Annotated in this window: 53 protein-coding genes, 1 other RNA gene and 1 pseudogene (1 of these 55 running past the window's edge); 21 read left to right on the forward strand and 34 right to left on the reverse strand. The window is 43.0% G+C overall.

Translation table 11 applies throughout. The features are described 5' to 3' along the window. Window positions 1–190, reverse strand: a pseudogene (locus tag H6G92_RS07295) (photosystem II q(b) protein); the annotation flags it as partial. Between the two features lie 417 nt (window positions 191–607). Here H6G92_RS07295 and H6G92_RS07300 point away from each other — a divergent pair. Continuing rightward, on the forward strand, window positions 608–1,336 hold the full coding sequence (locus tag H6G92_RS07300) for a hypothetical protein (RefSeq protein WP_190892321.1): 729 nt from the start codon (window positions 608–610) through the stop codon (window positions 1,334–1,336). Between the two features lie 68 nt (window positions 1,337–1,404). Here the strand turns inward: H6G92_RS07300 and H6G92_RS07305 are convergent, their stop codons facing one another. Further along, a complete protein-coding gene (locus tag H6G92_RS07305) occupies window positions 1,405–2,130 on the reverse strand; it encodes an MGMT family protein (protein ID WP_242059065.1) in 726 nt (241 codons plus the stop codon). Window positions 2,131–2,205: 75 nt separating this feature from the next. Continuing rightward, complete coding sequence (locus tag H6G92_RS07310) at window positions 2,206–2,859, reverse strand: PAP/fibrillin family protein (RefSeq protein ID WP_190892325.1); 654 nt, start codon at window positions 2,857–2,859, stop codon at window positions 2,206–2,208. A gap of 44 nt (window positions 2,860–2,903) precedes the next feature. Here H6G92_RS07310 and H6G92_RS07315 point away from each other — a divergent pair, with 44 nt between their 5' ends. Together H6G92_RS07315 and H6G92_RS07320 are read left to right on the forward strand one after the other, a co-directional pair. Further along, window positions 2,904–3,113, forward strand: a complete 210-nt coding sequence (locus H6G92_RS07315; protein WP_190892327.1) for a hypothetical protein — start codon at window positions 2,904–2,906, stop codon at window positions 3,111–3,113. 508 nt (window positions 3,114–3,621) lie between these two features. Beyond that, window positions 3,622–3,921 carry a hypothetical protein gene (locus tag H6G92_RS07320; protein WP_190892329.1) on the forward strand — a complete coding sequence of 100 codons (300 nt, stop codon included), beginning with the start codon at window positions 3,622–3,624 and terminating at the stop codon, window positions 3,919–3,921. Window positions 3,922–3,985: 64 nt separating this feature from the next. Here the strand turns inward: H6G92_RS07320 and surE (H6G92_RS07325) are convergent, their stop codons facing one another. Further along, a complete protein-coding gene (surE, locus tag H6G92_RS07325) occupies window positions 3,986–4,666 on the reverse strand; it encodes a 5'/3'-nucleotidase SurE (RefSeq protein ID WP_190892330.1) in 681 nt (226 codons plus the stop codon). Window positions 4,667–5,072: 406 nt separating this feature from the next. Between surE (H6G92_RS07325) and psb32 the strand changes: the two genes are divergently transcribed. Further along, window positions 5,073–5,810 (forward strand): photosystem II repair protein Psb32, encoded by a 738-nt coding sequence (gene psb32 / locus H6G92_RS07330; RefSeq protein ID WP_190892332.1) that lies wholly within the window; start codon window positions 5,073–5,075, stop codon window positions 5,808–5,810. A 63-nt stretch (window positions 5,811–5,873) separates the two neighbouring features. Here the strand turns inward: psb32 and H6G92_RS07335 are convergent, their stop codons facing one another. Beyond that, complete coding sequence (locus tag H6G92_RS07335; protein ID WP_190892333.1) at window positions 5,874–6,257, reverse strand: DUF4346 domain-containing protein; 384 nt, start codon at window positions 6,255–6,257, stop codon at window positions 5,874–5,876. Window positions 6,258–6,401: 144 nt separating this feature from the next. Here H6G92_RS07335 and H6G92_RS07340 point away from each other — a divergent pair, with 144 nt between their 5' ends. After that, on the forward strand, window positions 6,402–6,692 hold the full coding sequence (locus H6G92_RS07340) for a tetratricopeptide repeat protein (RefSeq protein WP_190892335.1): 291 nt from the start codon (window positions 6,402–6,404) through the stop codon (window positions 6,690–6,692). A gap of 136 nt (window positions 6,693–6,828) precedes the next feature. Here H6G92_RS07340 and H6G92_RS07345 read toward each other — a convergent pair whose 3' ends face one another. Continuing rightward, on the reverse strand, window positions 6,829–8,010 hold the full coding sequence (locus H6G92_RS07345) for a GNAT family N-acetyltransferase (RefSeq protein ID WP_190892339.1): 1,182 nt from the start codon (window positions 8,008–8,010) through the stop codon (window positions 6,829–6,831). A 93-nt stretch (window positions 8,011–8,103) separates the two neighbouring features. Continuing rightward, entirely contained in the window at window positions 8,104–8,844 is a 741-nt protein-coding gene (locus H6G92_RS07350; RefSeq protein WP_190892341.1) for a RibD family protein, read from the reverse strand. A 295-nt stretch (window positions 8,845–9,139) separates the two neighbouring features. Between H6G92_RS07350 and H6G92_RS07355 the strand changes: the two genes are divergently transcribed. Beyond that, window positions 9,140–11,272 (forward strand): ATP-binding protein, encoded by a 2,133-nt coding sequence (locus H6G92_RS07355; RefSeq protein WP_190892343.1) that lies wholly within the window; start codon window positions 9,140–9,142, stop codon window positions 11,270–11,272. A 22-nt stretch (window positions 11,273–11,294) separates the two neighbouring features. Here the strand turns inward: H6G92_RS07355 and H6G92_RS07360 are convergent, their stop codons facing one another. The 6 genes from H6G92_RS07360 to groL all read right to left on the reverse strand — a co-directional run bounded on the left by H6G92_RS07360 (window position 11,295) and on the right by groL (window position 17,939). Continuing rightward, on the reverse strand, window positions 11,295–12,353 hold the full coding sequence (locus H6G92_RS07360; protein WP_190892345.1) for a Gfo/Idh/MocA family protein: 1,059 nt from the start codon (window positions 12,351–12,353) through the stop codon (window positions 11,295–11,297). A 102-nt stretch (window positions 12,354–12,455) separates the two neighbouring features. Further along, entirely contained in the window at window positions 12,456–13,175 is a 720-nt protein-coding gene (gene rnc, locus H6G92_RS07365; protein WP_190892697.1) for a ribonuclease III, read from the reverse strand. A gap of 265 nt (window positions 13,176–13,440) precedes the next feature. Beyond that, an RNA gene (gene rnpB / locus H6G92_RS07370) (RNase P RNA component class A) lies at window positions 13,441–13,864 on the reverse strand. 45 nt (window positions 13,865–13,909) lie between these two features. Then, window positions 13,910–14,605 (reverse strand): hypothetical protein, encoded by a 696-nt coding sequence (locus H6G92_RS07375; protein ID WP_190892347.1) that lies wholly within the window; start codon window positions 14,603–14,605, stop codon window positions 13,910–13,912. 64 nt (window positions 14,606–14,669) lie between these two features. Then, entirely contained in the window at window positions 14,670–15,812 is a 1,143-nt protein-coding gene (gene corA, locus H6G92_RS07380) for a magnesium/cobalt transporter CorA (protein ID WP_190892348.1), read from the reverse strand. A 444-nt stretch (window positions 15,813–16,256) separates the two neighbouring features. Continuing rightward, a complete protein-coding gene (groL, locus tag H6G92_RS07385) occupies window positions 16,257–17,939 on the reverse strand; it encodes a chaperonin GroEL (protein ID WP_190892350.1) in 1,683 nt (560 codons plus the stop codon). Window positions 17,940–18,097: 158 nt separating this feature from the next. On the opposite strand from groL, the gene H6G92_RS07390 reads away from it, so the two are divergent. Next, a complete protein-coding gene (locus tag H6G92_RS07390) occupies window positions 18,098–19,180 on the forward strand; it encodes an MraY family glycosyltransferase (RefSeq protein ID WP_190892352.1) in 1,083 nt (360 codons plus the stop codon). 259 nt (window positions 19,181–19,439) lie between these two features. Here H6G92_RS07390 and fabG read toward each other — a convergent pair whose 3' ends face one another. Next, complete coding sequence (gene fabG, locus H6G92_RS07395; protein ID WP_190892354.1) at window positions 19,440–20,186, reverse strand: 3-oxoacyl-[acyl-carrier-protein] reductase; 747 nt, start codon at window positions 20,184–20,186, stop codon at window positions 19,440–19,442. A gap of 603 nt (window positions 20,187–20,789) precedes the next feature. Here fabG and trxA point away from each other — a divergent pair. From trxA to H6G92_RS07405, 3 genes are all read left to right on the forward strand, one after another. Next, complete coding sequence (trxA, locus tag H6G92_RS07400) at window positions 20,790–21,107, forward strand: thioredoxin (protein ID WP_190892356.1); 318 nt, start codon at window positions 20,790–20,792, stop codon at window positions 21,105–21,107. A gap of 214 nt (window positions 21,108–21,321) precedes the next feature. Continuing rightward, the gene (locus H6G92_RS39080; protein ID WP_190971432.1) at window positions 21,322–21,486 is read left to right on the forward strand and encodes a hypothetical protein; all 165 of its coding nucleotides are present in this window, start codon (window positions 21,322–21,324) and stop codon (window positions 21,484–21,486) included. Between the two features lie 212 nt (window positions 21,487–21,698). Beyond that, window positions 21,699–21,953 carry a hypothetical protein gene (locus H6G92_RS07405; RefSeq protein WP_190892358.1) on the forward strand — a complete coding sequence of 85 codons (255 nt, stop codon included), beginning with the start codon at window positions 21,699–21,701 and terminating at the stop codon, window positions 21,951–21,953. A 283-nt stretch (window positions 21,954–22,236) separates the two neighbouring features. Here the strand turns inward: H6G92_RS07405 and H6G92_RS07410 are convergent, their stop codons facing one another. From H6G92_RS07410 to H6G92_RS07425, 4 genes are all read right to left on the reverse strand, one after another. Further along, entirely contained in the window at window positions 22,237–22,995 is a 759-nt protein-coding gene (locus tag H6G92_RS07410; RefSeq protein WP_190892361.1) for an isoprenyl transferase, read from the reverse strand. Beyond that, entirely contained in the window at window positions 22,992–23,939 is a 948-nt protein-coding gene (locus H6G92_RS07415) for a ferritin-like domain-containing protein (RefSeq protein WP_190892363.1), read from the reverse strand. Before H6G92_RS07415 ends, H6G92_RS07410 begins: the two co-directional genes overlap by 4 nt. A 205-nt stretch (window positions 23,940–24,144) precedes the next feature. Further along, window positions 24,145–24,303, reverse strand: a complete 159-nt coding sequence (locus H6G92_RS41070) for an element excision factor XisH family protein (RefSeq protein ID WP_190892698.1) — start codon at window positions 24,301–24,303, stop codon at window positions 24,145–24,147. A gap of 71 nt (window positions 24,304–24,374) precedes the next feature. Beyond that, window positions 24,375–25,631, reverse strand: a complete 1,257-nt coding sequence (locus tag H6G92_RS07425) for an alkaline phosphatase PhoX (protein WP_190892366.1) — start codon at window positions 25,629–25,631, stop codon at window positions 24,375–24,377. A 242-nt stretch (window positions 25,632–25,873) separates the two neighbouring features. Between H6G92_RS07425 and H6G92_RS07430 the strand changes: the two genes are divergently transcribed. From H6G92_RS07430 to H6G92_RS07435, 3 genes are all read left to right on the forward strand, one after another. Next, window positions 25,874–26,272, forward strand: coding sequence for a hypothetical protein (locus H6G92_RS07430; protein ID WP_190892372.1), 399 nt, complete (start codon window positions 25,874–25,876; stop codon window positions 26,270–26,272). 153 nt (window positions 26,273–26,425) lie between these two features. After that, entirely contained in the window at window positions 26,426–26,551 is a 126-nt protein-coding gene (locus H6G92_RS40210) for a hypothetical protein (protein WP_277926726.1), read from the forward strand. Window positions 26,552–26,675: 124 nt separating this feature from the next. After that, the gene (locus H6G92_RS07435; RefSeq protein WP_190892373.1) at window positions 26,676–29,084 is read left to right on the forward strand and encodes a tetratricopeptide repeat protein; all 2,409 of its coding nucleotides are present in this window, start codon (window positions 26,676–26,678) and stop codon (window positions 29,082–29,084) included. On the opposite strand, the gene H6G92_RS07440 is transcribed toward H6G92_RS07435, so the two are convergent. From H6G92_RS07440 to H6G92_RS07450, 3 genes are all read right to left on the reverse strand, one after another. Then, window positions 29,051–29,665, reverse strand: a complete 615-nt coding sequence (locus H6G92_RS07440; RefSeq protein WP_190892375.1) for a HEAT repeat domain-containing protein — start codon at window positions 29,663–29,665, stop codon at window positions 29,051–29,053. The genes H6G92_RS07435 and H6G92_RS07440 overlap by 34 nt on opposite strands. A 62-nt stretch (window positions 29,666–29,727) precedes the next feature. Further along, entirely contained in the window at window positions 29,728–31,716 is a 1,989-nt protein-coding gene (locus H6G92_RS07445; RefSeq protein ID WP_190892377.1) for an eCIS core domain-containing protein, read from the reverse strand. Window positions 31,717–32,129: 413 nt separating this feature from the next. Next, window positions 32,130–33,983 carry a hypothetical protein gene (locus tag H6G92_RS07450; protein WP_190892388.1) on the reverse strand — a complete coding sequence of 618 codons (1,854 nt, stop codon included), beginning with the start codon at window positions 33,981–33,983 and terminating at the stop codon, window positions 32,130–32,132. Window positions 33,984–34,072: 89 nt separating this feature from the next. Between H6G92_RS07450 and H6G92_RS07455 the strand changes: the two genes are divergently transcribed. The 3 genes from H6G92_RS07455 (at window position 34,073) to H6G92_RS07465 (ending at window position 36,154) form a co-directional block, all read left to right on the forward strand. Next, a complete protein-coding gene (locus H6G92_RS07455) occupies window positions 34,073–34,291 on the forward strand; it encodes a hypothetical protein (RefSeq protein ID WP_190892390.1) in 219 nt (72 codons plus the stop codon). A 517-nt stretch (window positions 34,292–34,808) separates the two neighbouring features. Next, window positions 34,809–35,465 (forward strand): DUF2301 domain-containing membrane protein, encoded by a 657-nt coding sequence (locus tag H6G92_RS07460; protein WP_190892392.1) that lies wholly within the window; start codon window positions 34,809–34,811, stop codon window positions 35,463–35,465. Next, the gene (locus H6G92_RS07465) at window positions 35,465–36,154 is read left to right on the forward strand and encodes an ElyC/SanA/YdcF family protein (protein WP_190892394.1); all 690 of its coding nucleotides are present in this window, start codon (window positions 35,465–35,467) and stop codon (window positions 36,152–36,154) included. The genes H6G92_RS07460 and H6G92_RS07465 overlap by 1 nt, the downstream gene beginning before the upstream one ends. A 156-nt stretch (window positions 36,155–36,310) precedes the next feature. On the opposite strand, the gene H6G92_RS07470 is transcribed toward H6G92_RS07465, so the two are convergent. Next, complete coding sequence (locus tag H6G92_RS07470; RefSeq protein WP_313889945.1) at window positions 36,311–37,390, reverse strand: alpha/beta hydrolase; 1,080 nt, start codon at window positions 37,388–37,390, stop codon at window positions 36,311–36,313. Window positions 37,391–37,651: 261 nt separating this feature from the next. Between H6G92_RS07470 and dprA the strand changes: the two genes are divergently transcribed. Next, window positions 37,652–38,767 (forward strand): DNA-processing protein DprA, encoded by a 1,116-nt coding sequence (dprA, locus tag H6G92_RS07475; RefSeq protein WP_190892398.1) that lies wholly within the window; start codon window positions 37,652–37,654, stop codon window positions 38,765–38,767. A 71-nt stretch (window positions 38,768–38,838) separates the two neighbouring features. Here dprA and H6G92_RS07480 read toward each other — a convergent pair whose 3' ends face one another. The 4 genes from H6G92_RS07480 to H6G92_RS07495 form a co-directional block, all read right to left on the reverse strand. Next, window positions 38,839–39,372 (reverse strand): hypothetical protein, encoded by a 534-nt coding sequence (locus H6G92_RS07480; protein ID WP_190892400.1) that lies wholly within the window; start codon window positions 39,370–39,372, stop codon window positions 38,839–38,841. Between the two features lie 124 nt (window positions 39,373–39,496). Further along, window positions 39,497–40,006 (reverse strand): MarR family winged helix-turn-helix transcriptional regulator, encoded by a 510-nt coding sequence (locus H6G92_RS07485; protein WP_190892402.1) that lies wholly within the window; start codon window positions 40,004–40,006, stop codon window positions 39,497–39,499. A gap of 85 nt (window positions 40,007–40,091) precedes the next feature. Next, on the reverse strand, window positions 40,092–41,666 hold the full coding sequence (locus tag H6G92_RS07490; RefSeq protein ID WP_190892404.1) for a serine hydrolase: 1,575 nt from the start codon (window positions 41,664–41,666) through the stop codon (window positions 40,092–40,094). A gap of 170 nt (window positions 41,667–41,836) precedes the next feature. Next, window positions 41,837–42,577 carry an RNA methyltransferase gene (locus H6G92_RS07495; RefSeq protein WP_190892406.1) on the reverse strand — a complete coding sequence of 247 codons (741 nt, stop codon included), beginning with the start codon at window positions 42,575–42,577 and terminating at the stop codon, window positions 41,837–41,839. Window positions 42,578–42,740: 163 nt separating this feature from the next. Here H6G92_RS07495 and H6G92_RS07500 point away from each other — a divergent pair, with 163 nt between their 5' ends. Then, complete coding sequence (locus H6G92_RS07500) at window positions 42,741–45,293, forward strand: penicillin acylase family protein (protein WP_190892408.1); 2,553 nt, start codon at window positions 42,741–42,743, stop codon at window positions 45,291–45,293. A gap of 21 nt (window positions 45,294–45,314) precedes the next feature. Here H6G92_RS07500 and H6G92_RS07505 read toward each other — a convergent pair whose 3' ends face one another. The 4 genes from H6G92_RS07505 to H6G92_RS07520 form a co-directional block, all read right to left on the reverse strand. Continuing rightward, window positions 45,315–46,022: a class I SAM-dependent methyltransferase gene (locus H6G92_RS07505; protein WP_190892410.1), complete on the reverse strand. Its 708-nt coding sequence runs from the start codon at window positions 46,020–46,022 to the stop codon at window positions 45,315–45,317. A gap of 82 nt (window positions 46,023–46,104) precedes the next feature. After that, window positions 46,105–46,707: a hypothetical protein gene (locus H6G92_RS07510; protein ID WP_190892412.1), complete on the reverse strand. Its 603-nt coding sequence runs from the start codon at window positions 46,705–46,707 to the stop codon at window positions 46,105–46,107. 819 nt (window positions 46,708–47,526) lie between these two features. Continuing rightward, window positions 47,527–50,319, reverse strand: coding sequence for a preprotein translocase subunit SecA (gene secA, locus H6G92_RS07515; RefSeq protein ID WP_190892414.1), 2,793 nt, complete (start codon window positions 50,317–50,319; stop codon window positions 47,527–47,529). Between the two features lie 313 nt (window positions 50,320–50,632). Continuing rightward, window positions 50,633–51,205, reverse strand: coding sequence for a cytochrome C (locus H6G92_RS07520; protein ID WP_199344731.1), 573 nt, complete (start codon window positions 51,203–51,205; stop codon window positions 50,633–50,635). 104 nt (window positions 51,206–51,309) lie between these two features. Between H6G92_RS07520 and H6G92_RS07525 the strand changes: the two genes are divergently transcribed. Next, on the forward strand, window positions 51,310–51,477 hold the full coding sequence (locus H6G92_RS07525) for a type II toxin-antitoxin system YhaV family toxin (protein WP_190892416.1): 168 nt from the start codon (window positions 51,310–51,312) through the stop codon (window positions 51,475–51,477). Between the two features lie 141 nt (window positions 51,478–51,618). Here the strand turns inward: H6G92_RS07525 and H6G92_RS07530 are convergent, their stop codons facing one another. From H6G92_RS07530 to surE (H6G92_RS07545), 4 genes are all read right to left on the reverse strand, one after another. Next, window positions 51,619–52,527: an AAA family ATPase gene (locus tag H6G92_RS07530; RefSeq protein ID WP_190892418.1), complete on the reverse strand. Its 909-nt coding sequence runs from the start codon at window positions 52,525–52,527 to the stop codon at window positions 51,619–51,621. A gap of 122 nt (window positions 52,528–52,649) precedes the next feature. Further along, the gene (locus tag H6G92_RS07535; protein WP_190892420.1) at window positions 52,650–53,732 is read right to left on the reverse strand and encodes a bifunctional riboflavin kinase/FAD synthetase; all 1,083 of its coding nucleotides are present in this window, start codon (window positions 53,730–53,732) and stop codon (window positions 52,650–52,652) included. 499 nt (window positions 53,733–54,231) lie between these two features. Then, the gene (locus tag H6G92_RS07540) at window positions 54,232–55,128 is read right to left on the reverse strand and encodes an MBL fold metallo-hydrolase (protein WP_190892422.1); all 897 of its coding nucleotides are present in this window, start codon (window positions 55,126–55,128) and stop codon (window positions 54,232–54,234) included. Window positions 55,129–55,415: 287 nt separating this feature from the next. After that, window positions 55,416–56,213: a 5'/3'-nucleotidase SurE gene (surE, locus tag H6G92_RS07545; protein ID WP_190892700.1), complete on the reverse strand. Its 798-nt coding sequence runs from the start codon at window positions 56,211–56,213 to the stop codon at window positions 55,416–55,418. Window positions 56,214–56,557: 344 nt separating this feature from the next. Between surE (H6G92_RS07545) and pheS the strand changes: the two genes are divergently transcribed. Together pheS and H6G92_RS07555 are read left to right on the forward strand one after the other, a co-directional pair. Beyond that, window positions 56,558–57,550, forward strand: coding sequence for a phenylalanine--tRNA ligase subunit alpha (pheS, locus tag H6G92_RS07550; protein WP_190892424.1), 993 nt, complete (start codon window positions 56,558–56,560; stop codon window positions 57,548–57,550). Window positions 57,551–57,594: 44 nt separating this feature from the next. After that, a protein-coding gene (locus tag H6G92_RS07555) for a hypothetical protein (RefSeq protein WP_190892427.1) crosses the window boundary here: on the forward strand, window positions 57,595–57,671 show its start. The gene runs 139 nt beyond the window's last position; 77 of the gene's 216 nt are visible here — the first part of the coding sequence; the start codon lies at window positions 57,595–57,597; its stop codon lies beyond the right edge, outside the window.

A 57,671-nucleotide genomic window follows, 5' to 3' on the forward strand; every position in this document is an offset into this window, starting at 1 on the left:
GGATTCCATCGATGTCTACTGGAGGTGCAGCGATGAAGGCGATTACGAAGCAAGCTGTGGCGGCTAGCAGGGTGGGGATCATGACTACGCCGAACCAACCGATGTAGATACGGTTGTTGGTGCTGGTAATCCACTCGCAGAATCTATCCCATACGTTGGCGCTTGAGCGCTGTTGTAAGGTTGCTGTCATGGTTTTATAAGTGCGGTTAGTTATTTATGAATCAGGCTCGTTTGTCTTTGCCTGTGAATTCACTTTACAATGCTTTACATTTTTTTATCAAGTTTTATTACTTCAGTAAAGCTGATATCAGTCATGAGTTTTGCTTATTTAAAGGTAAGTAGACGTAGTCCAACCCAGGCTTCTTACCTTTGAGTTATGTGACTCACTCATATTTACAAACCTTAAAAGAAGGCGATCGCTCTCCATTTATCTATATGCGATCGCTTCCAAAATGGCGGAGAATATCACACTCCTGGAAAAAATAATGATCGGGTAATAAATTATTTACTGTTCTATCAAATTAACGTTGTTAAGTTACTCAGCAGGTGTAGTTCTCACCTCCAGGCTGTGTTAAATATTGTGACGCGAAACAGGAGTATAGATACGTTGCAAAAGCTTTCTCCAGAATCTCCTTTATTTATTCTGTTAATTATTATTAGTTTTCTAGTAGTAACTTTGTCAACTTGGCTCTCATCTAAACCATTCGTTTTAAAACCATTTGGGCTTAATGATATTATTCAGTTACTCATTTTACAATTATTTATTTCTTTGTTGCTAGAGCGTTCTTTAGAAGTTTTTATAACTACTTGGCGTAGTTCATTTATCGAGCAATTAGATATTAGTATTCAGCAAGAAAAAGTTCTAATATCTGAGAAAATAAGACTTATGGAAGCCCAACAGAAACAATTACCTTCTTTAGAATCCAATCAAATCAGTGGGCTACCGCCTGAAGGAATGAGTTTAGAAGAGCAAATCATCCAAAATTTTATACAAAACCAACAAGAACCATTAAAAATATTCAAGCCACAAATTAATGATTTGAATGAAAAAGAGCGCCAAAGAGCAGCCTATAAATCTGATACGCGAACAATTGCTCTATGGACATCCCTTTTATTCGGCCTTGTAATGAGCGCAATAGGTATTCGCTCAATCGAGCCACTTGTAGTTATTGATTTAGATAATCCAATTCAAGTAGTTGTTTTCCGTTGTTTAGATGCATTGCTTACAGGAGGTTTAATTGCAGGAGGTAGCGAGGGAATCCATAAGCTCATAAAAGTTTTTCTCGACTTTATGGAAGCTACATCTAAACAAATTAAAAATCAGGGATTATCTTGATAAAACTAAGTATTTTCCTTTCTAAAATGGATGATATGCAAATACCATAAAAACTATATTATTAATATCTATTCTAGATATATAGTCTCATCCTCCCACAAATAATATTTAACATCTACAAAACTTTTGCTTAAATTGCTCAATAAAACCGTCTCAGATAAAACCTGAACTCCTTCAGTTTCCAACTTGCTTTTTTGTTGGCTCACATAAGTTATCAAATAACCTTTAGAGTCTAATATTCTATGTAGCGGAAAATCAGCAGCCGAGGTCTTTTTCAGGTATGCCGGAATAGCTCTTAGATAGCTATTATCTACTCCTATGCCTTTGATTATCTGTTTATATGTAACTACTTTTCCACTGGGAATTTTGATGATAAAATTTAAGAATCGTTCATAAGGGTTCTCAGATAATGCTGAAAATTTATGAGCTTGAATCTGAAAATTAGTTCCAACCTGGATTTTACCTGATTTAATAACTACACCTAAAATTCCTCTTTTACCTTGAATACTTTTTAATGATTCTACCAAGTGGGCTATTCGCTTACAAGGTTCACAGTGAAAAATTAGACGAATTGCTGCACCACTTTCAAAAATTAGTAGAGAGCCAGGGATAAAATTATTAAATTCTATACCTTTAACCACAATATTTTCTCGCAATTCTCCTGCTTTAATTGATAAGTCTAAAATATCTTCGTATCTAACAATTAAAACTTGCCTGGGACTTATAGAATCGGCATTAATATCTCCTTCTATTCCATGACCTACCTTTAAATTTAATGTTTTAAGCTCTACCATCGCAGAACCTGGTTTTACCTTGGCGAAAAGATGTGTTATTGAGAGAGCCATATTCATTCAGCGGCGCGATCAATTTCAAATTGAGGAAATCAATTCAGGTAAATCATTGGATTTACTCAGAATGAATAAACTTCCATCCCCTCCACGTCCAATTCTTAAGGTTTCATCTAAGTAAGTGATGTCTAATGTGGCAGTTCTGTTAGTAAGATTATTAGCTGGTACAACCTTAAATGGATTGAGTTGGGGAGTATTAATACCCACAATCTTCTCAATCGATAGGTAGCGTTTGTCAAAATAGACGTTGATGCGTTTGTTCGGTGGAGGCTCTAAATCCTCTTTGGCTGGTTCGAAGCTAGCTGTCACTTTGACGTATCCCGATACTAAACCCAGAGAATGTTTAACTTTAGCTAGATTGAAAAACAATTTATTTGCAATATCTATCACTTGATAAACTTTACCCAGTTTTAATCCCAATGGAAGAGAAATTAAAGAACGGATTTCTCTCGCAGTGGAGTATTGGAGTTGCCAAGCACCTTCCAGCAAAGAAGTAGTGTAGAGAAGAGGATTGAGATTGGGATTGACGCTCTCCAGTTCTGTTGTCAATTGTTCAATTTCTTCGGCTAAAATTTTGTCTAGCTGCAAATTGGTAATGGGAGAGCCATCGCTCTTAGTTTGAATCTTCTTAAGCTTGGCTTGTAATTTTTCCTTAATTAAAAGTTGATTGTTCAATGGTTGAATATTTTCCTTTAGATATTTTATTGCTTTAGTTAAATATGAAATTAGCCAATGAGTTGTGCGACGGTTATTTGCGTATCGCTTGGCAGAAAGTGGAGAGCAACCAGTTGCTCTCACCCGCCTTGAATACTTTACCAGATTTTAAAACCTTAAGAATTGTGCCTGGATCAGCAATTTTGATCGCGATCGGCACAAACAATAGCTATAAGATTAATGATTCCTACAAGCTCTCCCCAATTTCCACATAACCTTTAATTGTAGACACTACTGAAGTATAAATTGTAAATTGCAATTCCTGACTTGGATAAATGATACTTAGAAAAATGTTTGTTACTAGTGTTTAGTGAATTGTCGAGCCAAATGTTAAACAACAAGGATATAATTACGGGAACTTAATTAGATTAGAATTTTAGTTTAATTAAAAGTATCAAATTTAACCATGCGATTACTTAATATTTGTTAAGTTTTTAGTAAGCGTAACTTTGTATAAATTGAAGCTTATTTTCCTTAACTATATTTTGCAAGGGGTGGCTAATCATTTTGAATATGTAGTGTATGGTCACGAATTCATTAAAAAACCTAATAAATTAGTGACCAATAAGAATTTAAACACAACATTGGGTAGAAGCATCAAAAAACAAAAACATACATATTATCAGAATGACAGTGTTATCTAATCTTTGTACAGAGATTAATTATTTCAATTGGTATTAGGAAGATTACTAAGATGCTCTCTCAAAATTAGGGTGTAAAGAAATGATTTCAGGCGGAGTCGAAGTAAAAATAAATCGCTTAGAATCTATTGTTGAGCAAATTGGGGAAGCAGTACTTTCTACGACTGAGACGATTGAACGTCTTGCAGAAAGGCTGGATAATCTCAGTATTCAAGTCGAAGCACAGGGACAGCAGGTGCAACAGCAAGGCTATCAAATTGTCGCGTTGTGTGATGCTATACAGACTCTTGCAGAATCTCACCATGATTCACTACAAAAACTCAACCAACTGACACAAACTGCAGATCGATTTATGTCCTTAATTCAAGCATTAGATGACTAAAATAATTCGTAATTTGTAATAGCCTAAAAGCTGGTAACAGTTAATTAGTCACTGATAGCTGATGTCAAACCCTTAACTGAGTTACGGCAATATTGCCGGAAAAACATACATCCACATCACTACCAGGAGTGCGATCGCGTTTGCCATATTCGCCCACATAATAAAAATTATCGCCTTCAATTCGATAGTTTACAGGCAAAGGTCTGGTACAGGCTTGGCAAAATACCATATTAGGATCTGGTTCTCCTGGTTGCAGATGCGGCAAGTTTACATTCCAAAAGCTTCCCGGTTCTAGAGGACGCTTGAGTAAGTCCGCTAAAACTTCAGCTGTGAATTTGGCGGCCAGATCCCAATCAAAATCCTGTTTGGCTTTCCGATAGTGGGAAATAGCAATTCCAGGAATACCGTGCATTGCGGCTTCCCGCACAGCAGCCACTGTGCCAGAAATGTAAGCATCGACTCCCAAGTTACCCCCAGCGTTGATACCTGAAAGGACAAATTTGATATTTGCATTAATTTGTGTTATTGCAATTCTCACACAATCTGCGGGAGTGCCTGCGATCGCATACTCAGTCTCAGAACGTCGCTGGAGGTTGATGGCACGAGTGGTGGTAACTTGATGTCCACAGCCAGACTGATGATCAGCCGGAGCAGCGATAATAGCATTTTTGTCGTTTACAGCTTTGAGTAGCGCTCGGATACCGGGGGCATCAATGCCGTCGTCGTTAGTTAAAATTATGGTCATGTATATATTATATTGATATAGCTTTAGCTCAAATTTCCGAAAAATGCAGATATCACCCATCAATGGCTACAGCAGGAAAAGCTACTTGCAGATATGAAAAAATATCCTCGATTATGCCAAAAATATTGATCAGTACGATATGATTTCTAGATGGTTTGCAAATTCCGCCCTAAGCATTTGGGTTAATTCCCAAAATGGGCGGTATTTCTTGTAACTAGCAAGGGTGTTAGCGTCAGGTCAATGCTTGCACCCGCCCTCAGAACAAGTTTGTACAATCAAAAAATCCCGTACAATATCTATCTGTTGGCAGTAGCAGAAATTTCATACTGGAGAAAATCGGCAACGAGGTGATTTTTGCAGTGTTTCTGTAGTATTTTGGGTGCAAGTCTGTCTTAGAGATCACACGATGAAACAGCTCCTCAAACAAGTATTTAGCAGTCAAAAACACCTCATCCGGCTAATTCTACCTTTGGTGACGGTTATTTTAGCAGCCTCGCTGTTTGCCGCACCTGCTTTAGCCACAGGGGTGTATCAATTACCCAGTCTCACAGCAGGGAATGACACCTGGGTTTTGGATCAAGGTGAAGTTATCAGCCGTCTGAATGAAGGTAAGATTAGCAGTGCCTTCGAGGATTTGGCAAAGCAAACAGATAAGGAAGTCAGAATTGTTACTGTTCGCCGCCTCGACTACGGTGAAACGCCGGAAAGCTTCACCAAAGAACTGTTTAAAAAATGGTTTCCTACAAAAGAAGCCCAAGCTAATCAAACTTTATTGGTTCTTGATACGGTTACCAATGGTACTGCCATTATTACTGGAGATCAAGTTAAGCCTTTGCTCACTGACTCTATTGCCGAGAGTGTAGCTACTGAAACAGTAAGTGTCCCGTTGCGTAATGGTAACAAATATAACCAAGCTTTTCTAGATGCAAGCGATCGCCTTGTCGCCGTCCTCTCTGGCAAAGCCGATCCAGGACCACCCCAAATCACTGACAATGTACAGGTAGAAGGCACCTTCAAGAAAGCAGGAGAAACAGACCAAGGTAATGCTACTGCTTGGGTAGTAGGATTGTTAATTGCCGCCACCGTTATCCCAATGGCGACTTACTACATCTATCAGATAAATCAGCCATCATCTGATGGGTAATGGGAGAGTTATGAGTGGAGTTAGGAGTTAGGAATTTCAACTCCTAACTTTTCACTTTTAACTTTAATCCTGAACATACTCTTGCTCTGTGACTAAAGCAACCTCAGCCCGAACAAATTCTCGACCCAAATAAGCTGCATGATTTAATTGAGTTACAGGAGGGGGCTGAGTTTCTTCAAAAATCTTCACGGAAAGTTCTTTCGCTGTCCTCCCGCTAAAAACTGTTGTATGAGTTCGTTCTACCTTTTCTCGCGCCGGAATTACCTTTCCTGTTTCTGGATCGACTGCTAAACCACGCTCATCAATCACATTTGTAAAATGCTTGGCATAAATTAACCCTGCATTTCGATCCAAGTAAATAATGAAATACCCGCCAGGATCAAGGTCAATGTGACGCTGGGAAAGTTTATCATCAACTGCGGCTAAATTTTCAACTATTAAATCCATAAGCATTATAAAAAGTAATTTTCTTTCTTGAGGGTTTTTACACTCTATATCAAGTGTAATTCCTATCTTCCTTAGTATTCTTGATATCTTTCAGATATTTTTGATTCCTGTAGTCCAAGCAGTCAAGGACAAAATTCAGGAACTATGACGAGTGCACAAGAATTTTTCCGAAGTGGGTGTAAATTGGCTAAACAAGGTCAGTCTCAAGAAGCAATTGGTGAATACACGCGAGCAATCGAGCTTGATCCTAACTATGCCGAGGCTTATTTTTATAGAGGTAATACTCTGGCTTTAGAAGGACAACCACAAAAGGGAATTGAAGATTTCCAGAAAGCTGCTGCTATTTTCACTTCAAGAGGAGAATCAGAAAGGGCACAGGCAGTACACCAACACGAAGAAATTATTCGGCGAGGCATTCAAGAAGGTGAATTTTAGCGAATGGTAGCAGAAATATCGTCTTGATCGCCAACAGTTTAATTTCAGAATTTTGAAAATAAGGAAAATTTGCATCTGTTTGCCGAGTAAAGCTTAATTATTCGGCAAACTATGCTACGAAAGTAGTTCCTTATCCTCAAGCATTTTTCTCACTAAATGGCAAGTCTGCATTAATTGCCTCAATCTCCTGCTGTTCGAGTTGATTTACTTCCTTAATATAGGGACGTAAAATTTGTCCTAAACGATTATTGTAAAAACGGTGCAAACTATGATTGGGCACAGCAGGGAAACCGCGCCGTTTTTTGTGTCTCCCACCCGCGCCAGGGTCAAAAATTTGGATTCCGTTAGCGATCGCCCACTCAATTGGCGCATAATAGCAAGCATCAAAATGTAAGCAATCTATTTCTTGAAAACTCCCCCAATACCGTCCATAGAGTTTGTCACCTTTAAACAAACAAAAGGACATTCCTAAAGGATGAGAGCTATCTTCCTCGCTGTATGCAGCAAAAAACAAGACTCGATGGCGATAATCGGTGTATAGCTGCTCAAAAAACCGCTGTGTGAGATACTTGCTACCCCACCAGCCAAACTTATCACAGGTGTCAGCATAGAACTGGTACATCAAAGGAAATGAAGAGTAGGGAATTTGATCACCACTTAGCGGTTGCAATCGTAAACCAGCTTTTTCCACAGCTTTGCGTTCCCGCTTGATATTGCGACGCTGATTGGCATTGAAAACTTTCAAGTAGTCATCAAAAGTTTTAAAACCAGCATTTTCCCAGACGTAGCTGTGGTGCAGCCATGTTGTAAAACCATGCCGTTCCAGCATCGGACGCCATTGGGGATCAACATAGAGAAAATGACACCCAGAAATTCGATTTTTAGAGCAAAAAGTGTCAATTTCATGCACCATTATCGCTGTGATTTCATCTTCATCTTCTCCTGGAGCAATTAAGAATCGATAGCCTTCAGCAGGAGTAAAGGGTGTCATTCCCAGCAATTTTGGGTAATACTGGACTCCGATGCGATCGGCTAACTCTGCCCATTGGTGATCAAAAACAAATTCACCAGAACTATGTCCTTTAAGATAAAGTGGCGCAGCGGCAATCAGCGTTCTATCTCGCCATAATGTCAAGTGATTTGGCAACCAACCAGTTTTAGCCGTAGCACTATGGGAGGTTTCGATATTATTTAGCCACTCCCATTCTAAAAACGGCGTTTTGAGTGGCATTGCCAAAGCATTCCAGGCATTTTGGGGTACTTCAGCAATTTTATTTGTCCAAACGACAGAATAGCGAGGCTTAAGTTGTTCCACCATCGTGTGGTTTTTTTAGGGAGTCAGGATAAGAAAGATAAGGAGGACAAGAGGAATAATCAATGCCCAATGCCCAATAACTTTACTTAGCGTAATCTAATCTGCTGGTCGTTGCAGGCGATAGTGCAAAAACACTTCTTGTTCAACAGTATGAACTTCTAAAAGTTGCAACTTAGGAGCTAAATTGGGTAAAAATCCTTTCCCATCTACGGGTGTGGGTGCAGTATTACCACCTAAAATCAGTGGACAGACAGTCAGCCATAATTCATCAATTAAATCTAATCCCAGTAAGGAAGCGACTAATTCACCTCCACCCAATACTACCAAGCGTGTTATATGTAGAGTGGCTAGATGCTTCAAAGCTGCGGAAATGTCAATTTCTCGCGTTGATGTTTCAAAAACCAGAATCTGCTCAAATTCTGGAGAGCAATCCTTTGCTCCGGTTTCCAGAGTCGAGGGAAGCGTCTGTAAGCGTCCTTTCCATGAAAGTGCTCCCGCTGTTGTCGTGAGTAACCACCGTCTAACTGGTTGCTTAAAAAAGTTAATTTCCGGATTGAGGTTTGCAGAGTGTGTAGTCACTATATGAACTGGCTGCGGAGGCTTTCCTCCTTGCGCCCGGAGTTGCACTAGAGTTGGATCTGTTACGGTAAGTGTTGTTCCGTAGGCACCCAGAGTACCAGCACCGAATAAAACGGCATCAGAGGCAGCGATTTGTTTTTCTAAATGTGCTTTATCAACCCTTGAGCCAAACCGAGCAGGCGATCGCCTAAAATCTGCTATTTTACCATCTGCACTCATTGCTAAAACAACTGTAGTATGAGGACGATGTTGCAACATTAAATTGATTTGATAGTTGGAATATTTTCTTTGCTCGTGTGTAGATTCTCAAAAAAAATCGATGCCTGCAAGCTACTATTTTACAATTTCACCACTGTATTTATATGCAACACAAATCGCTTCTAAATCTAGCATATATGAGTTTTGGTATACCACGTTTCTTTTTGAATTATAGCAATTTGTTATTTTTAAACATTGAAAATAAAATTCTGATAATTTAATAAAATGTCTCATCTAGCTCGTCTAATTACATATCTTTGCTGTTGTGGTTTGCAGATGCAAAGTGAGACACTCGATGACTAATTCCCGTCAATCTTCCTTTCGTCGAATTTTAGTAACGAGAATACTGCTTCTGTTCGTTCCAGTTTTACTTATAGGCGAGATTGTTGCCTTGAATAAGGCACGTTCTAGCATATTAGGAACTGCGCGTCAAAATTTAAAAGAAAGCGCCATCAGTAAAGGGCAGAGAATTGGAGATGCGATCGCTATCTTAAAAGCTAATTTACTGGTTGTAAGTAAAACAACGGTTATTCCGTCTTCGCCTATACAAGAGCAAGAAATTCTCACGCAGTTAAGGCAACAACTTCCAGCCAGTATTGAATGCATCCAATTAACGAATCTCCTAAATCAGAAAATAATTGCCAGTAGTTGTGGGGATCAAGCAATTGGAGAATTGACATTACCTTTGTCTAGTGACGGAATTGATATCAAAGCAATCTTTCCGCCAAAGGTAGGGGTGACTGGAAAAAGAAACACACAAAATCAACTCCAATTAGTGTTATCTGCACCAGTTTCTGATAGCCGAAAAAATTTAGTTTACAGCTTAAGTATTCAGTCTGCATTATACCAACAAACCAGAAATCCGCCGGGATCGCTCACAGGGGCTATGGTAGTGATTGCTGAGGATGGCACAATTTTGGCACACCCATTCACAAACTGGGTGGGAACTAATATCAATCAGCACCCAAATGCTTCCCAACTCAAGAGCATAATTAAAAATGCAATTGCGGGACGGAATGATTCAATAAATTTATCTTTTCCAGAGGGTAACGAATTAGTAGCTGGCTATACGGCTATTGCAAACCCACTTAGCCAACAGCAGCAGCAAAAATGGATAGTCTTAGCTGTTACTAGTGTTGATAATGCGCTTTTTGGTTTAGAGGAAATCAAACTAATCCTCATCGTTTTGACAGTTGGTTTGATTGGTGCAAGTTTGTTAGCATCACTATATTTAGCTCCTTACTTGGCACGTCCTGTAGAAGAATTGCGAGACTATGCTCTCAATATTCACTCTCACCACGCCGCACAACCAGTGCCGCACAATTTTCAAATCCGGGAATTCAATCAACTAGCTCAAGCATTAGACCAAATGGTAGAACGGCTCAAAGCTGGGGCAGAAGAATTGGAAATAGCTTGGAAAGAAGCAAAAACCGCTAACCAAATTAAAAGCCAGTTTTTGGCTACGACTTCCCATGAATTGAGAAACCCATTAAATATTATTATTAACTGTATTCGCTTGGTTGAAGATGGCTTATGTGATGACCGGGAAGAGGAAATGGAGTTCCTTAAACGTGCTGATGAAACAACAATTCACTTGCTAGGTATTATTAATGATTTACTAGACATTTCTAAAATCGAAGCAGGTAAGCTTTCAGTCGTCACCACACCTATTGACCTCCGACAAATATTGTTAGAGGTAATTAATTTACAATCAGTTAATGTTCAACAAAAAGGCTTGCAGTTGAAATGTGAGTTAGCTCCTGAACAGATACCAATTAAGGCAGACGCAGCAAAACTTAAACAGGTGCTGATTAATGTTATTGGCAACGCCACCAAGTTCACCGACACAGGAAGCATCACCATTGCTACAGAAATTCAATATATCAATGGGAAATCTCAGGTGGTGGTGATAGTCAAAGATACAGGTATAGGAATTGATCCAACTCAACAGCACAAGCTTTTTCGCCCCTTTGTGATGGTGAATGGTACAACTACGCGCCAGTTTGAAGGTACTGGACTGGGATTAGCAATTTCACGAAACTTAATCGAACTCATGGGAGGCAGCATTACTCTTGAGAGTGTGGGACTTTATCAAGGTACGACACTGAAGATTACCTTACCTTTGATTGATATCTCGCTGTTACCTGTTCCAAAAAAAGAAGAAAATGTAGTGGAAGGGAATCTTGGATTTTCCTCTGGAAACGAGGAGGCAAAAGCAAGCCACTACCCAAGCCTAGAGGAATCTGGAGCAAGTCCCTCTTTGGGGATCAACAAATCTGTAAAAGCAGGGGTAGATAAAGAGAAGACCTCGAAGTTCCAGTTACTGCTTGGGAACGAGACTTACGAGATTAGTCTTTCGTCGCAGCAAACTATCTTGGTAAGTCTTCCAAAAGGAGGAGTTTGTGCGAATGGGACTTTCAAGAGGTAATTTAGTTAAAAGTCGACATTCTTCATCCTTGACGCTCATTCACAAAAACAGGTTTGCCGCCTTGCTGAAGAGATACTGTTAAACCAGCAAGAATTTCTACTAACTCAGTGCCTACCCAGCCAGACGAAACCTCTGAGGGAGTATTGTTGAGAACAGAGACAACAAAGCAGGAGCAAACCCGCTCTAATGGTTCACCTGTTTCTAATTCCAGCACTATCTGCTTTTGATTTATAGGAATAAATTGATTGCCCTGTTGTTCAAACTCACCATGTAGCAGGGTTAGAGATGATGATAGTGACATTTCATCAAAAATTAAGCTGCCAAGGCTGCCCACAATCCCCAGGCGTCTCTGTTTATCGGGATTCAGCCAGCACAAGTGAATATAAGCTTGAAAGCCATCTGGATATGTTAGTGTCAGCCATACTAGGTCAGCTAAACCTTGAGATGGGGAGTGGATCAGTTCCCTACTTCCCTGTTCTTGTAGCCAGACTGTACCCGTTGCCTGTACTTTCACAGGAATCTGACCCAGCCAAGTGTTAAAAATAGCAATATCGTGAATAGCTAAGTCCCATAGCGCATCAACATCTTGCCGGACAGGCCCCAAATGGGTGCGGGTGGCGTAGCCGTAGCGTAAATCACCTAATTTTCCAGCTTGTACTACAGCTTTCCCTTGCTCAACTGCTGGGTGAAATAAATAAGTATGATCTACCATGAGTATTAAATGATGCTGCTCTGCTAAATAGCAAAGTTCTCGACATTCTCCTGGGTCGAGAGTTAAGGGTTTTTCAGCTAAAACATGATATCCCTGTTGCAGAGAGTCTTTAATTAAAGCATAGTGGGTGGTAGCTGGAGTTGCGATCGCCACCGCTGTCAACCCTGGCACTTTTTTTAAGTCTTCCCACTGCGTTGTCAAAATTACATCTGCGTCTAAATTAAACTGCTGCTTGACCGCCGCTAATCTTTCTGGATGGGGATCTACTACAGCAACTACATTTACTTGGGGATGTGCTAAGAAATTCCGTAACAGATGCACTCCCCAACGCCCAATTCCGATAACAGCAATTTTAATTTGGTTTGTCATTAGTCATTAGTCATTAGTCATTAGTCATTAGTATGCAAGGGACTAGGGACAAATGACCACTGACGACCAACTGATTATCCGTTTATCAGCCGTATTTTTGCTTCAGGGGTTTTCCTGACTAGGGATTGCTAAAAAAGCTACCTTAGCTGCGGCTTGTTCAGCAGTTTTTATCGAGCGTCCCTTACCTTCTCCTAGCTTGTTTCCGTGCAGCCACACTTCAGCTAGGAAACGTTCTTGATTGCGGTGCGGTTGGCTGACTTCCACAACCCGATACTCTGGTAAAACTTTAAATTGTGCCTGAGTCCATTCTTGGAGAGCAGCTTTGTAATTAAGTCTGGCAGGATCGAGGCGAATTTCTGTCGTTAGTTGTTGGAAGTGGGGATCTAGCCAAGAGCGGATTAGTTCCAGATTTTGAGTGCTTAAGTAAAGCGCACCCAGAACTGCTTCAAAAGCATCTGCCAGTCGTGACTCTTGACCAACTTTATCAGCGGTAGCACTGCCAGCAACTAGTAAGTATAACTCCAAACCATAAACTCTGGCCAATTGGGCAAGAATGCGATCGCTCACTAACACCGAACGAATTGCCGCAAAATCCCCTACTGGACAATCGGGATAATTTTCCCATAACACAACAGCTGACACTAGGCGCACCACTGCATCGCCAACAAACTCTAGCTGTTCATAATTTGCCGAATCAGAGACAGTGGGATGAGTTAGCGCTAAATCTAGCAGCTCCCACTTTATAGGTGCTTCTAGGGATAAACCAAATTTTTGGACTAAACTTTCGAGTTGCCGCTGACGGCGTGGATAGGCAAGGGGCATTACATAACAAGGGGAAGGGGGCATGGGGAGCAGGAGGAGTAGGGGGAGCTAATAACTCTTGACTCCTAACTCCTAACTTCTAATACCAATTCAATTAATAATTGCAACACATCCTTGGGTAAAGACGCGATGAATCGCATCTCTACAAATGGTCTATTTGTCGCATTCTTTTTTCAAATTGGTATAACTTCTAACTTCTAAACTCAGCACTTAGCACGGGCTAAACGCCCCGCTATCGCTAACAGCACTCAGCACTAAAAAAGGGGGAGAGAGCAGGACATAAGCCGGGTTCTGTTCTCTTGCGAGGGCAGTTATCTATCTGGGACGCCTGTTACCAGACGCCTCAAGCGGCTCTCATTGAGCGGAACTGGTAAAAGACCAACCGTAGTTCCTATCGCCTTGCTCCCAACCGGGGTTTACCGAGCCAGCACCTCTCGATACTGCTGGTGCGCTCTTACCGCACCTTTGCACCCTTACCAGATCAATTAAAAATGTAAAATTAAAAATTAAAAATTACTCATTTTAGATTTTTAATTTTTAATTTTTAATTGATCTGGCGGTATCTTTCTGTGGCACTATCCTCACGATCGCTCGCACTGGACGTTATCCAGCAAGTTTGGTCTTTCGGGAGTCCGGACTTTCCTCAAACCAGTAACTATGACTGATCTGCAACCGCCTGCGCCTACTCTCTCCTTAGATCCAGTTTACTGTTGACGTAGCATGTTGACATGGCATTACTTTTTTTTATTCCAAGGTAGAGCGTAAGTCCAAGGTAGTTTCCTAATTGTGAAAGGACAATTGATAATACTAATGGGAGGAAAATCACGACCTGGGGCTAGACCTAAACGCACCTCAGATATCCGTAGCACCAGTTGTAGGGAAAAGTCCAACTCCTTTCTTCTGTTAATAAAGTCGTTGTACAACTTTTTTTGCCCTTTTTGTAGCCCATTGATATCAATTAGTGGTTTTTTTGCTGAATAGGTTCCAGCGACTTGATCGCGCTCGAAAACATCTTCTGCTGTCACCGTTTCAGATAGTGTTTTTTTGGGAGCAATTAGGCTAGGACTTTGGGGTACTGCTAAGTCGCGGGTTAAGTCTGGTGATTTCCGAATTACGCGGCGCGATTGCTTACTATGTTCAACTACTAGAGAACTATTGTCCCAGTCAACGTATACAGCAACATTATCAGATTTATTTTCAATGCTAATTCCTAAATCTTTCAGATCGTCAATTGGGTATGAAGATTTGAGTTTAAAGGAAATCCCAATTTTATCGTCGAGATTTTGTTCTTTGAGTTGTTCGTCAACGATTCCTTTCTTAAACTCGAACTTAATTTGATCATCTATGGATTCAACCATGCGGTTAAAAACGTAGGAAATACCGATAATATAAATCGTCAAAACTACTAAATTCTGGTCGCTACTCCTCATAACTCAGAATCTTAACTCCCGGTGCTAATGAATATATATTTGACCCATCGTCCATCTACAATCTTTAATTACGCTTGATTGTTACAGAATTTTGTAGCCAGCCCCGTCGCCAAAAAAAGAATAGCAAACCAAGTGCGATCGCTCCCATCACTGCCAAGCAAATTGGGTAGCCCCAATACCAATTCAATTCAGGCATATTATATGGCGATTTTTCAGTATTGAAATTCATACCATATATTCCTGCAACAAAAGTTAGTGGGATAAAAATTGATGAAACCACCGTTAGCACCTTCATGATTTCATTCATTTTATTGCTCACTGCCGAAAGGTACACATCCATTAATCCAGATGCTAGTTCTCGGTAAGTTTCTACCATGTCCATCACTTGCACTGTATGGTCATAACAATCTCGCAGGTAGATTCGTACCTCTTCGCCAATCAGTTCGCTACCATCTCGAATTAAAGAATTAATTGCATCTCGCTGCGGCCAGATAGCACGACGCAGTTGCAGTAATTCTCGCCTAATTTTATAAATATTTTGTAGTGTTTGTGGGGTGGGTTTAACTATTACTTCCTCCTCTAACTCTTCGATTCGCTCCCCATAAAGCTCCAGCACTGGGAAAAAGCCATCAATAATTGCATCTAACACAGCGTAAGCTAAATAATCCGCTCCTTGTTTACGGATGATTCCTTTGTTTTTTTCAATTCGCGATCGCACCGCTTCAAAGCAATCATGTTCTGGTTCTTCTTGTACTGTCAGCAAATATTTTTTCCCTAATATCAAACTCACTTGTTCGCTGTAAAAACCACAAGTTCTTTCTTTTGGTACTACCATGCGAGCAATGAATAGCAATTGGTCTTCATAATCCTCTGTTTTAGGACGCTCCGGTACATTGACTATATCTTCTAAAACTAGAGGATGTAACTCAAAAACGTTACCCAACCGTTGTAATATGTCTTCACTGCCTAAGCCTTGTACGTCTACCCAAGAAATTGATTCGCTATCAAGATATGGGATACATTCTTCTGGAGTTACTATTTGTTTGCGGATGAAATTAGTTTGATTATAGTCAATCAAGAAAATTATCGGTGCTGGAGCATCTGCATCAATAAAAATGGTTCCAGGTACAGTCCCTGGTTGATGATAAAACTCATCTTCATATAGCTTGGTGATTATTTTAGGAAGGTGACGCAGTTTTCGTACCATGCAATATTACCTAATAGTTACTAGTCATTTGTCATTAATCATTAGTAAAAATAATTGACTAGTGACTAATAACCTTTTACACATAATTTTACAAAAATTAATACAAATACGGCAATTTCTAGATTGAGCAATTATTTAGGTTTCTAACTTGGTCATCAGCATTTTGTTGGTAGTCAGATGTACTTACAACTAAGCACTGAAAAGTTTCATAATTACAGCTATCTTCAGATAAATAGGATTGCGTCGTAAAGGCACAGCATTGCTGTGCCCCGACAATACGTGTGGTTTAAATAGATGAAAACTGCTATAAGTTTGTTTACGTTCAGTGAGTTACCAGCAATACAGATAACATATTGCTTCTGAATCAGCAATGGTCAGTATAAAAAAACAGTTTGCCTTGGCAAGACAAACTGCTTAAAAAATATTTATCTGGGTGAGCAGAAGTTAGAACATGCCCATGCCGCCCATGCCACCCATACCGCCCATACCGCCCATGCCGCCCATACCGCCCATACCGCCCATATCAGGGGCAGCAGCGGCGGATTTCTTCTCCGGCTTTTCAACAACGATCGCTTCGGTGGTTAAGACCAAACCAGCAATGGAACCAGCGTTTTGCAAAGCTGAACGCACGACTTTGGCAGGGTCGATAATCCCGGCAGCGATCAAGTCTTCAAATTCTCCGGTAGCAGCGTTGTAGCCAATGTTGAAGTCGCTATCTCGGACTCTAGAGACGATAACAGAACCTTCAGCACCAGCATTATCTGCTATTTGACGCAAGGGAGCTTCTAGCGCTCGTTGGACTATATCAGCCCCAATTTTTTCTTCTTCGTTTTCTAAGCTGTTTTTAATCGCTTCTACCGTCTTAGCTAAGTGAATTAAGGTCGTTCCACCACCAGGAACAATACCTTCTTCCACAGCGGCTTTAGTAGCGTTCAGCGCGTCTTCAATCCGCAGTTTACGGTCTTTGAGTTCGGTTTCGGTTGCCGCACCCACTTTAATTACTGCTACACCGCCAGCGAGTTTAGCGATGCGTTCTTGCAGTTTTTCTTGATCGTACTCAGAATCGGTTTCTTCCAACTGCCTGCGAATTTGACTAATCCGCTTTTGTACCTCTGGCTTGGTGACACTGCCAGCTACAATGGTGGTGCTTTCTTTGTCAATAGTGATTTTGCGAGCAGTTCCCAGCGCTTCTAGAGAAGCGGTATCCAAGCTTAAGCCAATTTCTTCAGAAATCAACTGTCCATCGGTGAGAATAGCAATATCTTCTAACAAAGCTTTGCGGCGATCGCCAAATCCAGGCGCTTTGATTGCAGCCACAGCAAGTACACCCCGCGCTTTGTTCACTACCAAAGTTGCCAAAGCATCACCTTCGACATCTTCAGCGATGATCAGCAAGGGCTGACCAGAACGGGCGACTTTTTCCAACACTGGTACTAAATCTTGGATGCTGCTAATTTTTTTGTCAGTAACCAAGATGCGGGCGTTTTCAAATTCGACAATTTGCCGCTCGTTGTTGGTGACGAAGTAGGGTGAAATGTAACCCCTGTCAATCTGCATCCCCTCAACTACTTCTAGTTCAGTGGTTAGGGATTTAGATTCTTCAACGGTAATGACACCATCTTTGGTGACTTTTTCCATTGCTTGGGCTAACATTTGGCCAACTTCTTCATCGTTACCAGCAGAGACAGTGGCAACTTGAGCGATCGCACTTCCTTCTACTGGCTTGGCTACCCTGGCAATTTCTTTTACCAGTGCCTCAATAGTTTTGTCGATCCCGCGTCTCAAGCTAACCGGGTTACTACCTGCCGCGACGTTCTTCAAACCTTCCCGAATCAAGGCCTGTGCTAAAACTGTGGCAGTGGTTGTACCATCCCCAGCGACATCTTTAGTTTTTGAGGCCACTTCCTGGATGAGTCTTGCACCAGTATTTTCCAAAGGATCTTCTAATTCAATTTCCTTGGCAACAGTGATACCATCGTTGACAATTTGAGGTGCGCCAAATTTTTTCTCTAAAAGGACATTGCGACCTTTGGGCCCCAAGGTGATTTTTACGGCATCGGCAAGGGCGTTAACACCCCTTTCTAGAGCTCGCCGCGATTCCTCGTCAAATGCAATAATTTTCGCCATGTTTTATTTCTCTAGCGCTTCCATTAGACAATTTAGCACTCACAGGGCAAGAGTGCTAATCTTCCAAGCGGCTCAAGTTACAAATGGAAATAAAAAAAATTGATTAATATACAGGTGATGCTCATATTAGATACAGGCAGTAATGCTTGAATTGGGAGATGAATCTAGACAACTCCCTTAAGTTCCTTGGTATTGCCGACCCTAGCGGCACCGGCTGGTTGGCAGTAGTATTTACGTTTCTCTTGGCTTGGCTTGTAACATGGCGTTTAATTCCAACAGTACGCAAATTCGCCTTGCGGGTAGGTTGGGCAGACCAACCCAACGCACGACGGCTCAATCGAGAGCCTTTGCCCAATGCAGGGGGGCTGGCTATCTACGCAGGTGTAATTGCCGCGCTGGTATTAGCTAGCCTTTTACGACCTATCGAACTGCAAAACGTACTGGCTCAGGTGCTCACTATTCTGTTGGGGGGTTCGATATTAGTCCTTGTGGGCTTTATCGACGATCAGTTCGGCTTACCGCCCTCTGTTCGATTGTGGGCGCAAATTGTTACGGCACTGTTGCTAGTAGCTAATGGCATTAGTGTCCAAGTTATGTTTGGTACCCCCATTGACTCGCTCCTGTCCATGTCGCTAACCGTGCTATGGGTGGTAGGAATTACCAACGCCATCAACTTGATGGATGGTATGGATGGCTTGGCAGGAGGAATCAGCTTTATTACCGCCATGAGTTTGTTGGGGGTTGCAGCCCAATTTAACAATCGTGCAGCGGCAATCTTGGTACTTGCAGCCTTGGGGGGTGCAGCACTAGGCTTTTTGCGCCATAACTTCCATCCATCACGGATTATTATGGGTGATGCCGGAGCATACTTTTTTGGCTATGTGCTGGCAGCAACTAGTATTTTAGGAAAACTGCAACAAAACACAGTTTATGCGCTAATTCCCACGGTTTTATTTCTGTTGTTACCCGTGCTAGACACCACTCAAGTATTTGTGCGGCGGCTACTAGCAGGAAACAACCCTCTCAGTACTCCAGGGAAAGATCACCTGCACCACCGCTTACTTGCTTGGGGACTCTCCCAGCGCCATGCTGCGTTCACGCTTTGGTCAATTACCTTAGTTTTCAACTTGCTGGCAATGAGAATACAAGGCATGAGTTTGGCTGTGATGCTGGCTACCGCCAGTAGCATTATCCTTCTTTTGGGTTTTACTGTTTGGCAAAGGATACGCCAACAGCCTTAGTTGCTTGTAGGGTGAGCATTGAAATGCTAGCCCTACTATGGATTATTCTCTGTATGGCAGCGATATTTATGACGGGCTATTCGGTCATACACAGTTGTGCCTTGATCTAATTTTAGATTTTAAATTTTGGATTTTAGATTGAAAATTCAATTGCCCTGAGTTCGCGCAGGTGCACTTTGCTTGTGTCGTTGCAACTTCAGTCGCCAGATAAAATCGGTGCGTTACACCGAAGGCTAACGCACGCTACGAAAATTACTATTTAGGCCATCACCATGCCGCCATCGACGTTAAAGACTTGTCCAGTTATGTAGTTGGCGGCGGGATCGGCAGCGAGGAAACGCACCATACCAGCGACTTCTTCGGGCTGACCGAAGCGACCGAGGGGGATGTATTTCAGAATATCTTCGGGGTTGTTGAGATCGCTGGTCATGTCGGTGGTGATGAATCCAGGCGCGACGGCGTTAACGGTGATACCGCGTGTAGCTAGTTCTTTGGCAACGCTTTTGGTGAATCCGATTACACCTGCTTTGGCGGCGCTGTAATTAGACTGACCTGGGTTGCCCATTTGCCCAGCAACGGAGGTAATGTTGATAATCCGTCCCGATCGCTGCTTCAGCATGATTTTACTTACGGCGCGTGTACATAAGAAAACACCAGTTAAATTAAGGTCTATTACAGCTTGCCAATCTTCTGGCTTCAAACGCAAAAGCAGTGTGTCGCGCGTAATACCTGCGTTATTGACCAAAATATCCACGCGGCTAAACTTTTCCATGACGGCGTTAACTAGTGCGTCTACTTGATCACTTTTAGAAACGTCAGCCTGGATAGCGATCGCCTGACCTCCCGCATTTGTAATTTCTGTAACAACTGCCTCAGCAGCTGCACTCGAACTGGCATAATTGACAACTGCGATCGCTCCCTGTGTGGCTAATTCAACTGCGATCGCTCGGCCAATTCCTCGTGATGCACCTGTGACAATTGCGACTTTATCTTGTAATAGTGTCATTTAATGTTCCTCAATCTTAGAAATACCGCGCTAATTATCTTAGGGTGATTTCGGGAACATCTGAATATTGTCTCGATCAAATATCTATAGTTATTTCTCTGTTATCTGTTATGTAGATGAATAACTTGAAGCAATACAAGTAAATCGGCGTAAATAATTGTTTGTCGCGGGGATAAGGCAAGAGGCAATAGTTATAAGGGTTAAAACCCTTGTTCATTTTTCTTCATATAGTTTGATTTTATTGTGCCAACTTACTTATTGTTGATTTAATTTATAGCTGGGATGCCGAGTAGCCTGTCGTCATCGCCCGACTGGATAGACTAGGAAGTGTTGCAGCTACAACCGTCGTAGACATTACTTTCGTGAATGCTCTGTATAGTTAGTTATTTGATTGGTCAGCATAAGTTTAAATACATATCTAATGCATATACACAAACGAGAATAATATACATATTTTATTATAATTATTTAAGATTTTTTGCTTGTAAATCAATCTACATTGACTAATCTAATCCTTTCCCAACAAAAACCCATAAACCTATACCGATTTTATTTTCTAAGAATTACTATTGAAACAAACAATTGAAAATCGGTGTCTGTCACATGGCAACTAAAAAGCAATTTAACAGCTTTGAAGAGATGCTGTCTGCTTCTGATGTACCTGTATTAGTAGATTTTTACGCTGACTGGTGTGGCCCATGCCAAATGATGGTGCCAATTTTAGAGCAAGTCAATGCCCAACTCAAGGATCGCCTAAGAATTGTCAAAATTGACACTGAAAAATACACTGACTTAGCCACGCAGTATAAAATTGCTTCTCTCCCAACCTTAGTACTGTTTAAGCAGGGTCAGCCTGTGGATCGGATAGAGGGAGTGATGCAAGCACCGCAGCTGGTTCAATATCTACAAACAAAGATTTAATACCATTAATAATTTGGATTTTAGCTGCCAGAGGCGCGAAAGATCGCGTCTTTTTTAGTGGGGCCCACAGCTAGCTGTAGCCCTACAAATCACCGAGTAAAATCTTAAGTAAATGTTAAGCATATCTACTTATACGTCTAGCGAAAGTAGTTTAGAAATTGAGACGGCTATATTGTATAGATATAACAAAATATCTTGACAAGCAAAGCAATCTATGAATAATAAGCAGGAAAGACCTGACAAATCCTATATTTGGGTAAATATTGATTTTGATAAAGTTCAACATAGAATAAATGCGGTGACTTGCCAGATTGAGCGGGTTATACAAAAGCACCAACTTTCAAATCAAACTAGTAAATCAGGCAAAAGAAATAATTAGGTTATCTGTAGGGTGATGCCTACGATGGGCTTAGGGTTATTCACTTTGTTTTTAGTGTAGCGATTGATTGCACTAGTTTTGGACAACAGATTTTGGACAAAGCAACTATATTTTTGTAAAACACCAATATTATTCGATAATCGTCCACCGAATTTCTACTTATTTATTAGTAATTATTTTATCCTCGACACTCCTAAAAAGGAGTGTTGTTTTTGGGAGGATATCTGCTTGCTAATTATGCTGTGAAAGGGTGTGAAGAAATGATGGGATGGCTATTTGGAAGTCTTGTTAAACAATTTGAGGGTGCAGCTAAGGAGGTTGTAAGAGAGAGTAGTAAAGAAATAGCTGACTTGTTTGATGACAAACTTTACCCTTTAGCCGACAAGCTTGATTATATAGCTCAAGAAAGCATTAATCCAAACTCATTGAACCGACGCTGCCAAACCAAGGCAGCAAAAAGTTCTTGAGGAGAATAGGATTTCGCAATTGATTGGATTTTGCCTAAATCAAGCATCACATTGACAGTAAGTAATATTTTTAACAAAACATTTGTAACTACCCTTGCAGTTTATTTACCCAGTGGCTGCTATTCTTATAGTTACTTCGGTCTGTCATAGCAGATAGATTATCCTCAATAATGTTTTAATTTATGAGCGCTCATATACCATCGTGGTAATGTGGGTGCTTTTACTTTATCCCTCATGGCAAAAATCCGGTTTAGTTTTGAGGCGATGTCTGGTGTTTAGTAAATTAAGCTGATACTGAAGCTTTAACTTGACCAAAACGGCGATCGCGTCTTTGGTAGCTCAACAAAGCCTGATGAAATGCCTCTCTATTAAAATCTGGCCAAAGAATATTGGTGAAATACATTTCTGTATAGGCCATCTGCCACAGGAGAAAATTACTCAATCGCATCTCACCACTGGTACGAATCAGCAAATCGGGTTCTGGAGTATCTGCTGTATAGAGATGTTGTTCTACAAGATTTTCATTGACTTCTTGGGGACTAAGTTCGCCCTGTTGCACGAGTTGAGCTACTTGACGACAAACTCTGGTAATTTCGTTGCGGCTACCGTAGTTGACTGCAACAGTAAAGTGGATTGCTTGATTGTTCAACGTCTCCGCCATTGAACGTTCCATTTCTGTCTGTAGAGACTTGGGTAAAGCCGATAAATCTCCAATAAACGAGATTCGTACTCCTTCACGATGCATCTGAGCCAACTCGCGGTGTAGTAATCGCTCAAACAAATGCATCAGAAAATCCACTTCTTCAACGGGACGCTGCCAATTTTCTGTTGAGAAAGCATAGGCTGTCAACGCTTTAACTCCCCAATCCTTGCAGCAACGCAATAGTTCTTTGAGCGTCTTTGCTCCTTGGCGATGTCCAGCAATGCGCGGTAATCCTCGACTGGTTGCCCATCGTCCGTTACCATCCATGATGACGGCGATATGTTGGGGGATTTTTTGAAGGTTTAAATCGGTGGGTAATTTTGATTTGTTATTTATCATTTGTCGTTTGTCTTTATTTCAAATAAATCTTGCAAATACTCTGGTGTGAGAGTGTTGTTCCAACTCCACAGATGATGCATTGTGTAGGTGAAGGTGAAGAGGAGAGTTGTTTTGTTGGTTAATGACCAAGCATTCCAGTTAAGGGTAGCCATCATGCGGCGGAGAGTACGTAAGAGGTTATTACGCTGATAGTTTGGCGATCGCGTTTTGATCAGCGTGCGTCCAACTCGCATCAACCCAGTATCAGGAAAAGCCCAGACTCCAAACCCCCAGAATTTGGTCATGTGGTTGATTTCATCTTGTGCTAGTTCCTCTAGAACATCCTGGAGTGCGCCAGTGGTGTGAGCCATCAACCAAATATAAAGACAGGTTGCACCGTATTCTGTAGCAATACGGTGTAAACCGTGGCGATATAAGTCTTCGTAAGCGTCATCTGTAGGAAGATAGCTTCTAACAGTCCGAAGTTTTGGAGTAATTTTCTCACCTGTTAATTGGGTGTAGATTTTGATTAATGCAGGTGTGTGCTGACGTTCTTCCTTTTCCCACAAACCAAGTTCCAGCAGTTCGCCATCTTCACCGATTGTTCCACCAACAAACCGAGCCATCTGAGGATGCAATTTTTCTAAATACTGGCGACTGGTTTGGGTATAGCCGCGAATGGGGGCTTCTGTGTCCATTGCACCTATCAAGATAGATAAAAATACCTCTGCATCTAAGCCGATAATTTGATTGCGGTTAATCGTTTGCCAATCAATGGGTTTCCAGGGACGCGGTTGGGGATTGGCAAACTGTATCGGTAAATCTTCCAGACGGTTATGTAGTTTTTCGACTGTAATATATTTGTTTATGAGTGAACCAATGCGGCGCTGTGTTTGCAAGTAATGAGGACTGGGATAGCTTTGATCTGCTAAGTCTTCTGCTATTGGGCTATGTGCATTAAGCATTTTTTTATACTTAAATCTTTATCTCTATGCCCAATAGCCTAAGCGATCGCACTATTGTTTGTCAGTCGGCTGAAGTCGGCAATTTTATGTGATGTAGTTGCAAAAGTCGGGGAAAAAGTCTTTAGTGTCGTTGTAGTAACCTGCAATTATAAATGCCTAAATCTACAATCAAGGTATTTTCAAACCAGGATTAACTGACTCTTAATCAGCAACGCCAGACATACTGTCCCAATACTTTTTCTAAATCTTTTATGTCAGACTGTCTGACAAAGCTTTTCACTTCAACAACAATTCTTTGAAATCCATTCTCGGCACTGATAAGGCGTTCTGCTCCCAAATCAGTCGATAAACTCTTTTTCCCGATTTGAAGTCACGATAAGAGCCTAGCCAGGGCGATCGCTCTCTCCCCTGACTAGGCTGAAACAGGACGTAGCGTTACCAGGGCCCCCAGATAGCAAAGGTTATTCCTGGACTCTGTACGTTGACAAACATCGTCTGACCATCGGGAGAGAAACAGACACCGGCGAACTCTGATGTGTTGAGGGCATTCTTAGCAAACTTATAAAGACTGCCACTGGGAGTAATGCCCAGAATGTAATCCGTTCCATCCCCATCTTCACAGAGGAAGATGTCCCGGTTGGGGAAAACCACAAGATTGTCTGGATTGTCTAGCACACCAGAATTGTTGGGTTCAATATAGAGTTCAACGGTATTATTAGCGGGCGAATAACGCCAAATCTGCCCATTTCCAGAACTACTACCACTCTTGCAAGTGAAGTAGACATAACCACCGCCATAAAAGATGCCTTCCCCACCTGAAAACCTGGCGGCACCACTGTTATACCCTGCTGTTCTGACAGTATCAGATGTGGGATCAGGATTGCTAATCTGTACCCAGTTCACCGCCCTAGCCGTATTTTTTGGGAAACCCGTAGCTGTGTTGATTCCAGACGACCCCGTAATCCTTAAAGCGTATAGCGTGCCGCCAGCACTCAGGTTGTTGCTTTGGTTGGGAATGAAGCGGTAGAAAAGCCCATCGCTCCGGTCTTCCGTCATGTAGATATACCCTGTGTTGGGGTCTACAGCAGCAGCTTCGTGATTAAAACGCCCCATAGCGGTTAGTGGGACGGGGGTGACAAAAGTATTTGCACTACTAGGAACTTCAAACACATAACCATGCTTCTTGCCGTTATTGGTTTCAAAAGTTTCCTCGCAGGTTAACCATGACCCTGAAGGCGTAGGGCCACCGGCACAGTTGCGAATAGTTCCCGCTAGGACTCCCCGATGGCTTACCAGGTTGCGGGAAGAATTAACAACCAATTTAGTACAACCGCCCCTTGCATTTGAGTTGTACTTGTTGCCACTGGGAGCGCCCACACCGTTGCCAGAAGTACCGAGTTCATGATTGCGAATTAGAATTGTATCGCCATTAGATCCGGCAAAAGCACCCATACCATCGTGACCACCCGGTACTAGGTAACCATCATTCATCGTTTGGCCTGTTTCGGACAGTCTGCGGTAAGTGAATCCAGCTGGCAAATCTAATACTCCGTTGGGGTCGGTCACTAAATTGCCGTAGGGGCCCGCAGCGATCGCAGGTTTAGCATAGAATGCTTGCAAAGGAGATAGAAGGACAGCACCTGTAGCAGATGCCCCTGCCAGGGTAAAAAACTGACGTCTCGATAGATTCAATGTATACTCCCTGATATTTTGGATGAGGCTTAATTTTTTTTTGCAAATAGCTAGCCTCAATTATCTAGGAAGAGTAAGTTTTTCAAATTAATAAGAGGTTAAAAAAAGATTATTCAATGCATTGAAGTAATACAAATTTATAAACTTATTTCCTTAATGTTTTTTCTTCGGCAAGCAATTATTCGTATGTAATAAGTGAAGTCCCGGTTCTATTGTTACAATTATGTAAAATTAATCCAAAAATGACAAAGCTACAAATTGGCTCTCCATCAGAAACAATAATAGACGCTCACAAATATTGGAACGCCACTGGTATTTATCTAGAAATAGGAGCAAGTTATAAGTTTGAAGTACAAGGAGAACAGTTTTGGTATGATGCCAAGATTAGAAGTGATGCAGATGGGTATACAAAACCGTGGCTACGTTGGGCTGAGATGTTCCGCAGAAAGCCAAACGAAAACTGGTTTTCCCTAATTGGGAATATTGGTCAGTCTGGTGAACAAGAATTCTTAATTGGGAAGAAATTGGAGGAACATAAAGCTACTTCAAGTGGGGAGTTGTTTTGTTATGCCAATGATGTTCCAATTATGTATTTTAACAATCGTGGAACTTTAATTTTGACTATTACAAGATTGAGCTAATTGACAAACGTATTAAAGAACTGGTGATGCTAAATTAATTTTTTGGGTCGGTAAAGTAGCTTTTGCAAGAGGTCTACTGTGCGTAAGCGTACCCCTGCGGGGAAGCAAGCTACGCGTAGCGTCTCGTAGAGAAGCTCATCGTAGACATCGCTCATGCAACAAAAGTATGATCATCGCTCATACTGGCTTTTTCGTGGCACTTGGCAACTAAAACGAGACTTTAATACTTACCGTTGGAATAAACAGCAATCCTTTCAAGAACTTGCTGCTAAATTTTGAATAAAGTTTGTAAAAGTCGGGAAAAAAGTCGGATTTACAGAATCTTATCCGAAAACTCCCGCAACATAACTGTAGAGTGATTTATGGTTGTCCCTAAAATCTGAATTCCCCTTGTCGTTACACAATGGACGCTGAAGCAGCATTAGCATGGTTAGATGCCACAATTCCCCCGCAGACTGGGGAACGGTTGAGCGATTTGCAAAAAGTGATTCTTGTGCAAGTTTGGTTGGGTAGAAAATACTTAGATATCGCTCATTCTTACGGTTGTACGGAAGGACACGCCAAGGATGCTGGTTCTCAGTTATGGAAGCTGCTTTCTAAAGTATTGCGGGAAAAAATTACCAAAAGTAATTGTCGCGCTACTTTAGAGCGAGTTCTGAGAAAAACTACTGCTATATCATCCAGTCTGATTGATTACTCGCGATCGCCCCAAAATCCCATCCCAAAATTAGAGGATACCAATTTTATTGGACGAACAGCAGCGATCGCTCACCTGAATACTTTGGTAAATCAGGGATCGAAAGTGATTGTTATCCAAGGTGAGGGAGGTTTAGGTAAAACTACTCTAGCGCAGCAATATCTCCAAACTCAGGGGTTTGACTTGGTTTTGGAACTGCTGATGGCGAAGGAAACGCAGAATATCACCCCCGCCGAACGAGTAGTAGAGGAATGGCTCAAACAAGATTTTGATCAAGAACCTGGGGTAGAATTTGGGGTGACATTGGGACGACTCAAGCGCCAACTCCACAATCGACGAATTGGGGTGTTAATTGATAATCTCGAACCTGCATTAGATCAACAAGGTGGATTGATTGCTTCTCACCGCAACTATGTAGAACTATTGCGGGTTTTGGCTGATGCAAGGGTGCAATCTGTCACCTTGATTACCAGTCGCGATCGCCTTTGTGAACCTGGGCTAAATGTAAATCACTATCGGCTTCCTGGCTTGGATCAAAGCGCATGGCAACAATTTTTTAGCAACCGTGGGTTAGCTATTAACTCGCCAACCTTGCAAATCATGCATCGCACTTATGGCGGTAATGCGAAAGCAATGGGAATTCTCTGCGGTTCGATTCAGGAGGATTTCGACGGTGACATGGTTCTTTATTGGCAAGAAAATCATGCTGATCCTTTAGCAGCAACCGATTTAAAAAATTTGGCGGTTAGTCAAATCAATCGTCTGCAAGTCCTCGACCCCCAAGCATATCGCCTGCTTTGCCGTTTGGGATGTTATCGTTACCAAGATATACCCAGCATCTCATCACAAGGTTTATTTTGTTTACTTTGGGATGTCCCACCTGAACAACATCGTCAAATCATCGCCTCCTTGAGAAATCGGTCTTTGGTGGAGTGTGATAAAGGTGAATACTGGCTGCATCCGGTGATTCGGAAAGAAGCGATCGCGCGTTTACGTCCCAGCGATGAATGGGAAATTACCAACCACAAAGCCGCAGAATTTTGGACAACTAGTGTTCAACAAATTGAAACCTTTAAAGATGCTTTGCAAGCTCTGGAAGCATATTATCACTATATAGAAATTAATGAGTTTGAGTTAGCAGGTAAGGTAGTTTTAAAAAGCAGAAATAATCAATGGCAGCAGTTTTTGCCTCTTGGTAGTACTTTGTATCGTATGGGTTTAATTCAACCGATACTTACGGCAATTAATCAAGTTGTTAATAATCTAGAAAACGACCAGAAATTCAGCGAACTTTATAATATATTAGGTGATTTATATTGGATAATAGGTAAAATTAGTCAAGCGATCGCCTGTCAAGAAAAGACTATTAATCTGGCAACACAAGCACTCAAATTGCTTGTACCTCAACCAGGAAATAAACATCCGGTTTACTATCTGAGGATGCTAAAAGTAGATTCTTTATTAAGTATTGGTCTTTATAAAATAGATTTGTGGGAACTAGAGGCAGCCACGAATTTATTTCAACAAGTAATTTACCTAGCCCAAAATACTGAGCATCATCGCTGGGCAGAGAAAGCATCAGTTTGTTTGGCTTTGGTGTATTCTTATTTAGGTTTGCGTGATGCCTCCTTTGCATTAGCAGATGTAGCTTATCAGAATATTACAAACGCAAAACTGGTAGAACAGACTGGGCGATTTGTCTACTTCATGCAAATTTTGGGTCAAACCTACGTCAATTTAGGAGATTTTTCCCAGGCCAATCAAATATTTCACCAAGCTTTGACCTTTGCTGAAGAAAGTCACTATATGCAGGTAAAAGCAAAAACACTCAATGGTTTAGCAGAAATTAATCGGCAACAAGCAGATGTTGAATTAGCCCTAGTTCATCATAGAGAAGCCATCGAACTTTTGGATAAAATAGGTGCTAAGTGTGATTTAGCTGAAGCTTATTTTCAATTGGGTTTAACCTATCAGAAGATGGTAAAGCCTGATGAAAGTCAAATGAATTTTAATCAGGCAATTCAGTTATTTACTGAAATCAAAGCTCCGAAGCAAGTTGAAAAAATTTTAAACTGTGCGGCTCAAAGCTGTGTTAACCATTCCTGCCATTGTTGAGCTGCTTTATCTCGTTCTGACTCTGGCCCGGCGGGATCATAACTTCCCAAATTCTGCCACAACTGATTCCAGTCCTGCCCTTGGGGTAGTTTACTTACCACAGCCTTAACAATCAAAAAAGCTCGTTCACGAGTGAGGTCATTGGGTGCTTGCAAAAGAGGAATTACAAAAGGCAAAACTTCTTTTCCCCCTCGCATTAGAGGATACATCGAGGCTGTGTAAGGATTGTGCAGGATGTCAGGGTAATCATCAAGGGTGGCAACCAAAGCAGGCAATGAGCGTTTATCTCCTAATTGGTGTAAAGCAGTGGCAGCACGGGCACGCACTTCTGGATTAGGATCATGGGTGGCTTGGAACAAAGCATCGGCACTGGCAGGATCAGCAATTTCGCTCAGTCCTTCAGCTGCAAGACGACGGGTACGGGGGTTGGAATGAGTCAAGGCTTCCAACAAAATGGGGGTAGCTTGTTTGCCTAAACGGATCAATTCACCCAGAGCCAAACCGCTAATGTCTTGATCTGTGGAGTAGAGGCGTGCTTTGATCTGCTCCATAGTTGTGGCGGTAGCGTCTTGATTATTCATATACAAATTTCCTCCAATGACGAGTATCAAAACTGTCACGAATATTCCTGCCGTTCTCCAGATCACGGTGTCGCTCCTCCCGCTGCTGGTGCTGCTGCTGGCACATGCTCAAAGCTCAAAACGACCCGGCGATTGCCCCGACGATTCGCTTCTGTATCTTGGTTAGTAGTGGCATCAGGTGTAAAGTCTTGGGTTGATCCAGAGCCAATAGTGACAGCACTAATTTGAGCTTCAGCTACACCCTTAGCACGCAGGGCTGCTCCTACTGCCTGCGCTCTGCGTAATGATAGCTCCAAGTTGTGCCGAGAAGCACCACCGCGCCTGTCAGCGAAGCCTTCGGGAGTTACTTTTACATCAGGGAAGCGCCGCAGGTAATCTAAGAATGTATCAATCTTGCCTGTTTCGCTGGAACTCAGTTGGTCGCTGTCGAAATCAAAGTAAAAAATAACTGGTTCGTGTACGTAAAAATCTCGATGCTTATCCAAAGCCGCATCAAAAGTGGCGGATTGCCCATCCTGTACTGATGCATGTTCATTCTGAACCACGCCAGACCGGATCTGAAGTCCCCATTTGAGAGCACCGTAAGTTGTCATCGTGTCTTCGCCCTTCGCCACTGTCTCAAAATCGAAGTTGATATCGGGGTTGGCTGGGTTGATTGACGAGTACCCTGGTGCATCGGTTAGCTCTGCATCTTTAATATCAGTCGGGTCATCGGAGCGTTTGTAACCAATAGTGGCTCCACCTGCACCACTGGAAGAAGGTCGGGAAAGTCCAGGAGTTGCGGGATTAGGTTGAGCCGGGTCGTTGCCAAAGGGGTATTGAGCAGGTAAAGCACTTCCTGCTGGAGCATTGGTTCCGGCACCACCGTGGGCAGGTGCATCATTGTGCAGTGCGTCAGTGAAATATCCACCCTCAACTCCCGTGGCAGCATCAGCAGTGGTACGGAGGCTAGCACCACGAGCAGCAGGCAAAGACTGAGGTTCCACATTACTAGTACCCGCAGCATTTGTCAGTCGCACAATCTGAATTAGTCCAATCTGGTTGGAGTAAGGAGCGGTGACAGAAGGGTGAAATCGGATCGTGATGGGTAGGTTTGACCCACCCGTTGTAGCATTCACTTGAAATGAACCGTGAGTAACGTTGTATGTGGGGTTAATTGCCCGTTGAATTAATTTTCTCTGGGCTATACCTGTCTGCTGCACCACATGAGTCAGTTCATGGGCAGTCAATGCATCATTACCGGGTGATTTGCCTGCACCAAAGAAAATGTTTTGCTGGTGCGTAAATGCCTGGGCATTCAAATCTTGATTCATCTGCACCGCTTGAGTACCTGTATGTACCCGCACTTGACTAAAATCGGTGCCAAAGCGGGGTTCCATAAAGGAGCGCACTGCATCTGGTAAAGGGCTTCCTGCTCCTTCACTGCTGTTTAGCCGACTCTCAAAATTTTCCCCAGTCTGGAAGCTGTCATTGGTAGCGAGTTGTAGCGATCGCTTGGTTTGTAATTCCTCTGGTAAAATCTCTCTTTGGATAGGTGCATTAAAAAGCTTAGTTTGGATTTCTTCCTCTTCTGGCATCGCCTCTCGTTGCACTAAGGGAGTTATCGCAGCTGCTAGAGGCTTAGTTTGCACTTGGTCTTGAGTCTGTGTATCCTGTAAACCTATTGGCTCTGGTTTAGCCATTCGCATAATCTGATCGGCAACTTTATCGGCTTCCTGCTCATAATGGTCATCTGGCGCACCAACTGTGAGTTTTGCCTGCGGACGATGCAAGGATATGCGACTAATATCATGACCAATAGGCTGTTGTTTGACGGCTTCTGCTTGCAAGAATTGCTCATCAACAGACTGCGCTTCTTGAAGGTCAGTTGATGCCTCAGTTAGTCTTTGGATTGGAGGATTATTTGTTTGTAAACCAAAGCCACGCGTTGGAGAAGCCAGTGTGGGAATAGTTGATAAGGCAAGGGACGGATTTATAAAAGTTGATATACCTGCTTTCTGGTGCTGAACTATGCGTAGACGCCCAGGAGCTTGTCGTCCATCATTGCTCATGTCACCCTTCCTTCATTTATAGCTAAACCAAGGCATTGTTGATAACACACATCATACAATTTGTCTAATTGCGATCGCTATCGACTTAAGTATAAATTATCTCGCCTAACTTTGAGGGATAGTTAACGTTTGTAACCACAGCTTAAGCTCTATTAATAACAACTTAAGCGTAACTTATAAGAACTTGAACGTTTATAACTACAGTTTCTTCTGTGGTAACTAAATAATTTTTTGAGGGACAATCTTTAGTGTGGTGACCAATTATCATCCAATACTAACAATAGTTGCTCATGAAATCGTCATTCTCTTTAAAAGCGATCTGCTCTTCTGATTTTTGCCGAAAAACTTGATTGCTCTCTATTTAAAATATCAAGAGTGATCGCAACGATGTGTTACACGGTTAGGCACTAGCGTTAGCGCTGCATAGTTAGACCCAACGAGTTCGATAGCACAGAGCGCATACCCTGTACCGTCTGACGCATCTGCTGTAGCTCCTCTATTGTCTGGTGAACGATCGGATTCGCGGCTCCCTGCCCACCGTATGCGCTGCCAGGTATCCGCCCCGCAGTGATGAAGTAGATTTGGTTTGGTGATGCTTTGTACACAAGCCCACCTGAGCGTCCAAAGTTGGCAAGCTGGAAGGTCTGATACGGGATGTAGTAGGTGACACCACCCTCACGCTGACCCGACTTCTGGTTGCGCCTGCCCTCGACTCGCTCTCGTGCTTGGGTAGCATGTCCGGCTGCCTCCTCTTCCGTTCGTCCCAATCCGATGGTGGTGTCGATTTGCACGGTGAGCACATCTACATCGCCCAGCAAACCTGCGATGATTGAGTAACCCTGTCCGCCTCTCTGACGGTCGGCAGCAGCGCCTAACTGGTCTAGTGAGTTGCGTAGTGTGTCGCGAGCCTGTAGATACTCTCTCATTTTGGCTTCAAGGATCTGTAGCGTGTTGAACATCGCCGTTTGCGCCCCGCGCAGCTGGGATACATTGACGCTGATCGCGGCCTCGCGAGTCTGGGCATTTGCCTGAGCAATCTGGGATTCAATCTGGTTGGTTTCCTCACGGTACCACTCTTGGCTGATTGCTGTGGCGATAGAATCCGGGCTAATGGTGCCCAGTGCCTGCTGTCCCAAACTAGTCAACCCTTGACCCAAGGTATTACTGGCGGCCGCCGTTGCTGCTGTACCCATACCTGCTGCACCACCGATTGCTGACAGCACCTTTAGTCCGGTTGACAGTCGGCTCTGCATTGTCGAGACCCTGGCCGAGATGGCGCTCCGCTGGGCAGCTAATTCGGGGTTCGCCTCGCGTGGGATGATGCCGGAGTTAAGGTTACTTAATGCAGAGTTCAGATCGTGTACAGCTTGCCTAGCATTACCCTGAGCAGCATTGAAATCGTTGCCTTTCTGTATCAGGGTGTCGTGATTCTGCTGTACATCTAAACGCATTGTTTCAGCGTTGCCTCTGACTCCCCCTGCCGACTCCTGAGCGCTTCTAGCACCAGTGGCCGCACCGACAATCTGCTCGGCACGGTAGGACGCTGACTGGTTAGGGTCTACGACCCCCATAGCTTCAAGGTGAATCATCTGCCCTTCAACGCGACCATAGTCTAATCGGACTTGCTGCAACTGTTGCTGAAAGGTCGAGAGTGTCCGACCCTGCTCGCCGATATTTACAAGGTAGTCCGATAGCGCCGCGATCGCTGTTTCATTGGCGGAGATTTCGTCCCCGGAGACGGTACCAGTGCGCCCGCCGTTCTGCATGTTCTGGCGGTACCCTTCGATCTCGGTCATTTTGCTTTGTGCAGCGCTTCCATCTGAGATATTGTTGACCTGCATCGCTGGCGGTGGTTGCTGCTGCATCTGCTCACGTTGGTCTTGCTCACCAAAGTCGGCGAAATCCCGCAGGTCTTCGGCCTGATCGCGCTGGATACTATACCCCTTCTGCTGCACTACATGAGTTAACTCATTATTCCCTGGTGACTTCCCTGACCCAAAGTAAATATCACTTTGAGTCTGTTCTTTTGGTAAAATCTCCCGTTGCACAGCAGAATCAGGCATCGACATGACTTGATTTGCCATCATCTCAGCTTCTTGCTCATACTGGTCTCCTGGTTCTCCAACCGTGAGTTTTGCCTGTGGACGACGCAACGGTATGCTACTAATGTCGTGACTAAGGGGCTTTTCTTTGAGCGCTAAGGATTGCTCATCCGCAGATTGCGCCTCTTGAAGGTCTGGTGCTATCTCAGTTACTGTTTGGGGCACATTAGTATTGATTTGTGAACCAAAGCCGCGGATTGGATTCGCTAGTGTCGGAGTATCTTGCGAGGCAAGGGAAGGATTCGTAAAAGTAGATGCGGCTGATTTCTTACGCCCAATTATGCGATCGCTCATCTCACTCTACCTTGGATATCACAAGGCGTATTTTTGAAGCAGATTATACACTTTGTCTAATTGCAATCGCTATCGACTTAAGTGTAAATTATTTTGTTAAGCGATCGCACATCCTCATCCACAAAGAGCTATATCTGACAACAAACCGAGGAAGCGTCTACACTTTTGTAATTATTTAGACAAATGCGATCACCTACGGTGGGCGCTTGCGCCATCGCTCATCTTCTTTATATCAACTAAACTATGGGGTTATCTGATTGCTAAAGCTTTACACACACTAAATTTAAAATTTGTCAATATCTACTGGCTACAACTAAAGTCTAATTTTAGAATCAAGTCCTCAGTTAAAATAGAGTCTATACAAACCATTTCTAATTACTAGTAGACTGTGGCGGAAGTTTATCTACCTTTAACAAGGAAATTTTGCCTCTTGTTAGTATAGTTAATTGAGATGGGAGCTGGATTTACGCCGTGTTTTACTAGTTGTGATGTCTTTCGCTCTCCAAGGAAATCCGATCAAATGATAGAGATAATTCATCAGCTACAGTGTCTTTCAAGACAACTAATACTACAAGAATGGCTTAAGAGTTTAGGGATTGTGACACTAAGTTCGTCTGATTGCCCATAATAATAAAAGTAACTCTTCAGCAATTTCTCGTTGTACTCTATTAGTAAATCATAACTATATTTTTAACTATGACTACGCAAACACTACCTCCACCAGAAGTTTATCAAGGCCAGTTTGGGGAATTTACAATTACTCCAAGCGATCGCACTGGCGTAATTATCTATCGCGCTGGGTTAATGGTAGCAGCACTAAGCTTTGCCATAGGCAGCGCTTTGGTTTTGCTCAACAATAACCAAACTGTTTCTACCGCAATTACACCTCTATATACTTGTTTTAGTCTCGCTCTTGGTGTAAGTTTATTTACCATTCATATCTACATGGCATCGCTGCACCGAATGTTGCAAATTTTTTGGGCGATCGGTAGTATAGCATCAGTGATTCTGGCAATCTCTAGTAGTGAACCTTTGGCTCTCACTGTTTACAATCAGCCTCTTACCTTATTTGGAGTTGGTTTTATCTTCGTTGCTTTGACAGGTATTTATTTTAAAGAGGCTTTTTGCTTCAATCGCCTGGAAACCAAAGTATTAACCCTAATAGTACCGCTACTGTTGTTAGGACATTTGGTGGGAATTTTACCAACTCAGGTGGAAAGTATTTTATTAGGAATTTGGGCAACGTTGTTTTTAGTCTTTGCCCTGCGAAAGACAGTGCAAGTAATTCCTGCTGATATTGGAGATAAGTCTGTCTTTACCTACTTGAAAGAACAACGTTTAGCTAAGGGTTAATGCAGACAAAAAAACGTCGGCGTCAAAAATTTCCAAAAATCAAACTAATAAAACGCCAAGAAATGTGGACACTTACGGCTCAGGGGTGGGCGATTGCAATCGCTTTGATTGCTTATTTAATTTTTTTCACTATTACTCATGTACACTCATTTCTCGCCGTGACTTCCCCTATTAAATCAGCAGAAGTATTGGTTGTTGAAGGATGGCTACCAGATTATGCCATACAAGAAGCTTTAACTGAATTTAAAAACGGTTCTTATAGTCTAGTAATTACCACCGGAGGCTCAATAGAAAAAGGAAATTATCTTAGTGAATACAAGAACTTTGCAGAAGTGTCAGCCGCTACCTTCAAAAAACTCGGTTTAGAATCAGAGAAGGTGGTAGCTGTTCCGACACCTGTGGTAATTAAGGATCGTAGTTATGCATCTGCTGCCGAATTTAATCGCTGGCTATCTGATTCAAATTTAAATCTACAATCAATTAATGTTTTTTCCTTGGACGTTCACACCCGTAGAAGTTGGTTGCTGTTCAAAAAACTCCTTACCCCTAACATCAAAGTTGGTGCAATTGCTGCCAAAACACAAGATTATGATCCAGATAAATGGTGGGATTATAGCCAAGGTGTAAGGACAATTATTGATGAAGGCATAGCTTATATTTATGCGCGGTTTTTGAATTGGAAAGCCTAAAAGTGATAATTCGTAATTCGTAATGACGCTCGCGGACTCGCTACCGCTACGCTAACGTAATTCGTAATTTTGAGTTACGAATTACGAATTATGCTAGATAAAGTAATTTCAGTGGGATCAAGTGCTTTTACTATAGGCAATTAGACAAACATCATATTACTTTTCCAGGATTTGTAATAATGCTTGTCGGTAAATGTTAAGTCCTTCTGCGTTCAGATCGTCGCCATCGCTTGTTAAATTCTCTTTAAGAGCATTATTCTCATACAATGGTGCTAGTCCTGCTGCTGCAACTGGTACTTTTTCTATTTCAGCAACTTGATTAATCAGAGCATTAATTTGTTCAACTCTAGAAAGTGGGGCTGCTACAGTTGGATCTGAGCTTGCTGCAACTGTTGAATAAAAAGCCGGAATGAGAAAAATCTCTTTATTTCCCATTGTGCGGACTAGTGCGATCGCTTCTTGTAAATTTTTGCTAAACAACTCATCACTAGTTCCATACCAAGCATCATTTCCACCTACGGCAATAATAGCTTTTTCACATTTCACCTTGGTAGGAATTAAACTTTTAAGTTGTTCCAGTAATGAAATTGTACTCAGACCATTTAAGCCAAAATTAAAAGTCCCGCTCCCAAGTGTGTTACCAAGTCCGGCGGAAATAGAATCGCCAAATAAACAACCTGAGAACTGTTTATTTTGGGCGGCGAGTGTCTGATATTGCAGGGCAATTTTCCCTAAAGGTGAAGAAGTTACATTATCTTTTGGTGGTGCATCAGCAGCACTAGAAGATGAATTTGCCATGCCAACTAGCTTAGAAATTTTTGACACATCAACAACTAGTTGATTGCTGGGATAGGCTTCTAGAAAAGTGGTTATTCCTAAACCTTCTGGTGATCTTGCTCCTATGATCATGGCAGATCGTAGAGCTTGTATACTGGCTTGATCACGACGAGCGATCGCTTGGGATGCAAAAGATAAAATTTGTTTACCCATCCCTGTATTTAGCAGCTTATCTAAAGCCACAATATCTAGAGACATTTTCACTTGCAGAGCATCTTGAAACTTCTCTTTCTCTTTAGCGCTGAGATAATCTAAGAAAGATTGCAAATCGCTAGAAGCCTTTTGCTTCTCGCCATAGTTGCGTATATCTGCCACCGGAATCGATTGCTCAAACAATCCGTATCTGACAGTAACTTTTTCGGCTGCCAAACTAGGCAATAAACCAAGACCACTATGCACCAGTAAAAATATTAAGCACCCAGATAGGCTTATTAAAAGACGATAAAAATATTTCATCACAGAAGATCAGAAGATAGATAGTCAATAGTTAATAGTCAAGAGTCAAGAGTCAAAAGTCAAGGGGAATTGGGAAAGAAGTCTTTGTAGAGACGGCGATTCATCGCGTCTCTTGCCTTAACCGCACAGCATTGTCCCATCCCCATATCAACACCCAAGCCTAATATTGGGAATACTCAATCCAGTAGGCGTGAGGATAGAACAGTGGTAGAAGAGGGTGCATATTGGCTAGCTTGGGCACAAATTTCGGGAATTGGCCCGGTATTACTGCGACGGCTGCAACAGCATTTTGGTACACTAGCAACAGCTTGGAATGCTACTAAAGTACAGTTGGCAGAGGTAGAAGGTTTTGGTTTTCAAACACTAGAAAAAGTAGTACAACAGCGATCGCGTTTGCATCCAGAACAACTATTCACCAAGCATCAGGAAGAAAACTCTCATTTCTGGACACCAGCAGATGCAGATTATCCCCGCTTACTGTTGGAAACTCCCAGTCCACCGCCGATTTTGTACTATCGCGGTGAAGTCGAACTCCAAGAAAATCTCGGACAAAAACCGATGGTTGGGATTGTCGGCACACGCCAACCCTCAGAATACGGTATTCGTTGGACTCGCCAAATTAGTACAGCTTTAGCTAAAAATGGCTTTACAGTTGTTTCTGGTATGGCAGAGGGAATTGATACAGAAAGCCACATCGCCGCCATGAAAGCAGGCGGACGGACGATCGCAGTTTTGGGAACTGGTGTAGATGTGATCTATCCCCATAAAAATCGGGATTTGTACAAGCAAATTTTGACGGCTGGTTTAGTTGTCAGTGAGTACCCCACCAAAACCCCACCCGAACGCACACATTTTCCCCGCCGCAACCGGATTATTGCAGGCTTAAGCCGCGCCATCCTGGTAATGGAAGCGCCGTTAAAATCTGGTGCCTTAATTACTGCTACATACGCAAATGAATTTGGTAGAGATGTCTATGCATTACCTGGAAGAGTGGACGATTATCCATCCCAAGGGTGTTTAAAGTTACTGAATCAGGGAGCAAGTTTTATTCTTAAGGAACTAGACGAACTGTTAACAATGCTAGGGGCAATACCACAAATTGATGGAGTCGAGGCTTCCAAACCGCCAGAACAGTTAACGCCAACTTTATCGCCAGAGTTACAAACTGTAATGGATGCATTTACAAGTGATGCTTTACCCTTCGATTTTATTGTCCAACAAAGCGGCATGGCTGCTGGCTCAGTTTCGGGTGCTTTATTACAGTTGGAACTTATGGGTTTAGTTTCGCAATTACCAGGAATGCGGTATCAAAAAAGTTAAAAATTAAAAGATAACAGTATAGTTTAGCTTTTAGAAACAAAAAGCTAGTGGCGATGGCACTTTCGATTTTTCTAGCTGCTTGATGAGGTAGATGTCTCTGGAGCTTTCACCACTCTTCTACCCCAAGGTTTAATGACTGAAATGCCGATTATGGCAAGTATACAGAGAGTTTGAATTGCACCACCAATCAAAACTCCATTCAAGTCAAACATGTACAATGGATTGCTCAATGCTTGCTCCCGTGCCACATCTGAAATACCTGTCACCGCATTAACCCACGGGCCTAGCCATATAGTTCCTACCACAATCAAAGTAACTGTGGCAATCCATTTGACAATTACCCAGTAGTGTTTGAAGAATCCCCAAACGGTAAGCCAACAGAGGAGTCCTCCTGTTAACAAAGATAGGTTTGCAGAGGGAATAACTACAAAATCATCAAGCAATTTCAAGGTTGTGTTAATTGCATACAGTTCGTCACCATTGGTAATATTGGCATTCTTTAACGCGATCGCAACCATACATAGAGCAGATCCAAACCAAATGCTACCAGAAGCGACATGAGCAGAGAGTAACCAGTTTTTCTGTTTAACGTTGAGTTTGGGCATAAAGTCTCCAGATTTGATGCACGAACAATGCAGATCAGCTAAAACTAATTAGCTACCATATAATATGGCTCCTTATTATAATAGGATAAAATTTCCTAACTTCAAAGGTATTTACCTGTTTAAACTAAAAATCTCGCATCGCTGGTACTCCTGCTTGTAGCTTAGACAAGAGTTGTATCAGTGTTTTCTGCTCAGTAAGGCTCAGATGAGCTATCAGTCCAGTAGTTCGACAAAAATGATCTGGCAGCATCTTTGTCAAATTCTGTTGCCCTTGCTCGGTCAGTTGCACAATTAAACGGCGTCTATCTTCTGGGTGTGGTTGTCGCTTCACCCATCCATCCCGTTCCAAACCGTCTAATAATCCAGTTATAGTTCCACGGGTTACACCAGAGCGTTCAGCACATTCTGAAGGTGTTAAGTGCTGACCATTTGCTCGGAATAATTGCATGAGAACTGTAAATTTACCCATAGACAGCTGATGGCGAGCTAAATGGGCATCTAATGCGGCATAAACAAGGGCTGTAGTTTTCAAAAAGGCTAAACAAGTCTCCACTGCGGAAATGTTTAACTCAGGGAACTGTCTGGCAAGCTCCTCTAACTCGTACTTTGGTGGAACTTCAGGAGAAACAAACATGAATTTGCAAGCATTAGTTGACTAGCTTACTATATGCTGCCTTAGTAAAACTTGTTCTGGCAATTTCACATTCAAAAATCCTAAATTATCTTGGGGGATAATACTGCGGATTCATAACTGGAGATTGATAACCGTTTATGGGTACTGTACTTCCCATACCGTTGGGTACAGGACTCACAACAGGAGGCTGATAAACATTCATAGGTACAGTGCCTGTTGTATTGTTTGGTAAAGCCGGACTTACACCCTGAGGCTGATAACCGTTTGCGGGTACAGTGCTTGTACTGTTGGGTGTAAGAGCATTTTGGCTAAACTCTTCGTAAGCAGCACGAGAAATTGAGCTAATCAATTTTTCAGCGCGAGGGTCATTATTGGGACGTTGTACCATGACAGCAGCTACGTAGCGTTTGCCAGTTGGAACAATAATTAAACCTGCATCTGCCAGCATAGTACCAATATCGCCCGTTTTGTGATATACTCTCGCGCCTGTTCCCAAACCAGATGGTAGCAGAGTGTTTCTCTGAGTGCGCCGCAAGATATCGAGCATTAAATCGCGTGATGGCATACTCACTAAATTTCCCTGACTCACAATAGCCATCAAATTCCCCAATTCTTTGGGAGTAGTGGTATTTGTCCCTTGCAAATCTGGGAGTTGATTACGAATTATTGTGTTTGTCAATCCCCAGTTTCGGAAACGCTGGTTTAAAGCCTCTATTCCTCCCAGCCGGGCAATCAGCATATTTGTCGCCGTGTTGTCGCTGATGGTAACCATTTTTGTGGCGACTTCCAGAGCGGCGTACTGGGTTCCGGCTGATTTGTATTGCAGATTTCCAGAACCGCCAGCAACCATATCCTGTTGCATGGTCAGCATTTCATCCAGGCGAATTTTCCCTGCGTCCACATCCTGGAAAAAGGCAATTAAAATCGGCACCTTAATTGTACTAGCCGCCGGAAAAATGGTAGAGCCATTAACATCTACATAATTACCAGTATCTAAATCTACTAAGAAAACTCCGGGTGTAAGATTTGGGTTGGTCGCCGCCAAATTTTGTACGGCATTTTTCAAAGCGCTAATTTCCTGGGATAAGTACATACTCGAAGCTGCAACTGGGGGAGTTTGGGTAGGTTGCGGCTGCAATCGCGCTATATTCGCCACATTACTATTAGATTGCGGCGCAGAAGTTGTGCTGATGCGATTAGCCGGGTCTAATACTGACAATGCTGTGCCAACAATTGCACCCATGCCAACACCCACAATCAACAACCGCACAACATACAACAAGGTTTTGGCCATTGGCTTTAACCGCGTTTTCCGCGATGAACGCCTGCCTATTTTTGGCTTTTCCATTCGCACTGTTTTCACCATCACAGCACCTGGTCGAAAGGGAGGAATTTTTCCCTTCCCAGTAGGTATTGGTTTTACTGCCGTTGGCATGACTAAGCCCGATTTTACCCTGCGTGTAGCGCCAGGGGTTGGGGGAGGACTGATGCGATTTTTTGGGCGTGCTAACGCCGCTTCTCTGCCAGTGGCACCTTGCTGCTGCTGGCTCTTAACTTTCACTTTCTTCTGCGCCACTTTTTGAACCTTTTGTGGACGCTGGCGGCCATTTAAGGGTTGACGCCGCGAGAAAGCTGTTAGTTCGTCACTTGACTCTGACACAGTTACTCCTTGTGACCCACTTGACTGTTTTCTTGCAGACTCCTAACCCAAAACTTATTTAAGCAATATTAATACTCAAATTCTACTTTGCCACTAAGTAGCATTTTTGTGTTTAGTTTAAGCCATATTAAATATTTTGGGGGATGATTGCGTACATATTAAACGAATAATTACAATTTTTCACCATCCCTCTGGTTTTTAAGGGCCCATTCTACTTGCTGCAAAATCCCTCGCAGCATGTATACTTCTCCTGTTTTCAGATGAGCGCGATTATATAGTTGGCGGAATTTTTCCATGCGACTAGCTGCCGTATGGGGATATACATAGCCAATTTTTAATAATAATGATTCTAATTGCTGGTAGTATCCTTCTACAACATCTAAGGGTGCAAGTTCAGTTTGGGTTAAGGTTTGAGTCTTAGGTTGCTGGGCACATTGTGACAATTCATAACAGCAAATTGCTACGGCGGTAGCCAAATTTAGGGCTACATAATCTGGACTCGTGGGAATGCCAACAAATCTCTGTGCATAATTTAATTCTTCATTGCTTAATCCCCGGTCTTCCCTGCCAAAAATTAGTGCTGCGGGTTCTTCTGGTTCCTCCAGCAGCCAGGGTAGTGCAGTGCGGGGGTTTTCTAAGGGCGTTTCCCAACTCCGAACACGACCAGTAGTAGCGATCGCTCGTACACATCCATGCAATGCTTCTGGTAATGTCGGCACTAATACCGCAGATTCTATAATTTCCTGAGCATGAACAGCCATCATCAAAGCTTCCGTCGATAGCGGATCGCATTGGGGGTTCACTAATACTAAATTATATAGCCCGAAATTTTTCATTACCCTGGCGATCGCGCCGATATTTATCGGACCAGCTGGTTCTACCAACACAATTCTTAATCCAGCCAAGCCCATTTTTTGCCTCCTGCGATCGCACCAGATAATATTTACAGGCTAATTCTCAGCGTTGTGGTTCTGCTGAAGAGTTTCCTTGAAATCATTTTAGCTGTGTAAGTGAATGCCTGTGTTAGGTCTGATGTAATATCAACGTTGTAACATCGCGTGATTTCACTCAACAATGCCACAGCCAGCCCAAATTAAAAGCTTTAGGAAACGTTGGTTTCCTCGGATGATCAAAAGAACTTTAATTGTGCTGTTAGTGCTGGGGCTATTGTTAGCGGGATTCGCCACTTACACTGTGCGCCAATCCTTTGCTCAAGAGAGTGGCACAATTCAACTACCTGAACTCAAAGCTAAAGTAACCGTCCAGCGCGATAAATGGGGAATTCCCCACATCTATGCTGCCAACTCTCACGATTTATTTATGGCGCAAGGTTATATCCACGCCCAAGACCGTTTTTGGCAAATGGATTTTTGGCGACACATCGGCTCTGGGCGACTCTCAGAAATGTTTGGTTCCTCTCAGGTTGATACTGACAGATATCTGCGGACAATGGGTTGGGCAAGGGTGGCGCAACAAGAAATTCAAGAAATTAATGCAGAGATGAAGGCATACCTGGAAGCTTATGCCGATGGTGTCAATGCTTATCTTGCAGAGCATCAAGGCAGCGCCCTAAGTCTAGAATACGCTGTGCTAAAATTTCTCAATCCTGGGTATAAGCCAGAGCCTTGGCAAATACTGCATTCTCTGACTTGGGGTAAGGTGATGGCTTACGATTTGGGTACAAATTTCCAGAGCGAAATTGAACGTGCCATCCTGCTTAAAACCCTTACTCCTGCTCAAGTAGAAGAACTGTATCCACCGTATCCTCAAGACTTGCCAGCGATTTTACCTGAGTTCGCAAAAAGGAAAACAGGAGAGGATGAAAATCCTGATGAGACAACATTTACCACCTTTGGTATTGAGGAAGTAATAGAGTCAATTACCAAGCCGATGATGGCTTTAGAACAACTCATCGGCCCCACGGGAATCGGCATTGGTTCCAATAACTGGGTAATATCCGGTCAGCGCACGGTTACAGGTAAGCCAATTTTGGCAAATGACCCCCACTTAGGTGTACAAATACCCTCTATATGGTACGAGGTTGGTTTGCACTGTACATCTAAGAGTGCAGAATGTCCTTACAACGTTACTGGCTTTTCCTTTGCGGGAATGATCGGGGTAGTTATCGGTCATAGCGATCGCATTGCCTGGGGTGTTACCAATGTGCTATCTGATGTAATGGATTTATACATTGAGAAACTCAATCCAAACAACCCCAATCAGTATCAGATAAATGGCAAATGGGTTGATATGAAACTCGTGCAAGAGACGATTCAAGTCGCGGGAAGTCAGCCGATTGTGCAAACAGTGCGTTATACCCGACATGGCCCGATTCTCTCTGATGTTTCGCCTAATCTGAAGCAATTCCAGCCAAGTCAGCCCTTAGAAGTACCGCAAAACTACGCTGTAGCCCTGCGCTGGACAGCCCTAGAACCTTCCAAATTAGGGTATGCCATTCCCCAAATCAATCGCGCCCAAAACTGGCAGGAATTCCGCACTGCTGCCAGTAATTATGATGTCCCCGCGCAAAACTTGGTCTACGCTGACGTTGATGGCAATATTGGCTACCAAATGCCTGGGAAATTCCCTATCCGAGCCAAGGGAAATGGACGTTATCCCGTTCCTGGTTGGACGGATGAATATGAGTGGCAAGGCTATATTGACTTTGAGCAGTTACCCAAAAGTTTCAATCCATCTCAAGGCTATATTGCTACTGCCAATAATTTAGTTATGCGTGAATATCCTTACTTGATTACCGCAGACTGGGTTTATGGCTATCGGGCACAGCGCATCGTTGAGATGATTTCACAACAAACCGAACCGATTTCCCTGGAAGATGTGCAGCAGATACAGGGTGACGATCGCAATCTCAATGCACAAACATTAGTACCGCTACTGCAATCTATCACTGTTGACACACCCCGCTTGCAAGCAGCCCAAAAACTTCTACAAGATTGGAATTTGCAGTTGGGAATGACATCGCCTGTTGCTGCCCTATTTGAAGTATTTTGGAAATACTTGCTAGCAGATACGTTTCAGGATCAGTTGCCTGAAAGGTATTTTCCGAATGGAGGCGATCGCTGGTATGCTGTGGTAGCAAATCTGGTAAAACAGCCCAATAGTTCTTGGTGGGATAATCGCAACACCCCAGAAGTTGAGAACCGCGACCAAATCCTGCGGCAATCTTTTACAAAAGCTGTGGATGAACTAGAACGTATTCAAAGCAAAGACCCGAAAAACTGGAATTGGGGCAAACTACACACTGTGACTTTTCGTAATGCCACCTTGGGTAAATCTGGGGTTGCACCGATTGAAGCTTTATTTAATCGTGGTGCTTTTGCTACGGCTGGTAACGGCGAAACAGTGAATGCTAACCGCTGGAGAGCAAATAAATCCTTTGAGGTAACTGATATTCCTTCACTGCGGATGATTGTAGATTTGGGAAATTTGGATAACTCAGTCGCTATTCACACCCCTGGACAGTCAGGCCATGCCTTCCATAACCACTACAACGACATGGTTGACTCTTGGCGCAAAATTGAATACCACCCAATGCTGTGGGAACAAAGAAATGTTACAAATAACACTACTGCGACATTGAAGTTAATTCCAAAATTGGCAGAGTAAAGGGCAATTACGAATTACGAATTACAAATTAGTCGGTCGATAACCACCAAAAACAGCAAAGCTAAAATTTTTGTACCAGCAATCAACATTTTGAAACCCAGCCGCTTCTAGCCAGCGAAGTTGAATATCAAGGGTTGCCATGCGATCGTATTCCATGCGTTTTTGTGCAGCTTTAAGATCCTCTTCTGAGATACCCTTAGTACGGACAGAATCTAACCAGTGTTGACGATAAAGTTTTTCTAAATCAGGGGTTTTGCCGAGAACTTGGTCAGCGTTGACAAATATCCCTCCAGGATTGAGAACATCATAAATCCGTTGATAAAGAAGTTCTTTATCAAAATCAGACAGATGATGAATCGATAAGGCAGAGATTATAAGATCATAGGAATCACCTAAATCAGTCTCAACGTAGTCACCGATTAACATTTTGGGAGATTTACCCATTTTGCTAAATCTCAACTTAGCTTTTTCTAACATCTCAGGGGCTAAGTCTAGCAAAGTGAACTCTGCATTAGGAAAGACGGACTGCACCATACCTGAGTAAAGTCCAGTACCAGCACCTAAATCCAGAACCTTCAGCCGTGTAGTGCGTAGGCGTAGCCCGTCGTAGACATCGCTTGATATGATTTCAACGGCTGTTTTGTAAAAGTCATCAAAACAGGGAATTAAGATCCGACGTAAGTTATCGTAATCTACTGCGGCAGAATTAAAAGCTTCTTGAATATTCATTATTTAATTTTTAATATGGGAAAACACTTCTTATCGAGTCAAACCCAAATACGAAGTGTTTCCCCTATCACACTAGAGCCTACTACTTGATAATCTCCAGAGAACCATTGCTTGACGTACTGAGACTACCATAGCTGGTCATATTTGCAATCAAATTTGTACCATCTAAGGTAACAGTGCCTGAAACCTGTGCATCACGAGAGGAACCACTAGAGCGATAAATTGATGAGTAGCCAGGCCCTTGATAGCGGCTATTGGATTTGCCACGGTAGGTATCACCTGTACCCGTCCACGTTAAATTCACTGTTGCAGTTTTGGAAGTCTCCGAATAGTAATCGTAAACTGTGAAAGTGCCATTCAAAGTAGCTGAGTTGAGCTTATTACTTGTGAAGGGAATGTTTTCAGTAAAACCGCCACCATAAAACTGCGCTCCGGTGCAGTAATTATAGCTTGAATAGTCTAAATAACCCCCTGTCTGAGAAATAGGAGCGCCAGGCCCACTTTTAGTAACACTGTCAAAACCATAAACAGATACGTAGGTATAACTACAATCATCAGATTGGTAAAAAGAGGCGTAAGCGTTCTGCCCCTTGACTTGGTATTTAGTAGCTGTAGCAGCTAGGGCTGGCACAGTGCTTAGACTGAGTAGTGTCAAAGCGGTTGCAATTGCTGTTGCAGTTTTCATCGTTTATTCTCCATTAGTATTTGTTTCTCACAACATTTGGACTTATGCACAGCAGAAATTGACATTCCATGAGTAATGGAACTCGATCGCTTGAGACTAATGAGATCACCTTCAGGCATTTATTTACTTGCACAGGTAAGTAAATAATCAAACATCAATGCCTGAAAAATGCTGCATTATTCTTCAGTATTTGTAATACTCTGTAAGCCCAAAAGATGTTTTTTTTAAACGGAATTAGTTCAATGTTAGGGATGTGCTTACTATTCAACTTCCTAGCACAAGATTAAAACCCGACTGTAGCCTTTATACAGTAAGACTTTTTCTAATTAGCAAAAGTTTTAAAGCTGTATGCCGAGACTAATTATCAAATATAACAGCCTCCTTATAACCTGATAGGTGATTTATGATATTTGTATAGTAGCATACAATTTGCTAGACAGAAGATGCGAAATACATAATTTGTAATCATCATGTAATCAGTAATTTTACAAAGAAAGGCAGAGGGCAGTTCTTGCAAAAGGCAGGAGGAAAGAAGTATTAACGGAAACTTTCCTTATCTACGAGAGGCTGCGCCAACAACAGAATTGTATTGAAACGCCCTCTTCCATGATGCAAAGCGTCGACAGCCTAAATAGGAGTTGTGCGTGGCTACCTCCTGTTTCCTGAATGTCAATCCCACCCCTCACAATAACCCTAAGCCTCTTTAATTACTCTGGATAGAGAATAAAACACTGTTTTTCCAACGATGTATCAAAACTCAAAAGCGCTAAGAAATCTTTGTCTCTTAGCGCCTTTGTGTAAGATATTTTCTCTAACTTTCTACACCATCTCAGATGAAGCTTGCACCATCGGTTGCGGCTGCGGCTGGAACATGAACAACGAGTACACAACATCTCGGCGGATGTTAACCATCATATCCAAGAAGAGTTCGTAACCCTCACTCTTGTATTCAATCAGCGGGTCTTTTTGACCATAACCACGCAATCCTACTGATTCGCGTAAGGCATCCATTTGTTGCAGGTGTTCCCGCCATAAGGTATCAATGCGTTGCAAGATAAAGAAGCGTTCAGCTTGGCGCATGAGTCCGGGTTGAACTTGGTCAATCTGTGCTTCTTTGAGATCGTAAGCAATTCGTACCTGTTCGTGGAGGAAAGCTTTAATCTCGCTGACTGTCATATCTTCTAATTGACTCGCTTGCAAATCCGTTAGCAGATAGACAAATTCTTTGACTTTCTCAACCAGCTTTTCTAACTCCCACTCTTCCGAGGGCAAGTCTACGTTGATGTAGTAGTCAACGATGTCATCCATCGTTTTTTCAGCGTATTTAATCACCTGTTCTTTCAAGTCTTGACCTTCTAACACCCGCCGACGTTCAGCGTAAATAGCACGACGTTGATTATTCATCACCTCGTCATACTCAAAAACCTGCTTACGAATGTCGTAGTAATAGGTTTCAACTTTTTTCTGTGCGCCTTCCAAACTGCGGGTAAGCATCCCAGATTCGATGGGCATATCTTCTTCCACTTGGAAGGCATTCATTAACCCAGCAACGCGATCGCCACCAAAAATCCGCAGTAGGTTATCCTCTAAACTGAGGAAGAATCTCGTTGTTCCAGGGTCGCCTTGTCTACCTGCACGTCCGCGCAACTGGTTATCAATCCGCCGTGATTCATGGCGTTCTGTACCAATTACGTGCAAACCACCGATTCCCACTACCTCATCATGTTCGCGGGTAGTAAATTGTTCATATTCCTGTTTAACGCGGTTGTAAGCTTCCCGCAATTTTAGAATCACAGGGTCGTCGATGGGAGCTTTTTCGGCAGCTACAGCTACCTTGTCTTCAGCTTCCAATTCTGGTAAACTGCGATCGCCATATTCACGCACCGCAATTTCTACTGCATCTTTGAGCAGTTTTTCTGTTTCTTTTGTCAATTGGGTAGGGAAAATTTCTGGTGAAGCCCGCCAAGTTTTGACTTTTTTACCGGGGACAAAACCTTGACCACCACCATGTCCTGTAGGCAATCCGGCTGGTCTTTGCACGCCAAAGCTATCTTCATCTTCTGGCATGACGATTCGGGGCATGAAGTATTCCCGCAGTTTCAGACGTGCCATATATTCGGAGTTACCACCCAGAATGATGTCTGTACCTCTACCAGCCATGTTAGTAGCAATAGTCACAGCACCTTTTCGTCCGGCTTGGGCGACGATTTCCGCCTCACGCTCGACGTTTTCTGGTCGGGCGTTGAGTAATTCGTGGGGAATTTCTAGTTGCTTCAGCAGTCGGCTGAGAAGTTCGGATTTTTCCACACTAGTGGTTCCTACTAATACAGGTCTGCCGAGTTCGTGCATTTCGGCACATTCCCTTGCGATCGCACCCCACTTACCCGGTTCTGTCTTAAAGACCATATCAGACAAGTCTTCGCGTCTTCTGTCACGGTTGGTGGGAATTACCGCAACTTCCAATTTGTAAATCTTTTCAAATTCCGGTTCTTCTGTTTTTGCTGTTCCGGTCATTCCACCAAGTTTCGGATACAGCAAGAACAGATTTTGATAAGTAATTGTCGCTAGAGTTTGAGTTTCTGGCTGAATTTCTACGTGTTCTTTGGCTTCAATCGCTTGGTGTAGTCCATCACTCCAACGCCGTCCGGGTAGCACCCGACCGGTAAATTCATCCACAATTACTACTTCATCATTGCGGACGATGTAATTTACATCCTTGAGGAAAAGTTCTTTAGCTTTAATTGCATTGAAAACGAAGTGCGCCCAAGGATCTTCCGGGTCAAATAAATCTGTGACTCCCAAAAGATTTTCGGCTTCCGCAAACCCTTCATCTGTCAATAGTACGTTACGAGCTTTTTCATCCACATCATAATGCTCGTCTTTTTTGAGTGTGAATGCGATTTCAGCGGCTTGCAGATACTTTTCTGTAGGTCTTTCCACCTGCCCGGAAATAATTAGCGGTGTCCGCGCTTCATCAATTAAAATCGAGTCTACCTCGTCAATCACGCAATAATTAAACGGGCGTTGCACCACATCTGCCATTGATGTCGCCATGTTATCCCGCAGGTAGTCAAACCCTACCTCGCTGTTGGTGACATAGGTGATATCGCACTCGTAATTTTTCTGGCGTTCACTAGGAGTCATGCTTGACTGGATTAGCCCCACACTCAGCCCCAAGAACCGATGCACCTGTCCCATCCATTCAGCATCCCGACGAGCCAGGTAATCGTTTACAGTGACAACGTGTACACCTTTACCAGTAAGGCCATTTAAGTAACTCGGTAAGGTTGCTACAAGTGTTTTACCCTCACCAGTTTTCATTTCGGCAATTTGCCCGACATGCAAAATGATCCCGCCAAGGAGTTGGACATCAAAGTGCCGCAAGCCTAAGACTCGCCGTCCTGCTTCCCGGACGACCGCGTAAGCTTCTGGCAATAGGTCATCCAGGGCTTCGCCTTTGGCAAGCCGTTGTTTAAATTCGACGGTTTTACCTTTTAACTCCTCATCGGAAAGAACCTTAATTTCTTCCTCTAGAAGGTTAATTTCAGTAACAGAAGGTTGATATTTTTTAAGCTTACGAGCGTTGGGGTCGCCCAACAAAAGTTTTAACATGGCAGATTATAGAACTGAATCAAGGGGGATGGGAATTAAAGGATCGGCATTGATTATAAACATTTAACCCAACCCAACCTTCTTGGTTGTGGATGGGTGTCAAATGAGAATTAACTCAAAAACAGGAGAAAAACTAGGCAATCAGTGTACTAAATGATTGGTTTTAACTCTTATCTTATATTTAGTCTTTCTTCATAGTATCATTTTGCCCCCAGATGGGGCCAGAGAAGGAGTAGAGTTAGGAATTAGGAATTAGGAGTTAGGAGTTAGGAGTTATAAATTCTTCAACTTTTAACTTATAACTCCTCACTCTTCACTTCCATTCTGGTGTCAGGCGGCGGAAATTGAAATCACTAGCGCTGGGATGACAGCTGACACAGCTACCAAGCTGGACGGGACGTGGTAACTTAACTCCTGGATGCAAAGCTTTGAAATAACGTGAGTTGTTAAGGCGATAGGGTGTTTCTTCGTCGTCTCGCTGGACACGGGAGAAAGTCGAAAGATATTTCCATACCAAGATGCGCGGTGGATCGACTAAAGGCTTTAGTTGTGCGCCGTAGTGCTGTGAGTCTTGCAGGAGATTTTTCCAAGTTTGGGTGGGTAAAACGGCTGGTGGTAAGCCGATGTGGCATGTGGAGCAGTTTTCCAAATACAGTTCTTGCCCTAATTGGTACTGTGTAGGCACTACGTCAACAGTGCCAATTTCGGCGGTGGGAGTAGCACTTTGGGCATTAGTTGCCAAGGCAAGAAGCCAACCCATAGCTAGGCTCCATGTGACAATTACCAGAAGTAAACCGAAAAATTGGCGTTTAAATTGGCGTTCGGCGCTTTGCTGTAGTGCTTGGCGATCGCCATCACGGATTTTGCGCTTAACAAAAATTGACATTCCTCACATTCCCAGATATTTAGAAGTGGCGCTTGTGCTAATCATAGGACTTACGCAGTCTTGGCAGTGTTTCAGATTTTGCGTAAGTATTTTTGATAAACAACATGGCAATGAAAGCGATCGCAATTTTGTGGCTGGGTTTTCCGCGTAAAGAAGGTGCGAGGGATGACTGTTATGAGTTATTAACTAAAATGGTAGCGCGAGGAACTTTCCCTGATAGTTTGGATGAATTGATAGCAGAGTCCGAACTGACGCAGGATGAATCGGAGTAAAGGCGCAAACAAATAATGTACTTATTAAACTAGAACAGGACTAAGAGAACAACTACAAAAATGGAGAGGCATCGAACTCACATTAACATGCACAAATTGAAGCAAGATAAGGAATCTAAAGTTTAGATTCCTTATCTTGCATTAAGGAATAGAAACCGATCGCAATAACCGCTCAACAACAGTTCTTGCATTCCGTCCTCCTCTTGGGATAAGGCGATGGCAAAGAACATGAGGGACGAGAAATTTCACATCATCGGGAATAGCATAATCACGCCCTAATAGAAAAGCTAGCGCTTGGGCGGCCCGTTGTAATGCTAATGTGCCACGCGGACTAACACCAAGGGCGATTTCCTCATCTTGGCGTGTTGCCCGCACCAATTCGAGGATGTACTGTTGCAAAGAGGTTGCCACTTTTACTTGAGAGCAGAGGTAACGCAATTCCTGTACTTCTGCCAAGGTAATACAAGGTTGCAAATCAGCAACCTTCACACCATTTTGGAGATTTTGCAGCATTTGGAGTTCTTCTGCCTCGGAAGGATAGCCCAAACTCAGCGACAACATGAACCGATCCATTTGCGCTTCCGGCAGGGGAAAAGTACCTTGATACTCAATAGGATTTTGAGTGGCGATCACAAAAAAGGGCTGGGGAACTGCACGAGAGACACCATCTACTGTTACCTGATGTTCTTCCATGACTTCTAGTAAAGCTGACTGAGTGCGGGGTGTAGCGCGGTTAATTTCGTCAGCTAGGAGAATATTGGTAAAGACGGGCCCAGGAAGAAAAGTAAATTCGCCGCTTTTTGGGTTCCAGATGTTAGTGCCAGTAATGTCAGTTGGCAGTAAATCTGGGGTACATTGTAGCCGTTGAAACTTACCATCCAACGAACGAGCTAGAGATTTAGCGAGTAGGGTTTTACCAACACCAGGGACATCTTCTAGCAGGGCATGACCACCACCTAGCAAGGCTACTAGCACTAAGCGTATCGCTTCAGCTTTACCAACGATGGTAAGAGCTAGATTTTGTGTTAAAGCGTCAATTTTTTCTCTCATGCAGTGCGGGGAGTGGGGAATAGGGAATGGGGAGTTGGGAATGGGGATTGGATGATTCCCAATGCCCCATTCCCTAAATACATTGTTCCCACTCAGAACTGCTAACTCTTAACTCTTAACTTTTAACTTTTCGCTCCAGCCCTCAAAACTTCTTTAGCAACAATGCAGTCAAGTTGAATTTGTGTTTTCAGGGCTTCTAAAGAAGCAAATTTTTGTTCAGGGCGCAAAAATTTCACTAGTTCCACAGCCAGTTTTTTGCCATACAAATCACCAGACCAATCGAAAAGATGTACTTCAGCAGATGAATAGGTACCATTTACAGTTGGGCGGTTACCAATATTCATTACGCCTAAGATTTCACTAGGAGCGACATCTGATGTTTCACTGAGAGTGAAAACGCGGACAGCATAGACTCCTTGGCGGGGCAAAAACTTTTCTTTTGGTAGTTGCAGGTTGGCGGTGGGAAAACCAATTGTTCTGCCCAATTGTTGACCTTGAACGACAATACCAAAGAGAGTGTAGGGTCTTCCTAGTAGTAGATTTGCGTTTTCGATGTCGCCGTGCTCAAGGTTTTGGCGGATCAATGAAGTGCTAATGCGGGCATCCTGAGTCGGAGTAGTGCTGACGCAACTGCTTTGGGTGGGTGAGTCACCTGTATAAGTTTGTAAGGGAACGATGGTAACGGGGATATTGTGCTTGGCGGCGATTAATTGCAAATCTTTAGCAGTACCACTGCGCTTTTCGCCAAAACAAAAATCCTGCCCGATGCTAATTCGCTGGCATCGCAGTTGTTGCACAAGAATTTTTTCGACGAATTCTTCGGGGGTCAAAGCAGATAATTCTTTGTCAAAGGGTAGTAGTACTAGTTGTTCTACCCCAAGCGATCGCAATTGTTGGACTTTTTCATCCAGTGGCGTTAACAAAGTCCGGGGCTGCCCCGTAAAAAATTCCTGTGGATGGGGGTCAAAGGTGACTACTGTTGAGTAGGTATATTCTTGATTTGTCAGTTGTCCGTTGTTAGTAGTTAGTTGCGGACTACTGGCTACTGAGAACTGACCACCAGCGTGCAAGACTGGTTGAATTACCCTTTGGTGACCAAGATGAACACCATCAAACTTGCCAAGGGCAACAGCAGTCGGCGTTAGTAGCCCTTCGCTCGAAGAAGCAACCCACACAGAACACCCATTTTGAGACAAATTTAGCACGTGGATTCTGAAATTTTAGGTTTATTTTAGCTATCAGCAGGAAGCTACCTTATGGTAAACCGCCTTGAGGAGGACATTCACCAACTGCCCATGAGGTCTTGTGCAATCAGCCAGGGTGTTGATGTCACACCTTTTAGCTATCAGCCAAAAGCCTAACTCACGGTAAGTCGCCCAAGATGGGATCTTGTGCAATTAGCTTGATAGCTAATTGCTAAGTCCAGATAACCGCAAATACCAGAGCTAAAAAGGCTCTAGTTTCGTGTTGAGGCTGCAAAGAAGGTTTTACCCGACCATCTCACCCCAAGAGAGGGTATTTGTGGGTGTCTAGGCTGTGTTGGTGAATCTATAAAGTATGTCCTCCTGTTGTCGCCCTTATCCTGTGGCGCTCTGACAACTCTGGGCAGCGCTGTCTCACCGTGCAGCCACAGGTACGCTCTCGCGCTGAAAGCTTCTGATCACCAATCTAATCTAAAATCTACAATTCCTCCGATCGCAATCTTTAAGTAGAAAATTTACTAACAGGAAAAGATTCTGATAAGGAAACTGAGGTGGGAACCTGAAGTACCATTCCTTCCCGTGCCATAATAGCACCTGGAAATTTCTCAGATGCTTGTTTCCCGACACGATCCAAAAAGTCGTCATTGTGCGCGGGGTCGTGGTGATAAATCACCAGAGTTTTGACGTTAGCAGCTTGTGCCACTTTCGCTGCTTCTTGCCAAGTAGAATGTCCCCAGCCAATTTTTGGGGTTTTTGAGCAATGATATTCTTCGTCTGTGTATGTGGAATCGTAAATCAGAATGTCAGCATTACGAGCTAGCCACAGCACATTATCATCGAGTCGGTCAGGAAAATGTTCTGTATCGGTGATATAAGCAGCAGCACCACCACGCCAGTTGACGCGGTATCCTACGGCTTCACCTGGATGGTTTAAAGGTGCTGTTTCTACAGTAACGTCATCAATGTGGATTGGTTGCCCCGGTCGAATGTCGTAGAACTTTAAATTGGCTTGCATAATCTGCAAGGGTACGGGAAAGTTCGGGTGTAACATTTGATCATTGAGGCGCTGTTCTATGGTAGAACCATCAGGTGCGATCGCGCCGTAAATATGAAAGTCATTCCCCTTCACAAATCCTGGGCTAAAGAAGGGAAAACCCTGCATATGATCCCAGTGAGAGTGGGTAAAAAATATATGAGCTTCTAACGGCATTTGGCGCAACAAAGATTGCCCCAAAACATGTAGTCCCGTGCCTGCGTCGAAAATTAAGCGTTTATCGCCCGCTTGCATTGATATGCAAGGGGTATTACCGCCGTAACGAACGGTGTGTGGCCCTGGACTGGGGATGCTGCCGCGAACGCCCCAAAATTGTACGGTAAATTGGTTCTCTATCCTAGACATGGGTGTTGCTTGCTGGACTGAGCGGGCGATAATTGGAAGAATTGTTACTTACTTTGTCTAAGTTTATGCTGCCTCACCAATTTTGCTAGAGGGAGGATTTCTTGGTAAAACAGCATACCCTGTTTCTAGCTGATTGTGTAAATGTGGATGAGATACTATCCAGTAGAATTTTCCAGCTTTTGGGGTATATGTGTATCAGTTATTTCAAGAGTGCCCCTACGTTATAGCCTACATTTTTCTCAAATGCATTTGAATAACTCTACTTTTATCCTGATAAATCAAATGATTCACTGAAAATTGAATTCCCACTCAGATAATTTATCTAGTCCAGTTGCGTAAGTAAGATTGTATTGCAAAGGAGTTATACTGATGTAGTTTTTACGTACAACATGCACATCTAACGGTACATTTTGCGGCAGATTTGATCCGGTTGGGGGTTCTACATCCTCAATTACCTCTCCGGTTAACCAGTAGTACGTTTTTCCACGAGGATCAACTCGTTTATCAAACACATCAATGTAATGCCGTAGGCCTTGACGGGTAAGAGTAACTCCGGCAATTTCTTCCCATTTGACCGCAGGAATATTGACGTTGAGCAACATTAAATCTGGCAGCGGTTTTTGGGCTAACTGGTCTACGAGAACTGTGGCAAACTTAGCAGCAGCTTGAAAGTCTTTACATGTGTGACTTATCAGACTCAGCGCTACACTGGGAATGCCTTCAATTAGACCTTCCATTGCCGCAGAAACGGTGCCAGAATACAGAATTTCAGTTCCCAAATTCGCACCTTGATTAATACCAGAGAGAACCAAATCTGGGGGAGTTTCCAGCAAAGCCCACAGCGCCAATTTGACGCAATCTGAAGGCGTACCATCGCAAGCCCAAGCTTTGATAGCAGGATGAAAAATCCCTTCAACAATTTCGGCGCGAATGGGTTGGTGTAAAGTTAACCCGTGTCCAGTTGCCGATCGCTCTCGATCTGGGCAAACTACACTCACATCATGGCCTGCCTCTGCCAAGTAGTTGGCTAAGGTACGAATCCCCAAGGCAGAAATCCCGTCATCGTTGCTAATTAATAATTTCATAGTCATTGGTCATTCGTTATTAGTTATTAGTTGTTTGTTATTAGCCATTTGTCAATGTCTGAGGTCACAAGCAGCAAAAAAATATTTATACTCACTTGTACACTGTGGCAAAAGTTTGACTACCTTTAAGACAAGTTGCTCAATCCCCAAGTCTTGTTAATTGAGATGTTAGCTGGATTGACGCGCCCACTGTACTAGCCCAATCTTCTCTAACTAATAAACAGAGGTTTGGTTTTGACCCTCACCTTTAGCTAATATTAATGGCATGGCTCTAAGTTGATTTATCGACCAGTTCACAGCTTTTGACTATAGACTAATGACTAATGACCAATGACTAATAACTAATGACTAGCAATTTAGAAGCTCAACTTTTAGCACTGCGGCAGGAAGGAGAAAAAGCGATCGCAGCCGCCGACACCCTAGAACGTCTGGAAGAACTCAGAGTTAACTATCTGGGTAAAAAAGGCGAGCTGGGGGCACTGTTGCGAAGTATGGGGCAGATGAGTGCAGAGGAACGACCAAAAATTGGAGCGATCGCAAATACAGTCAAAGAGTCCCTGCAAACTAGTCTAGACCAGCAACGCGTCGCCCTGGAATCCGCACAAATTCAGCTACAGCTAGAGGCGGAAACTCTGGATGTAACTATGCCAGGAATTTACAGTCCCCAAGGTCGCATTCATCCCCTCAACGGCATTATCGATCGGGCACTGGATATCTTTGTTGGTATGGGTTACACCGTGGCTCAAGGGCCAGAGATGGAAACAGATTATTATAATTTTGAGGCTTTGAATACTCCGCCTGATCACCCCGCCCGTGATATGCAGGATACCTTCTACCTGCCAGATGGGAATCTTCTACGGACTCATACCTCGTCAGTACAAATTCGTTATATGGAAAGAGAAGAACCACCGATTCGGGTTGTTGCTCCAGGGCGAGTTTATCGGCGAGATAATGTAGACGCGACTCATTCAGCAGTATTCCATCAAATAGAACTTTTAGCCATTGACGAAGGACTAACTTTTACAGACCTAAAAGGCACAATTAAGGTATTTTTACAAGCAATATTTGGTGATTTGCCAATTCGCTTCCGCGCCAGTTATTTCCCCTTTACTGAACCCTCAGCTGAGGTAGATTTGCAGTGGAATGGACGCTGGCTGGAGGTGATGGGCTGCGGTATGGTCGATCCAAATGTACTTAAGTCTGTGGGTTATGACCCAGAAGTTTATACAGGGTTTGCTGCCGGTTTTGGTGTAGAACGATTTGCAATGGTGTTACACCAAATCGATGATATTCGTCGGTTGTATGCTAGCGATTTGCGGTTTTTGCAGCAATTTTAGGCATGCGTAATAGTTATGTACTGCAAGCAAGGTAAAAATAAATAATGACCCCAGTTTCCAGGTTAGATCAAGTTCTAGAAAGCATCGAAGACTTATCAGTAGATGAACAAGAAACACTAAT

Origin of the sequence: Nostoc foliaceum FACHB-393, assembly GCF_014698505.1 — a bacterium.
In the GTDB taxonomy this organism is placed as follows: domain Bacteria; phylum Cyanobacteriota; class Cyanobacteriia; order Cyanobacteriales; family Nostocaceae; genus Nostoc; species Nostoc foliaceum_A.

Coding starts and splice junctions, on each gene's coding strand:
- H6G92_RS07305 (WP_242059065.1), bottom strand. CDS start 2,130: ATGGTAGAGCTTAAAACATTAAATTTAAAGGTAGGTCATGGAATAGAA.
- H6G92_RS07315 (WP_190892327.1), top strand. CDS start 2,904: ATGAAATTAGCCAATGAGTTGTGCGACGGTTATTTGCGTATCGCTTGG.
- H6G92_RS07320 (WP_190892329.1), top strand. CDS start 3,622: ATGATTTCAGGCGGAGTCGAAGTAAAAATAAATCGCTTAGAATCTATT.
- surE (WP_190892330.1), bottom strand. CDS start 4,666: ATGACCATAATTTTAACTAACGACGACGGCATTGATGCCCCCGGTATC.
- psb32 (WP_190892332.1), top strand. CDS start 5,073: ATGAAACAGCTCCTCAAACAAGTATTTAGCAGTCAAAAACACCTCATC.
- H6G92_RS07335 (WP_190892333.1), bottom strand. CDS start 6,257: ATGGATTTAATAGTTGAAAATTTAGCCGCAGTTGATGATAAACTTTCC.
- H6G92_RS07340 (WP_190892335.1), top strand. CDS start 6,402: ATGACGAGTGCACAAGAATTTTTCCGAAGTGGGTGTAAATTGGCTAAA.
- H6G92_RS07345 (WP_190892339.1), bottom strand. CDS start 8,010: ATGGTGGAACAACTTAAGCCTCGCTATTCTGTCGTTTGGACAAATAAA.
- H6G92_RS07350 (WP_190892341.1), bottom strand. CDS start 8,844: ATGTTGCAACATCGTCCTCATACTACAGTTGTTTTAGCAATGAGTGCA.
- H6G92_RS07355 (WP_190892343.1), top strand. CDS start 9,140: ATGACTAATTCCCGTCAATCTTCCTTTCGTCGAATTTTAGTAACGAGA.
- H6G92_RS07360 (WP_190892345.1), bottom strand. CDS start 12,353: ATGACAAACCAAATTAAAATTGCTGTTATCGGAATTGGGCGTTGGGGA.
- rnc (WP_190892697.1), bottom strand. CDS start 13,175: ATGCCCCTTGCCTATCCACGCCGTCAGCGGCAACTCGAAAGTTTAGTC.
- H6G92_RS07375 (WP_190892347.1), bottom strand. CDS start 14,605: ATGAGGAGTAGCGACCAGAATTTAGTAGTTTTGACGATTTATATTATC.
- corA (WP_190892348.1), bottom strand. CDS start 15,812: ATGGTACGAAAACTGCGTCACCTTCCTAAAATAATCACCAAGCTATAT.
- groL (WP_190892350.1), bottom strand. CDS start 17,939: ATGGCGAAAATTATTGCATTTGACGAGGAATCGCGGCGAGCTCTAGAA.
- H6G92_RS07390 (WP_190892352.1), top strand. CDS start 18,098: ATGAATCTAGACAACTCCCTTAAGTTCCTTGGTATTGCCGACCCTAGC.
- fabG (WP_190892354.1), bottom strand. CDS start 20,186: ATGACACTATTACAAGATAAAGTCGCAATTGTCACAGGTGCATCACGA.
- trxA (WP_190892356.1), top strand. CDS start 20,790: ATGGCAACTAAAAAGCAATTTAACAGCTTTGAAGAGATGCTGTCTGCT.
- H6G92_RS39080 (WP_190971432.1), top strand. CDS start 21,322: ATGAATAATAAGCAGGAAAGACCTGACAAATCCTATATTTGGGTAAAT.
- H6G92_RS07410 (WP_190892361.1), bottom strand. CDS start 22,995: ATGATAAATAACAAATCAAAATTACCCACCGATTTAAACCTTCAAAAA.
- H6G92_RS07415 (WP_190892363.1), bottom strand. CDS start 23,939: ATGCTTAATGCACATAGCCCAATAGCAGAAGACTTAGCAGATCAAAGC.
- H6G92_RS07430 (WP_190892372.1), top strand. CDS start 25,874: ATGACAAAGCTACAAATTGGCTCTCCATCAGAAACAATAATAGACGCT.
- H6G92_RS40210 (WP_277926726.1), top strand. CDS start 26,426: ATGCAACAAAAGTATGATCATCGCTCATACTGGCTTTTTCGTGGCACT.
- H6G92_RS07435 (WP_190892373.1), top strand. CDS start 26,676: ATGGACGCTGAAGCAGCATTAGCATGGTTAGATGCCACAATTCCCCCG.
- H6G92_RS07440 (WP_190892375.1), bottom strand. CDS start 29,665: ATGAATAATCAAGACGCTACCGCCACAACTATGGAGCAGATCAAAGCA.
- H6G92_RS07445 (WP_190892377.1), bottom strand. CDS start 31,716: ATGAGCAATGATGGACGACAAGCTCCTGGGCGTCTACGCATAGTTCAG.
- H6G92_RS07455 (WP_190892390.1), top strand. CDS start 34,073: ATGCGGCTGATTTCTTACGCCCAATTATGCGATCGCTCATCTCACTCT.
- H6G92_RS07460 (WP_190892392.1), top strand. CDS start 34,809: ATGACTACGCAAACACTACCTCCACCAGAAGTTTATCAAGGCCAGTTT.
- H6G92_RS07465 (WP_190892394.1), top strand. CDS start 35,465: ATGCAGACAAAAAAACGTCGGCGTCAAAAATTTCCAAAAATCAAACTA.
- H6G92_RS07480 (WP_190892400.1), bottom strand. CDS start 39,372: ATGCCCAAACTCAACGTTAAACAGAAAAACTGGTTACTCTCTGCTCAT.
- H6G92_RS07485 (WP_190892402.1), bottom strand. CDS start 40,006: ATGTTTGTTTCTCCTGAAGTTCCACCAAAGTACGAGTTAGAGGAGCTT.
- H6G92_RS07495 (WP_190892406.1), bottom strand. CDS start 42,577: ATGGGCTTGGCTGGATTAAGAATTGTGTTGGTAGAACCAGCTGGTCCG.
- H6G92_RS07500 (WP_190892408.1), top strand. CDS start 42,741: ATGCCACAGCCAGCCCAAATTAAAAGCTTTAGGAAACGTTGGTTTCCT.
- H6G92_RS07505 (WP_190892410.1), bottom strand. CDS start 46,022: ATGAATATTCAAGAAGCTTTTAATTCTGCCGCAGTAGATTACGATAAC.
- H6G92_RS07510 (WP_190892412.1), bottom strand. CDS start 46,707: ATGAAAACTGCAACAGCAATTGCAACCGCTTTGACACTACTCAGTCTA.
- secA (WP_190892414.1), bottom strand. CDS start 50,319: ATGTTAAAACTTTTGTTGGGCGACCCCAACGCTCGTAAGCTTAAAAAA.
- H6G92_RS07520 (WP_199344731.1), bottom strand. CDS start 51,205: ATGTCAATTTTTGTTAAGCGCAAAATCCGTGATGGCGATCGCCAAGCA.
- H6G92_RS07525 (WP_190892416.1), top strand. CDS start 51,310: ATGGCAATGAAAGCGATCGCAATTTTGTGGCTGGGTTTTCCGCGTAAA.
- H6G92_RS07530 (WP_190892418.1), bottom strand. CDS start 52,527: ATGAGAGAAAAAATTGACGCTTTAACACAAAATCTAGCTCTTACCATC.
- H6G92_RS07540 (WP_190892422.1), bottom strand. CDS start 55,128: ATGTCTAGGATAGAGAACCAATTTACCGTACAATTTTGGGGCGTTCGC.
- surE (WP_190892700.1), bottom strand. CDS start 56,213: ATGAAATTATTAATTAGCAACGATGACGGGATTTCTGCCTTGGGGATT.
- pheS (WP_190892424.1), top strand. CDS start 56,558: ATGACTAGCAATTTAGAAGCTCAACTTTTAGCACTGCGGCAGGAAGGA.